The sequence below is a fragment of the Bartonella taylorii 8TBB genome (genome assembly GCF_902825155.1).
GTDB lineage: Bacteria > Pseudomonadota > Alphaproteobacteria > Rhizobiales > Rhizobiaceae > Bartonella > Bartonella taylorii_A.
The window spans coordinates 1-43762 of record NZ_CADEAG010000011.1 but is presented as its reverse complement, the minus strand read 5'-3'; the positions used below and the strand labels follow the sequence as shown (position 1 = coordinate 43762).

Genomic DNA, 43762 nt, shown 5'->3' with positions numbered 1-43762 from the left:
TCCTGAGAAGAAAGATTCACTTTTAAAGCAAATAAAAGAAAATCCTGCATCTGTTCACTCTCTTGCAGGGATGAAGATATTTAACTTTAAAACGCACCGACGCAAAGAAGCTGAACAAGCTGTGCCCCAATTATGTTCCGCCATTAATGTATATGCCGAAGCTATAAAACATACATATAAAAATATGGACATCGCAACTCCGGAAGAGAATGCAGCGATGAAAAGAAACCTGCAGAAATCGCTTGATGTTCAACAAAAAAAAGCATCTTTCTCAAATGAGCCGCTTATTGACACAGAGCAAAATTACTCATCCGTTGGACAATGTTACGCAGAAATCGAACGTTTGAGCCAACTTGTATATGGCAATTCGCATGCTTTGCAGAAGCAAGTGGAGGAGGTTTTAGAAAAACCTGATATGGGAGAGCAGTTTTTATGGATGATTAGAGCAAATCCCGTAAAGTTTCATAAGCTCGCCGGTCACAATATGTGCGGCTTTAAAAATGATAAACGCAGACGCGCTGAAGAGAACATTTTACCGCTACATGATGCTGTTAGAAATTACACAAACGCTGTAAAACAAACAAAAGAGCTTACTTCACAAGAAAGACAACGTACTTCGCAGTATAATATACAACCAGAAAGATCTGAAGGTGCAGCAGTACACGCAACAGTTTCTTCAGTAAAAACATCTCACTCAAATGAGAAAATGATTGGCATGATTAAAAGTGATCGATCCGTTCAAAGATATTACGAACGCATCAAATTTTGGAGTCGATTTATATATGGCGACCAAGATATCTTGGAAGAACCCATGCAGAATATTCTAAAAAATCCTGCTATGGGAGAGCAAATTTCACAGAAGGTTAAGAAAAAGCCTACATCTTTTCATAAACTCGTCGGTCGTAACATATTAGGCATAAAAAATGAAGCACGCAAAAATGCTGAAAATTTTATATCATATCTATGTAAAGCTATTGAGGATTACACATACTCTGTAAAACAAGCAGAAAAGTCTATTTTACAAGAACAGGAAAAACAACAACGTTTTGTCGTATCAGAAGATCAGAGACAAGAGGCTGAACAAAAGTTTCAGAAACCCCAAGAAAGACAACACACTCAACAGCACCGCGTGCAACAATATAAAGCTAGCAGTGAAAAAGGGATGGCTTTCGCTCTGTAAACATGCATAAAATAAACTTTAACTTTTAAACAAATTCTTTGGTGTAAATTGTTTCATATCAATTACACCAAAGAATTATTATAAAATGTTATCAATAAAAATGACATATTTTGTAAATTACACAACATATAAATGTTGTAAAAAAACTTCATAAAAAACATAAATATTAACTCCGATGTGCCCAGATAGTTAAAATCTTTGGAGATTATTTAATTGATATCTCTCTTTGTACAAACACTGTCAAAGCGTGAAGATAGCAAGCATACTGCATTTTTCTTAAAAGGATACGTGCATGAAAAAAAATCAATCATACTCTTCCTTTTATTTTTTCATGAAAGAATTAAGGCAACTCTACGGGCAACTTATCATAGGGACATCTACCTCTGAAAAACTCTATGTAACGCCTGATTCACAGGAAAAAACTGCCACCTTCTCAGAAGCGACATTGGTAGATAGAGTACAGTGTGATCCGTTGGTTGTAGCACATGCAAAATTAATAATGCGTTGGTCTTTGGTCGTTTACGGCAAAAAAGATATTCTTCAGAAAGAAATGAGGGATATTATAAAAAATCCTGCTCTGGGAAATGAGCTTTCATGGAAAATTGCGACAGATCCTCAGTCTGTTCATAAATTTGCCGGTATGAATGCATGTGGCTTTAAAAGTGGCACACGTCAAAATGCTGAACAAGCTATTATGTCTCTGTGTGGTTCTATTGAGGATTATATACAAGTAGTAAAACATAAGCGAGATTATCTATCCTCTCAAACACAACAAGAAAGTTGTGAACAGCCGGAAAGGCATGCGGCAACACCCCAAAACCTGCATGAATTACTTCATCATCCTGAAAGAGAAAAAGGACCTCTCACAAACGAGAGAATCGTTGAAATGTTTCATGATCTTTCATCTATCCGAATATATGAAGAACAAATCAAATTCTGGTGTACAAAAGTGTATGGAGATTCAAACGTTTTAACGAAAAAGATTATGGAGATTCGAAAAAATCCTGCTAGCGGGGATGATCTCTTAGATCAAGTTACAAAGGATCCTACGTCTATTCATAGACTTTCTGGTGTCAATATATGCGGATTAAAAAATAAAGTGCGCAAAAATGCTGAAAATAGTATTTCATCTCTGTGTAACAGTATTAAACTTTGTAGCGATACCGTAAAACAAGCAAAAGAATACATTATAAAGAACCATGTAAAACGGCAAGAGTTTGCTGATATATCAAAAGTTACACAAACTATTCATCACGCAAAGGAAAGACAACACCGCACTCCATCACAAGAGCGAATACGCAAAGTTGAGCGTGCAAAAGGAATAGCTTTGGCTATGTAGTCTTGCATGATTTGGCTTTTGATTCAGAGCAAATTGTTTCATCTCAATTGTGTCAAGAATTATTATAAGAAACATCAGATTCCAAAATTAAATTACGGATTTTCATCAAAAATTCATAAACAAAGCTGTGTAAAAAATGTGAAATTTAGCTGAAAATGAACAGGAGTAGCTTAGATTTTTTGGCATCATTCAAATTGACACCCTCCTTTGTATAAGAGCTCTTAAAGCGTGAAGCTAGAAAATACACCAAAGAGCTTTTCTGAGTATAATTCTTAAAAGGAGATATACATGAAAAAAGTTTCCTCTTCTTCTACGCACCTTCCGATGACAGAATTAGGAGAATCCCATGAACAATCTGTCAGAGAACCATCTCCCTCTGGAGATCCTCATGCTATACCTGCTTCACAAGAAGAAACTATTCTCTGGGATGGAGAAATTATAGGTGAATTACAGAAAAATCCATTGGTTTCAGCACATATAAATGCAGTAAGAAATTGGTCTGAAATAGTTTTTGGTAAAAAGGGGGTTCTTGATACAAAAATAAAAAAAATTCTAGAAAATCCTCCTGTGAGCAACAGGATTTTATGGGCAATTGCGTTAAATCCTCAATCTATTCATCAGCTCGCGGGTAAAAATATATGTGGCTTCAAAAATAGAGCACGCAGAAATGCCGCAGAAAGTTTAATTCCTCTCCATGATGCCATTTATGGTTTGGCGAAAACTTCAGAAAGTGCGCGAAGCAGAATTATATCTCCAATGGGACAAAGCTGCAGTGAAAAAACAATGGAGGGTGCAGAAGCGGTTGAAACCCTGCTAGCATCATGTAATCACACTAAAAAAATGCGTATTTCAGATCATGAAATAGTAGAAATACTTCAACAAGATCCATTTATTCAAAAATGTGAAGAAGAGATCCGTTATTGGTGCACAATGGTGTATGGGTGTCCAGATGTTTTAATAAAAAAAATTGCCGATATTCGAAGAGACCCCCTTGTAGGATTTGATCTCTTAGAAGATCTTGCAAACACGCCTTACAGGTATCATAGTCTTGCCGGTTTTGGTATATGTTGCTTAAAAAATAGAGAGCGTAGAAATGCTGAATTTAGTGTGCGGCATCTGCATAACTGTGTTTATTTTTTTTCTAAAGTTATAGAATCCGCAAAAGAATTGATTCAGATGGAATATTTGGAACAAAAAGAACATACTGATATATCACAAAATCAGACGCCAGAAGCTGTTGCAAGAAATGTTCAGCACACAAGAGCAGAGCACCACCCTACTCCACAACAAGAACAACCACGGAGAGTTAGATCTGGAAGAATGGCTTTGACTATGTGAGTTTGTATAATCTTTTCCTTTTAATTTGATCTCTTGGTGCAAATCATTTCATTTCGAATGCGTTTATGATTATTATAGAATAACATCAAAACTTCATAAAAAAACTGAATAAAAAACATATAATTGGCTATAAGTGAATGAGGTAGTCTAGTATTGCGGGGATCATTCAAATTGACATCCTCTTTTAGATAAAAGCTTCTAAAACATGAAGCTAGAAAATACACTAAAGAGCTTTTCTGAATATAATTCTTAAAAGGAGATATACATGAGAAAATTCACCTCTTCTTCTACGCACCTTCCGATGGCAGGATTAAGGGAACCCCATGAACAATCTGACAGAGAGGTATCTCCCTCTGGAGATCCTCATGCTATTCTTGCTTCACAAGAAGAAGAAACTAATTTCTCGGACGGAGGAATTGTAAGTGAATTACAGAAAAATCCGTTGGTTTCAATACATGTATATACAATAAAAAATTGGTCTGAAATAGTTTTTGGGTAAAAAGGGGGTCCTTGATACAAGAATAAAAGAAATTCTAGAAAATCCCTCTGTGAGTGACAGGATTTTATGTGCAATCTCGTCAAACCCTCAATCTATTCATAAACTTGCTGGACAAAGTATATGTGGCTTCAAAACTAGAGCACGCAGAAATGCCATGAAAAGTTTAACTCTTCTACATGATGCCATTGATGGTTTAGCAAAAACTTCAGAAAGTGCGCGAAGCAGGATTATATCTTCAATGGGACAGAGCGTCCGTGAAAAACCATTGGAGGGTGTAGAAGCAGTTGAAAGCCTGCTGGCATCATATAATCATGCTAAAGAAACGTGTACTTTAGATAAGGAAATGATAACAGTACTTAAAAAAGATCCATTTATTCAAAAATGTGAAGAAAATATCCGATATTGGTGTACGATGGTCTTTGGACATTCTAATGTTTTAGACGAAGCAATTGTCGATCTCAGACAAAATCCCGATGCAGTACTTGATTTCCTGTATCAGCTGAAACATACACCTGGAATCTATCATAGTCTTGCCGGTTTTAGTATATGTGGCTTTAAAAATAGAGAACGCAGAGAGGCTGAAGCTAATATGGAAGAGCTGATGGACTGTATTCAGTTTTATTGTGGTGTTGTACACTCCGCAAAAAAATTTCTTCAGATAGAACATTGTAAACGACAAAAACGTGCTCATATGTTACAAAATCAGACGTCAGAAGCTGTTGCAAGAAATGTTCAGCACACAAGAGCAGAGCACCACCCTACTCCACAACAAGAACAACCACGAAGAGTTGAATCTAGAAGAACAGCTTTGGCTATGTGAGTTTGTATAATCTTTCCCTTTTAATCTCATCTCTTGGCACAACGCATTTCATCTCAATTGCGTTAATGATTATTATCAAATAACATAAAAATAACATGAAAAAACTGCACAAAAAACATAAAATTGACTAAAAGTGGACGTAATATCTCAGTGTTTCGGGAATCATTCAAATTGATGCCTTCCTTTGTATAGAAGATTCTCAAACATGAAGCTAGAAAATACACTAAAGAGCTTTTCTTAATATAATTTTTGAAAGGAGATATACATGAAAAAAGTCGTCCCATCTTCTGCGCGCCCTCCGATAACGGAAGAAAATCGGTTTCGTGTACAATCTTTCGAAGGGGCATCTGTTTCTGAAAATCCTCATGCTACACCTGTTTCACAAACTGTAAATCGATATAAATCAATGAGCGATAGATTTATCTCGATACATGCAAATGAAATAAGAGATTGGTCTGAAGTAGTTTTTGGTAAAAAGGAGGCTATGGATAGAAGAATAGAAAAAATTATAGAAGATCCTTCTGCGGGCCATAAAGTTTTAAAGGAAATTTCGTTACATCCTCAATCTATTCATAGTCTTGCCGGTTTTAGTATATGTGGTGTAGAAAATAAAGCACGCAAAAATGCCATGAGAAGTTTAGCCTCTCTCCATGGAGCCGTTCGTAATTTAATGTTATATTCAAGGGTTTTGCATGGCGAAGTTGTAACTGAAATGGGAAGCATGTTTGGAAAACCAGTGAGGGGTGCAGAATGCGCTGAAACCCCGCTGACATTATATGAAAGTGCTAAAGAAACAAGTGCTTTAGATAGGGGAATAATGGGAGTACTTAAAAAAGATGCAACTTTCCAAGCACAGGAGAAACTGCTCCAGTATTGGTGTATGAAGACATTTGGACGTCCAGATGCTTTAAACAAAGAGATTTTCGATGTTATACGAGATCCCCACAAACTCCCTGAGCTCTTGTATAATCTGGACAAAAATCCTGAAATTTATGGTAGTCCTGCAGCTTCTAGTACATGTGTACCTAAAAGAAGGGGGCTTAAACTCGATGGAGGTGACACAGAGCTCGTTAAGCAAAGTGTTGCATTGTATTGTGCTGCTGTACAGCACGCAAAAGAACGTTTCTGGGCAGAACATACTCAACAACAAGAAGATGCTGATATGTCATGCTATCAGATACTAGAAGCTGCCGCACAGGATGTTAAGCGTGCAAAAGTAGAACATCGTCCTACCCCACAACAAGAACGACCACGGAGAGCTGAATCTGAAAAAATGGCTTTGGCTATGTAAGTTTCTGTAATCCTTTCCTTTCAATCTGATCTCTCAGCACAAATTACTTTACGTGGATTGTGCTGAGTTTTTATGCGGTATTGCAGAAAATATACTAAGATATTGTATCCGCAATTTAGGCTTATTTATGAAATTTCACAAAAAGCACATAAGAATATAATTGTACTAAAATACGTGCAAGTTAGACACCATTCAAATTAATGTGTTCTTTCGTGTAAAAACTATCAAAGCATAACGCTAGAGGACATACCAAAAAGGTTTTCTAAAATAATTTTGAAAAGAGATGTCCATGGAAAGACGTTACTTATAGACTTTTACACAAATGGGCCCAAGAAACCTTTATGCAATTCATTAATCAAATAACAGCACTCAATACCCAGAAAGGTTGTATATTTAGATGTCATAGGAGGAGCAACAATGCCACTCACACCAAACAAAATTTCTAACAAACTTCGAAAAAATGCGGACATCTTGCGCAGTGAAGAAAAAGTTCAGTCTCTGTGCCAAACTGTTTATGGTGATTCAGGTATTTTAAAAAATAAAATGGCTGAAATTCTTGAAAATCCTGAAAGAGGAAGTAACCTCTTAGTAAGCCTTGCAAAAAATCCTGAGAAAATAGGTGTATTTGCTGGTGTAAAAATATTGGGCATACGAAGTGATGCACGCAGAAAGGCAGAAGAAAATTTTTGGCCTTTATATAATGCTCTTGAAAAGTTTGTATGGATTGTACAAAAAACATCCGAAGAAATTACCTCTGATCAGGCAAGACACAAAGATCTTGATCAGCAAAAAAAAACAGAGGTAATGGATGTAGAAAAACTTCAACACACAAAAGATGCGAAAAAACCTGTTTGTTCGCATGACATTCAGCCACGTAAAACTGCTAACAAAAAAATGGTTATATAAACGCATATCATGTAGGAATGCGTAAGTTTTTGCCTTTAATTTCATTTTTACGCAAGCTATTTTATGTGGATTGTGCCAAGGGTTGTGCCAAGGGTTATGGAAGAATATCACAGAAAATGTCCAACAAAATAGATTCCGTCATTTTATATAACGTATTGGTAATATTTTCATAAAAAAGCCGTATTAAAAGATAGAAATGTTAGTCGTAACACGCATAAATAGTGCAGATTTTGAGAGGTTTTAAAATATCTTCCTTTGTCTAAAAAACTGTTAGAATGTAAAGGGGGAGAATACATCAGAGAGATTTTCTAAAACTACCCTGAAAGGGGGTGCCTATGAAAAGATATGGTCTATACCGCTTTAGACGATCTATCTCAAGAGACCTCGGCACGCAATCTTACAAATCATACAACAAAGACAAAGAGTGGCTTGCGCAATACCCAGAAGGAAATGTTCATGCAGATATTGCTTTATGCCACAAAACAATGCCTCTTACAGAAAGACAAATTTTTAAGAAAATTCAGAGAAATGCAAGGGTTCGAAATTGTATAGAGGATATTCGTTATTTTTCTGACTTGGTTTATGGAAACCCGGGTGTTTTGAATAGGCAACTTGCTAAAATTATTGAAGATCCTAAGCAAGGGAAGGATTTCTTACTGAATATCGTAGGAGATCCTACAAATGTTTCCAAATTTGCTGGTAGAAAAATATTTTGTATAAAAAGTCATGCACGCAAACGCGCTGAAAGAAGTGTGCATTCCTTGTGTGATGCTGTTGAAATGTTTGTGGGTGTTGTGTACGCGCTGCACAGGGAAATTGTCCGTGCTCAAGCGCAACAAAGAGGTTGGAACGATTTGGAAAACTTAGAAAGGATGGCAGTACAAAACATTCATCATACAAAAGAAAAACATCATTTTGCTCTACAGCAAAAGCAATCATGTGAAATTAAAAATGCAGCGGTAGCTTCTTATGTAAAAACCTATAAGGTTTTGTTTTAAAATGATTTTTTACGCAAACTGTTTTGTATGAATTGTACCAAGAAGCGCTTGGAGTTATAGGATATTAAAATGTCCATAAAAATAGTTTTCATAAGTTTAAATTTATATAAAATTCCACTAAAATAACATATAAAAAACATAAATTTCAATTAGGACGAGAATGACGTCCTCCTTTACAAAACAACTATGGGAGAGAGTGCGTCAAGGAGGTTTTAAAAGTAATCCTTGAAAGGAGATATGAATGAAAAAACATCACCGACACTCTTCTGTAAAACTTGACCAAGAAAACTTTCATGAAGCAGCAGCTGCCGAAAGTGCACGTGCATCTTCTCTGTCAGAAAGAGAGAAAAAAATATTGTTGAAAGAAGAGAGTAAACAAGCTGTAGGTTTAGAGCTTCTTTCGCAAAGGGGAGTAAGGACTCTCTCAGAGGAACAAGTTATAGAGTTAGTTTCATATAATACATTGGTTCAAAGATATGAAAGGGATGTCTGTCATTGGTCCAAATTGGTTTTTGGAAACGCAAATGCTTTACAGGAAAAAATTGCAGAAATTCAAAAAAAACCTATCTTAGCAGAAGATCTTTCATGGCAAATGGCAGCACATCCTTCAAGTGTTTGTAAGCTTGTTGGTTTTAATGTATGTGGTATAAAAAATCAAACACGCAAACAAGCTGAAAAAGATTTGGCTGAGCTGTGTGGCGTTGTTAAGTGTTACGGAGAAGCTGTAAGACAAGCAAAAGAAAATTTGCGCGCATTCCTACCGGAAGAGTTAAAGCGCTATGAAAAACTCGTGGGTCATGAAAAAATGTTACACATCTTACAAAGCCCCCATCAGCGTGCAGAAACTACTGACATGGTTCGACAACATCCTGTAACCAAAAGATATCAAGCACGATTGGAACATTGGACTACAGTTGTTTTTGGAAATTCGGACATTTTGAAAGAACAAACTGAAAGTATATTACAAGATCCCTCCATGGGAGCTGAGTTCTTACAGAAACTTACAGAAAATTGTAGGTCTTTTCATAAACTTTCCGGTACCAATATATGTGGTTTTAAAAATAAAGCACGCAGACGCGCTGAAGTAAGTATTCCACATCTTCTTGACTCTGCTGAGAATTTTGTAAGTTCTGTACAGCAAGTAAAAGAGAGTATTTTACAGAGCCAACAGGAACAACAAATGCAGCATGCATCCTCTGTGCAATTGGTTGAATGCTTGCATAAACGACAATATTTATCGAAGTCTTCTGAGTGCTTATCAGTGGGCACCCGTCATGAGGTTCCTAAAACTTCCAGACAGTCAAATGAAAGAACGCAAAGCGTCCAGCCACGCAAAGCTTCAGGAACAAAAGCCCTAGCTCTCGCTAGCTAAGCGTGCATAAAATAAGCTTTAACTTCTACTCAAATCTTTTTAGTACAAGTCTTGCAAGAAGGTTTGTGCCAAAGGTGGTGGGTGGTATCAGGAAGGAATTTCATAAAAAAATCCTCTACCCTTTGAACGAAGCAATTAGTAAAATTGCATATAAGTTACAAATACAGATTATGATCTGCACAAATTTACTTTCCCCCTTTGAATAAAAAAGGTGAGAAAAAGTAGAAGAGAGAGAGCTTACCAAAAAATTTTTAAAAACGAATGAATATTAAGACATTTTGAAAGGAAAAAATATGAAAAAAAACCAACCCTCCCCTTCGAAAGTCCAGAACCTAGAACAAGACCCTGCGCCATTTCCTTCACCATCGTTAAATCCGGAAGCTGCACATACAACACCGTCTCCACAAAGTCCACCTCCTTCAGGAAGCAGCGAGTTAAATGCTCCTCCAACTTCAGAGGAGGGACACATATATGATTCACCTTCTTCTTCACCTCGTTCTCTTCACTCAACAAACAGCGAGCTAAGCGCTAGACAGGCCCTCAATGAGCAATCTGTGTACGATTCACCTCCCTCTCCACCTCGTTCAATTCACTCAGACGAGGATAACAGTGTATATTCTTCGCCTTCTTCACCTGGTGACTCTTCCTTAAGCGAGAGTATATACCATGCACCTTCCTCTCCACCTCGCCCAGCTCCAGTACAAGACAGCGAGCAATTGGCCGAGGATTCCACATACGAGACATCTCCTTCAAACCGTCCACTTGCCCTAAAAAGGGAGTCGCACCAGTTTATATACGACGTACCTCCTGCACCGGCTCAGCCCCATGCAAGACGAGAACATGTGTACGATGTACCTTCTTCCTCACTTACTCCGCGCAGTCTAGAAGGTGAGCTAAGCGCTACAGCAGAGCCAACACAAACGGCCACAGGAGCAACTATTCCTCCAGCATTACCACCACGTCTAAAACGATCGCCCGTACACAAGGCAGATCCATCTGTCTACACGGAAATAAGCGATGATTCCGTGTATGCGACTATTCCAGACTTGCCGCAACAAGGAGAGAAAGAGCAATACACTCCATTATCCCCAAAGAAAGATCCCAACTCCCTATACGCAGCTCTTCGTCCAAAATCCCCAGTACACTCAGGAAATGTAGAACAGAACGCTGCAAGCTCCCAAAAGAGACAGAGCATAGTAGAAACCCCTCCAGCATTACCACCACACCCAGAACTATTGGATGTATACGAGACACCCGATGCAGAACAAAAAACCCCTTCAGAAACATCGCTACGCTCAGAACTATCGGATGTATATGAGTTAGACGACGATTTCATATATACGACCATTCCAGACCTGCCTCAATTCAGCGATAGACAGCAAAACGTTGCACCAACACCAGAGATAGATCCTATATACGAGACTATTCCAGACCTGCCGCAATCCAGCGATAGACAGCAAAACGTTACACCAACACCAGAGATAGATCCTATATACGAGACTATTCCAGACCTGCCGCAACACGGAGCGCACGCGCAACATATGCCACCATCCCCAGAGAAAGGATCCAGATACACAAAAAATATTGAGTCAGGATTACCGCCGCGCCCAGGAAGTGTAGAACAAAGCACCACAAAACACGGCGAAGACAAGAGCATGTACACAGCTGTTGGTCTCAAAACACCGCCCCGCATGAAAAACAAAGTACCAAGTGATGCATCAAAGTCAGAGCAAAAACAAACGGCTAGTTCTGATTACGCAAATACTCTTCCCAAAAGAGCGTCGCACTCAAAAGGTGTAGAGAAGGACATTGGGTTACCGCAGCCCCCAAGAAATACAAGACAAGGTACTGAAAAAGTTTCACAGCAAAAGCCTACAGTGAGAGCTTTTCGTCCTGAATTACCGCCGCGCCCAGGAAGTGCACAACAAAGCGCCAGTGTTTCTTCAACACCATCACCGAAAATACCTCCAAAAAGATTCTCGTACTCAAAAGACGGGGTACCAAGCGATGGATCAGAGCCAGGATTAGAGTACGGGCATGTGTACGCGACTGTTGCTCCAAAAACATTGAAGAGCTCAAGCAACAGAGAGCAAACCACCCCAGAAAGCGAAGTAGATGGCGTCGTATTTGCGTTCCCTCGGACTTCATCAGATTTGTCACAGAGTAGAAATTCGTTGTTAACGCGAGAAGTACAAGAAAAAGTTGTATGTGAAGCACGTAAAAGCGAAGTCCAGCGTTGTTGCCGTGTCGTTTATGGCAAGGATGATCTTCTCAATTCCCAAATGAAAAAGGTTGAAAAAAATCCTGATTTGGCGGAAGAAGTATCAATGCAACTTTCATCAAGACCTGACAGTCTCCATAAACTTGCTGGTACTAATCTATGTGGTTTAAAAAATGGACGGCGCAAAGAGGCTGAAGCTGGTATTTTTGACCTGGTTAAAGCAGTTGAGGCTTATGGGAGCGCTGTAAAATCTTTAAAGGAGATACAAGCTCTTTCTAAAATGGAAGTGAAGCCTCTCTCGGATTATGACGTTAGGTGCAAAGTGAGAAGAATGCCAACAGTTCAAGAGGCGCGTCAAGAAGTCCGGTTGTTGTGTAAGGAAGTTTTTGGCGATACAAACCGTTTGGATTACCGCATGGAAGAGCTTGAAAAAGCTCCCAATATGGCAGAAGAGTTGGCATGGCAACTTGAGAACCATACTGGTTCTTTTGGCAAATTAGCTGGTCATAAATTCTGTGGTGTGAAAACGAATGCGCGCAAAACAGCCGAACACCTTCTTCCTGATTTATGTAAGGCCATTAACAATTACTCGGATTGTGTGACACAAGCAAGAGAGAGCGTTTTGGAAAACCATAAAGAAAAACTGAATTCTCACAAGCTGTTTATGGAAGATATTCGGCAATTGAAAGGCCCACAAAAAGAGAATGCTGATCTTTCCAAGAAAACAGCGCGGGTAGTATCAGAATCTTCACATCATAGAAGTGAATCCCAAAAACAAGCAGGGGCTCTCTCCCTTTAAGTATGCATAAGCCTTGGCTTTTAAAATGATCTTTCGGTGCAATCGTTTCACATAGATTGCACCGTATTTTTTTATCTAACTTATTGATAAAACTTTATAAATTCATAAAAAAAACGTATAAAAGTCATAAAAACAAATTAGTTTTGTTATAGATAGCGGATATTAAAAATAGCGGAGTATTTGGGAGATCATGCAACCTAGTGCTCTTCCTTTGACGGAATATCAAGACCACAAAGGCAAAGAGTACACTAAAAGGCTTTCGAAGAGAAATACTTAATCTAAGGAAGCTGAAAAGGAAATATCAATGACAAAAGAAAAAATCAACGACTCTGCTTCTTTTACACAAGAAGATTTGCGGGAATATAACCAGATATCCGATCCAAATATCCTTCAAAAGCTAAAAACAGAAGCGCAGAATTTCTTTTATCCTGGTAGCGAAGTGTATAAAAACAAATATAGGATTACCAAGCAAAAAGAATTACATGATGCATGTGCTCGTGATGCAAAAGAAGCAATGGAGAACCTGCGCGCAGCCCCCTTGCCAGAAAAAATTGATTCCTCCTATCTAAAAAGCCTTCACCAGCAAATGTTTTCCAAGACATTCGAATGGGCCGGACATACACGCGAAGAATCCTTTACATTTAACGATGGCACCACTGCTTCTGCACCGCTTCTAAAGAAAAAGGAATTTACAAAACCTTTTGCTACCGGCAGAGATATACAACGAGGACTCCAAAAGTTAGATGAAATGCTCCTTGAAAAGGGTGATTTACAAGATTTAACACGCGAAGAGTTCGTTGAACATACATCTCAAATAATGTCGCATTTGTACTCTTTACATCCTTTCAGAGAAGGCAATAGACGCGCAATACAACTTTTTGCTGAAAAACTTGGACAAAAAGCAGGCTATGAACTAGATTACTCTCTTGTATCAAAAAAACGTAAGGACTTTGTCCGTGCTAAAGCAGTGAACAACGGCAATAAAGATCCTATAAAGCACCTCCTCGAAGACATCTCTAATCCAGAAAGTTTGACTATTTTACGTGAATTTGCCGATGAAATGGTACTGTCTGGGCTTAGTGAAGATAGTTCTCGTCTTATTGTCGCAGCGCGAGAAGGCCATGCTTATCGTGGTGTCTATAGAGGCATTGGAGATAACCACTTCGTGGTGGATGTTAATGGAACTTCCGTCGTAGGAAATAAAAAATATCTTCCACCAGAGCAAGTAAAAACATTGAAAATTGGTGATACCTTCTCTTTCACAGCACCTCTCGCTCAAGAAGCAAAGAAAGTACTTATTCCAGCAGAAAGAGTTCCAGATCTTACCAATGAGGAACTATCTCAGAAAGTCTATGAAAGTCCATTGGTCAAAAACAGCTTAGAAAGAATCCAATTTTTGTGTAAGGTTGTTTATGGAAAAAAGAATGTTTTGCAAAACAGACTTCCAAAGTTTGAAATTCCAATGACACGTAAAGATCTTGACCATGCAGAAAAGTTTTTGCGGAATATGGGAAGTTCCCCTGAGTCTCTTCATAGGATTCGTGGCTTTCGTATATTTGGCTTTAAAAGCAATGCACGCCAACATGCCGAAGAAAATTTTGTGCCTCTCCGTCACGCCCTTGTCGGATATGCACATGCTATAAGAGATGCTCAAAGAGATATTCTAGAAACCCATGCTGCTAAACAAAAACGTTGTGAAAAATCAGTAGAAATGCCTGATAGCGAGTTAATCGACCTGTTTTCCATGTCCCAAAAGGAGCAGCAAAGAGTTTTGTCAGGCTCTCCTGAATTAAAGGTGGAGGCACAATTTTACTTAATGCAACTCAAAGAACGTTTATCATCAAGCGAATTGGCAGCTATAGAAGACAGACATTATAGAAGGCTTGCTGAGAGTCTTGGAACATCAATGAATAATGCAGAAAAAATCTCAGGAATCATGAAACAAACGAAAGCGATCTGTGATATTATTCAACAGCAACGTCGCGAAATGAGTGAGGCGAAGGATTATAGTGTATATCAATCTGTAATGTCACACGATAGCGAAAAATTTGCTAAAATAAACGCAGCACCAATTAAAGCAGAGAAAATTGTAACATTTGCCAAACAAGAAAAAGCAAGTGAAGAGAAAGCTCTACCCTATAAAGTTGAACATGCAAAAATAACAAGTGGTATTGAAAAATCTGCTGAAATAGACGCAGCACAAACCCAAGAAAAGAGAGTCGCAGAATCTACCAAACAAGAAAAAGCAAGTGAAAAGAAAATTCAACCCCATAAAGTTGTAGAGTTTGAAACGCAAAAAAAAATGCGAGAGGAGAAAGCTCAACAGCACAAAGTTGGATATGTAGAATGGGAAGGCGGTAGCGAAAAAACGGCTGAAGAAATCCCATCACAAACTCAAGAAAAAAGAGTTGCAGAATCTACAGAAAAACAAAAAGTGCTAGAAGAGAAAATCCAACAGCATCGTGGAAAATCTATGGCAATATGATCATATTTTAAGCTTTGCTTTTTAACCTATTCTCGTGGTGCAATCATTTTCGGAGATTGTACCATGAGGGAGGGACATCAAAAAATATTGGGAAAGCCTTTCTCGTTATTTCACTTAACTCATTGATAAATTATACAATAAAATAAATAAAAATTATAAACTTTGATAATGACCCATGCAAATGAAACAAAATCATTTAAAGCGCAAAGTGAGCATTCTCCTTTAGATAAAAAGTTATAAAATCAAGATGGAGTATGCCCCAAAAAAGTTTTCAAAGATGAATTGATATTCAGAAGGCTTAAAAGGAAATATCCATGAAAAAAAAACAAATAGTTGATGTAAAAAAACAGGAAACACAAGACTCAGCATCGCAAAGTTTTTTTTACGACAATGACACAGTACTCAAGAATAAATATAACATCAGAGACAATCATGCCTTGCAGCAAAAATGTTCTGAAGATGTAAAACAAGCAATGGCAAAGCTGCGTGCAGAACCTTTACCCAAGAAAATTGATTCCTCTTATTTAAAAAAGATTCATAAAACCTTGTTTTCCGAAACGTTTGAATGGGCGGGAAAGACACGCGGACAACCTTTTCAATTCGCAGATGGGAGCATTGCCTCTACACCTCTTATAAAAAGAAAGGAATTTCAAAGTCCTTTTGCCTCCAGTGATCAAGTAGAAAAAGGTCTAAGAGATCTAGATCAAGCGCTCGCCGAGAGCAATTACTTAAAAAACTTATCCCGCGAAGAGTTTGTTCAACATGCGGCAGGGCTGATGATAAACTTGCAGCATATGCATCCTTTCAGGGAAGGCAATAGACGTACAATACAAGTTTTTGTTGAAAAACTTGGAAAAGCAGCAGGACATCCTCTAGATTTTTCTCTTGTATCAAATAAACGCAAGATGTTTGCCAGTATTGAAGCGATAGATAAGGGCAATCCAGGTCCAATGAAGCATTTACTTGAAGATATCTCCAATCGCAAAAAAATGCTTCTTCTAAAGGAATTCAACCATGAAATGAGACGACTTTGTCTCAATGAAGACAATTATCATCTTGCTGTTGTGGCACACGAAGGTCTTACGTATCATGGTACCTATAGGGGCAGTGGATACCACAGCTTCATGATGGACGTTTGTGGAACTTTCATTTTAGGAGATAAAAAAGATCTCTCACCAGAACAAATGCAAACATTAAAAATTGGAGATCCCTTCTCTTTTACAGCACCCGTATCTGAAAAATTACAACAAATTCTTATACCAGAGAAAGTATTAACATCTCTCTCGAAAGAGGAACTTAATAAGAGGATTCAAAACAATCCATCTGTTCAAGAATTTAAAAAACATATCGAAGATTTATGCAAAACTGTTTATGGCAGATCGCGTATTTTACAGGAAAAGATCAACGAAATTAACGAAAATTTTGCTAGGGGATATCAAGTTGCATTGCAAATTTTTAACAATCCAAAGTCTTTTTCTAAACTTGCTGGTTTTAAAATATGTGGCATAAAAAATAACGCACGTATATGTGCTGAAGATACTATTTTGACCCTCGGTCACGCTATTCTCGAGTATATAAAGGTTCTAGAACACGCAAAAGAGCATGCTCTACAGTCCTATTCTATAGAAAACAAATGCTATGAAAAGTCGGTTAAAATGCCTAGTCCACAAATAAAAAAGCTATTTTCTCTGCCAAAAGAACAACAGCAAGCGGCTTTGTCAACCTCTCCTAGACTAGGATTAGAGGTACAAGCTTATTTCCAAAAACTCAATGAACGTTTATCTCCAATCGAGCATGAAGCTATAAAGGAAAGAGATTATACAAAACTTGCTAAGAATCTTGGAACATCAGTAAATCAAGCAGAAAAAATTGCAGAAATCTTTAGAAAAACAAAAGAAATCTGCGCTGCTACCCGACGGCAGGATTTTGAAATGCGGCAGCATATGGAACGTGGTTTACGTCAACCTATAACACAAAGCAATAAGGAAAAACTGGCCCAAATAGGCGCAACACCAACTCAAGAAAAGAAAGTTTTAGAATTTATCAAACAAAAAAAAGCGCCAGAAGAGCAAGGTCCACGGCATAAAGTTGGATATGTAGCATGGGAAGATGGTAGCGAAAAATCTGCTGAAAAAATCACAACACTCACTAAAATAGAAAACGTTGTAAAATCTGCCAAGCAAGAAAAAGCACCAGAAGAGCAAGGTCAGCAGCATCGTGCAAAAGCTATGTCAAGATGATCATACTTTAAGCCTTGGCTTTTAATCTATGCTCGTAGTGCAATCATTTCCATAAAATTTACCATGGAGAGTGTAATATGAGGGAACATTTTGGACAAAATGTCCCTTCTTATTTTACCAAATTGTTGATAAAATTGAATAATTAAAATGAATAAAATTTTTAAAGTGAAGATGAGGTACGCACCAAAAAAACTTTTAAAGATAAATATTGATATTGAGTAAGCTTGAAAGGAAATATCGATGACAAAAGAAAAAGCGAAAAATACTGCATCTCGCACACAAAAAGAATTGCAAAAGTATCACCGGAGTCTTGATCCAGAAATCCGTAAAAGGCTGAAAACAGAAGAGCAGAATTTCTTTTATCCTGGTAGCGGAGTGTATAAAAACAAATATAGGATTACCAAGCAAAAAGAATTAAATGATGCATGTGCTCGTGATGCAAAAAAAGTAATGGAGAGCCTGCGCGCAGCCCCCTTGCCAGAAAAAATTGATTCCTCATATCTAAAAAGCCTTCACCAGCAAATATTTTCCAAGACGTTTGAATGGGCTGGACAGACACGCGATGAACGCTTTACCTTTGCAGATGGCAGCGTTGCTTCTATGCCGTTTCTAAAAAAAAAGAAATTTACAAAACCTTTTGCTACCGGCGAAGAAATACAACGAGGACTCCAAAAGTTAGATGAAATGCTCCTTGAAAAGGGTGATTTGCAAAATTTAACACGCGAAGAGTTCATTGAACATACATCTCAAATAATGTTGCATTTGTACTCTTTAAATCCTTTCAGAGAAGGCAATAGACGCGCAATACAACTTTTTGTTGAAAAACTTGGGCAAAAAGCAGGCCATCAGCTATATTATTCCTCTGTTTCAAAAAAACGTAAGGATTTTGTCCGTGCTGAAGCAGTGAACAACGGAAATCAAAGCCCCATAAAGCATCTCCTCGAAGATATCACGAATATAGACAAAGTGATGCTTTTAGATGAATTTACCAATAGCATGAGAAAACTTGGGCTTTCTGACAGCAATTATTTTCTTGTCGTAGCACAAGAGGGTCATACTTATCATGGTACCTATAGGGGCGGTGGACAAGAAGGTTTCATGATGGATATTGGTGGTCAATACATCTTGGGACATAAAAAACATCTCGCACCAGAGCAAGTGAAGACATTAGAAATTGGTGATCGCTTCTCTTTCACAGCGCCTTTCCCTCAAGAAGTGCAAAAAGTGCTTATACCAAAAGAAACCGTTCCAGATCTTACCAATGAAGAACTTTCTCAACGGGTTTATCAAAGTGCATTAGTCAAAAATAGCATGAAAAATATCAGAACTTTATGTAAGGTTGTTTATGGTAATAAGCATGCTTTGCAAAACAAACTTCCAGAGTTTAAAATTCCGATAACGCATGAAGATATTGAGAAGGGAGAAAAACTTGCGCAGCTTATTGAACAATCTCCTCAATCTATTCGTAAGATTCGCGGCGTTCGTGTATGTGGTCTTAAAAATAGTGCACGCCAACATGCTGAAGCAAATTTTTCGACCCTCAGTCACTCTATTTTAGGTTATATATATGCTCTAAAAGGAGCAGAAAGAGAGGTTTTAGCATCGCATTCTGCCGAACAAAAGCGCTGTGCTAAGCCTGTAGAAATGCCTAGTCAAAACATAAAAAAGCTCTTTTTCATACCCAGAGAGGAACAACAAAGAATTTTATCAAACTCTCCTGAACTAAGAATAGAGGTACAGCAATATTTTGGGAGACTCAATGAACGTTTATCACCAAGCGAACATGAAGCTATAAATGAAGAAAATCATATAAAACTTGCTGAGAGTCTCGGAACATCGATAAGTCAAGCAGGAGAAATTGTACGAACCGTAAGATGGACAAAAAAGAGCTACGATATTATTAAAGAGCTACATCATAAAATAGGTAAAGAAAAGGAACGTAATGTACGTCAATCTGTAACCTCAAGCGATAGTAAGAAATCCATTAAAATAAGCACAACACAAATGAAAGCAGAGAACGTTGTAGGATTTGCCAAACAAGAAAAAAGAAGAGAACAGAAAATCCAACAGCATCGTGGAAAATCTATGGCAATATGATCATATTTTAAACTTTGCTTTTTAACCTATTCTCGTGGTGCAATCATTTTCGGAGATTGTACCATGAGGGGGGGGACATCAAAAAATATTGGGAAAGCCTTTCTCGTTATTTCACTTAACTCATTGATAAATTATACAATAAAATAAATAAAAATTATAAACTTTGATAATGACCCATGCAAATGAAGCAAAATCATTTAAAACACAAAGTGAGCATTCTCCTTTGGATAAAAAGTTATAAAATCAAGATGGAGTATGCACCCAAAAAGTTGTCAAAGATGAATTGATATTCAGAAGGCTTAAAAGGAAATATCCATGAAAAAAAAACAAATAGTTGATGTAAAAAAACAGGAAACACAAGACTCAGCATCGCAAAGTTTTTTTTACGACAATGACACAGTACTCAAGAATAAATATAACATCAGAGACAATCATGCCTTGCAGCAAAAATGTTCTGAAGATGTAAAACAAGCAATGGCAAAGCTGCGTGCAGAACCTTTACCCAAGAAAATTGATTCCTCTTATTTAAAAAAGATTCATAAAACCTTGTTTTCCGAAACGTTTGAATGGGCGGGAAAGACACGCGGACAACCTTTTCAATTCGCAGATGGGAGCATTGCCTTTACACCTCTTATAAAAAGAAAGGAATTTCAAAGTCCTTTTGCCTCCAGTGATCAAGTAGAAAAAAGGTTAAGAAGTTTAGATCAAACACTCGCCGATAGCAATTACTTAAAAAACTTATCCCGCGAAGAGTTTGTTCAACATGCGGCAGGACTGATGATAAACTTGCTGCGTACGCATCCTTTCAGGGAAGGCAATAAACGTACAATACAAGTTTTTTTTGAAAAACTTGGAGAAGCGGCAGGACACCCTCTAGATTTTTCTCTTGTATCAAATAAACGCAAGATATTTGCCAGTGTTGAAGCGATAGACAATAGCAATCCAGAACCAATAAAGAATTTGCTTGAAGATATCTCCAATCACAAAAAAATGCTTCTTCTAAAGGAATTCAACCAGGAAATGAGACGACTTGGTCTCAATGAAGACAATTATCGTCCTGCTGTTGTGGCACACGAAGGTCTTACGTATCATGGTACCTATAGGGGCAGTGGACCCCGTGGCTTCATGATGGACGTTTGTGGAACTTTCATTTTAGGAGATAAAAAAGATCTCTCACCAGAACAAATGCAAACATTAAAAATTGGAGATTCCTTCTCTTTTACAGCACCCGTATCCGAAAAATTACAACAAATTCTTATACCAGAGAAAGTATTAACATCTCTCTCGAAAGAGGAACTTGTTAAGAGGATTCAAGAAAATCGATGGGTTCAAGAACATAAAAAACATATCGAAGCTTTATGCAAAACTGTTTATGGCAGATCGCGTATTTTACAGGAAAAGATCAATGAAATTAACAAAAATTTTGCTAGGGGATATCAAGTTGCATTGCAAATTTCTAACAATCCAACGTCTTTTTCTAAACTTGCTGGTTTTAAAATATGTGGCATAAAAAATAACGCACGTATATGTGCTGAAGATACTATTTTGACCCTCGGTCACGCTATTCTCGAGTATATAAAGGTTCTAGAACACGCAAAAGAGCATGCTCTACAGTCCTATTCTATAGAAAACAAATGCTATGAAAAGTCGGTTAAAATGCCTAGTCCACAAATAAAAAAGCTATTTTCTCTGCCAAAAGAACAACAGCAAGCGGCTTTGTCAACCTCTCCTAGACTAGGATTAGAGGTACAAGCTTATTTCCAAAAACTCAATGAACGTTTATCTCCAATCGAGCATGAAGCTATAAAGGAAAGAGATTATACAAAACTTGCTAAGAATCTTGGAACATCAGTAAATCAAGCAGAAAAAATTGCAGAAATCTTTAGAAAAACAAAAGAAATCTGCGCTGCTACCCGACAGCAGAATTTTGAAATGCGGCAGCATATGGAACGTGGTTTACGTCAACCTATAACACAAAGCAATAAGGAAAAACTGGACCAAATAGGCGCAACACCAACTCAAGAAAAGAAAGTTCTAGAATTTATCAGGCACAAAAAAGTGCCAGAAGAGCAAGGTCAACGGCATCATGCAAAGTCTATGAAATTATGATCGTATTGTAAGCCTTGGCTTTTAATCTGTTCTCGTGGTGCAATCATTTCCATGAATTGCACCACAGAGCGATGTGTAACATCAGAGAAAATATTGAACAACACATCCCCTTTCACTTGACATAACTCATTGACAAAATTGAGCAGGCTTAAAAGGAAATATCGATGACAAAAGAGAAGACGCAAAACCCCACATACACCACACAAATAGAATTGCAAGAGCATCACCAGAGTCTTGATCCAGAAGCCAGTAAAAGGCTGAAAACAGAATCGAAGCATTTTTACTACCCTAGGACTAAAGTATATAAAAATAAATATCTTATTACCAATCAAAAAACATTTGCTGAAGTATATTCTCGTGATACAAAAGAAATGATGGCGAAACTGCGTGCAGCCCCCTTGCCAGAAACAATAGATTCCTCCTATCTAAAAAGCATTCACCAGCAAATATTTTCCAAGACGTTTGCATGGGCCGGCCGTACACGCGATGAACGCTTTAAATTTCCAAATGGTAGTGTTGCTTCTATGCCATCGCTGAAAAAAAAGCACTTTACAAAACCTTTTGCTGCTGGCGAAGAAATACAACGAGGACTCCAAAAATTAGATGAAATGCTCCTTGAAAAAGGTGATTGGCAAAATTTAACACGCGAAGAGTTCATTGAACATACATCTCAAGTAATGTTGCATTTATACTCTTTAAATCCTTTCAGAGAAGGCAATAGACACGTAATACAACTTTTCGCTGAAAAACTTGGACAAAAAGCAGGCTATACTCTAGATTATTCTCTTGTATCAAGAGAACGCAAGAAACTTATCCGTTATGAGGCAGTGAACAACGACAATCTAGACCCCATAAAGCATCTCCTTGAAGATATCTCTAATCCAGACAAAATGCTCATTTTACGTGAATTCGTCGACAACATGAAAAAGATTGGAATTGATGAAAAAAATTGTCGTGCTACTGTCGTAGTACGAGAGGGTCATACTTATCATGGTACTTATAGGGGCTGTGGACAAGAAGGTTTCATGATAGATGTTAATGGAACTTTCGTTGTAGGACATAAAAAACATCTCGCACCAGAGCAAGTGAAAACATTGCAAATTGGTGATCGCTTCTCTTTCACAGCGCCTTTCCCTCAAGAAGTGCAAAAAGTGCTTATACCAAAAGAAACCGTTCCAGATCTTACCAACGAGGAACTTTCTCAAAGGGTTTACGAAAACGCATTAGTCAAAAGGAGCATGGAAAACATCAAAACTTTATGTGAAACTGTTTATGGTAATAAGCATGCTTTGCAAAACAAACTTCCAGAGTTTAAAATTCCGATAACGCATGAAGATGTTGAGAAGGGAGAAAGACTTGCGCAACTTATTGAACAATCTCCTCAATCTATTCATAAGCTTCGCGGTGTTGGTGTATGTGGTCTTAAAAATAGTGCACGCCAACATGCTAAAGACAATTGTTTGCCCCTCGGTCAAGCCGTTTTCCAATATATACATGCTGTGAAACAAGTAGAAAAAGATACTTTAGAGTCTCATTCTGCCGAACAAAAACGCTGTGCTAAGCCTGTAGAAATGCCTAGTCAAAAGATAAAAGAGTTCTTTTTCTCCTCCAACAAAAAACGGGAGGGAATTATTTTATCAAGCTCTCCTGAGCTAGAAACGCAGCTACAGGTTTATTTCCGAAAACTCAATGAACGTTTATCACCAAGCGAGCATGAAGCTATAAATGAAGAAAATCATATAAAACTTGCTGAGAGTCTTGGCATACCAGTAAGTCAAGCACAAAAAATTGCAGAAACCTTTAGACAAACAAAAGAGATCTGCGGTGTTATTCGACAGCAACATTGTGAAATGCGTAAAGAGAAGGAACGGAATGTACAACAATCTGTAAGCTCAAGTGATGGTGAGAAATCTGTTGAAATCAGCACAACACAAGTGAACGCAGAAAACGTTGTAAAATTTGTCAAACGGAACCAGACAGTAGAAGAAAAGATCCCACAGAATCGTCAAAAATCTATGGCAATATGAGCGTACTTTAGACTTTTGCTTTTAATCTGTCTCCATGGCACGGTCATTTTTGTGAACTGTACCATGGAGTGGTGTGTGGTATTGTGGAAAGTGTTAGACGAAACGTCTCCATTATTTCACTTAACGCATTGATGAATTGTACAGTGAAAATGAGCTTTCGCCTTTAGAAAAAAAGCTATAAAGTAAAGACGAAGTATACACCAAAAAAAGCTTTTAAAGATAAATATTGATATTGAAGAAGCTTGAAAGGAAATATCCATGAAAAAACAACAAGGCGGTTATTCTGTATCTCCTAGAGAAGAAGAAAAAACAGCAATCCATCAAGCAGTCAGCGCACAAAGCACTACAGAAGCAGTTAGGGACTTGTGGTATTTATCTAACAATTTCTTTTTCTTTCACAAAAAGGAGAAAGTATTAAAAAATCTTCATGGTATTAAAGAAACACAGAAATTAAAAAAGCAATATGCCCTTGATATAGAAAAAGCAAAAAAAGAGTTGCGCCAAGAACCTTTACCAAAACATTTTGATTCCACCTATTTAGCACATATTCATCACAGTTTCTTTAAAAATACGTTTGAATGGGCCGGTCGAATGCGTCACGAAGTCTTTACATTCGCAGATGGCTCTCGTGCCTGTACACCCTACTTACAAGAGGAGGGATTGAAAAGACCTTTTGCTGCCAAAAAAGAAATGCAGCAAAAACTCAATGAAATAAATGAAAAACTCGTGAAAACGAATAATTTACAAGGTCTAACGCGCAAAGAATTCGTTGAGCATACAGCTAAAATAATGACGGATCTACACTATACATACCCTTTTAGAGCAGGCAATATACCCGTTATACAATTTTTTGCTGAAAGAATCGGACAAGCAGCAGGACATGAGTTAGATTTTTCTCTTGTGAGAGGAGAACGCGAGAACTCTGCCTATGCTGAAGCAATAAACAACGGCAATATAGAACCGATGTGTCATTTGCTTGAGGATATCTCAAATCCAAAAAAAGTGCTTATTTTAAAGGAATTCACCCAAGAAATGAAAAAGCTTGGTCTGAATCTAGACAATTATGGTTCTGTTGTTGTAGCACAAGAAGGTCTTACGTATCACGGCACCTATCAGGGCAATGGACAAGAAGTCTTCATGATAGATGTTAATGGGACTCTCGTCTTAGGAAGTAAAAAAGATCTTTCACCAAAACAACTGAAAAAATTAAAAATAGGTGATCCCTTCTCTTTTACAGCACCCTTGCCTCAAAAATCACAGGACGTTCTTATACCAGAGAAAACATTAGCACCTCTCTCGCAAAAGGAAATTGTTAATAGGATTCAAAATGACCCATCGTTACAAGAACGTAAACAAGAGATCAGACAGTTGTGTAAAACTGTTTATGGCAAATCGCATATTTTAGAAAAAAAGCTTAGAGGAATTGAGGCAACTCCTAGTATGAGAAACGAATTTTTAGAACAAATTTCTGGATCTCTAAGGTCTTTTTCTAAGCTTGCTGGCTTTGAAATATGTGGCTTAAAAAATAGAGCACGTGTACGTGCTGAACAGAAGATTTGTTGCTTGGAGTTTGACGTTTGTCTTTATGTAAATTCTGTAATAAGCTTAGAAAGAGATATAATAAAAAGCCATTTTACCGAAAAAACGCGCTTTTCCGAGCCCGTAGGAATGCCGAGTAAACAAATACAGGAGTTATTTTCTCTATCAAAAGAACAACAGAAAGAAGTTTTATCAGCCTCTCCTGAACTGGAAATCCAAGTATGTAACTATTTGCAAAAATTTAAGAAATGCCTATTACCAAACGATCATGAAGCTATAAAGAACAAAAATTATACAGAGCTTGCTGAGAGTCTTGACGTATCAATAAATCAAGCAGAACGAATTGCAAAAATCTTCACACAAACAAAAAAGATAGCCAATGATATTCAAAAGGCTCGTAGGTCTAAAGTTCTTTTAGAAGCCAATGAAAAACAACCTGTAGAAGAAACAAGAAATCTTTATGAGCAGTCTTTCCCTTATCTCAAAATCGAGAAGGGAACAACATCTAGAACATATGGACCTTCATTGGGCAGAAAAAGAAGACCTTCTAAAATGGAAGGATTAACAATGAAAGAAAAATACGATCAAGAAAAAAAGGAAGAGCGTAATATTGGACTGTATAAAAACAAGTCCTTACAAGTAAAGCCTACACAGAGAAGTTTATCCTTTTAACTTTTTCTCAAATTGGATCACCTCCTTTAAATATCTCTCTTCCATCAATCTTCTCTTTAAAAAGAGCAGATCGGTGGATGTAGGTTCGTAGAAGTATGGAAAATGTATCTTCAAAAAGAATATGAAAGCAATATAGACCGAAACTAGGCAGTATGTTCATGCACATATGGAGGCACTCTTCGCAGTTTTAAACATTCTAGATCGTAGCATATCAAATGTAGACAGACTGTTTAACCATTATAAACACTCTACAAAGTTGAATTTCTATTTTTTTAAGTTGATGTACGAAAAAAAAGACATTTAATAATCAGCTATATTTTGCTATGCAAACCAGTAATCTACAGCAACAAACTGTAAAGAAGAAAACAAATATTATGCGTGTAACATCCCCAAAGACGCAAGGGAGTGCAAACATAAACACTATCTGCCACCATTTGCTCCCCATACTGAGATCATGAGCAAAGCTATTTTTTATGGAAGCAATAAAAGCTGTGATTTAGGAGAAACGAGCAAAATCCAAAACTTTTCATACACTCTTGTTGACAGAGAGACAAACGCAGTCATAAAACGCTTGAAAAGTGTGTTATTTTATTAACATAGTGGTCAGATTTTTATGTTCTAAAAGAGTTTTCGTTAATCACTTCTCCTTCACGACAAACCTGATGTATCTTTATGACCTTGATTAAAAAGTTTGCCACTGTTGCTTCCGGAACCTTGATGAGCCGTATTTTTGGCTTTGTACGCGAAATGCTGATGGCAGCAGCGTTAGGGACTGGTCCTGTTTCCGATGCGTTCAATGCGGCTTTTCGTTTTCCCAACACATTCCGCCGTTTTTTTGCTGAAGGCGCCTTTAATGCAGCTTTTATTCCCCTTTTTTCAAAACAAATTACCGAAGATGGTCAAGAAACCGCGTGCAAATTCGCAGAAGAAGTCTTTGGCATTCTCTTTTCGCTGCTGTTACTTTTAACCATTGCCATGGAATTAAGTATGCCTTTTTTAGTACGAACGGTTATTGCTCCAGGCTTTACAGAGGATGCCACAAAATTTAACGCCACGGTTCATTTTACCGCAATCATGTTTCCCTATTTAACATGCATGTCTTTAGCAGCAATGATGGGAGGAATGTTAAATGCCTTGCGACGCTATTTTATTGCAGCCATAGCTCCCCTCTTTTTGAATATTATTCTTATTGGCGTACTTGCCTATGCTTGGATCTATCAGCTTGACGCTTGGCATATCGGCTTAAATCTTTCTTGGGGTGTCTTAGCAGCGGGAATCCTTCAACTCACCTTGATCGCGGTTGCTTTGCGTCAAAGTGGCATGAAAATTTTCCTCCGTCGTCCCCATTTTAGCCCCAATGTTCGCAAGCTTCTCACTTTAGCGTTCCCTGCTGCCATCACGGGAGGCATTACCCAAATCAATTTGCTCATCAATACCAACATTGCTTCTAGCCAATCGGGTGCCGTGTCTTCTTTGATGTATGCCGATCGTCTCTACCAATTGCCCCTAGGCGTAATAGCAATTGCCGTTGCAACGGTTCTTTTACCAGAATTAACAAGGGCTCTACGCAGCAAACAGCACAAAGAAACGCACGATTTGCAAAATCGCTCTATTGAATTAACTCTGTTGTTAACCCTACCCGCATCCATTGCTTTTCTACTACTCTCCACCCCCATTGTCAGTTTGCTTTTTGAGCGTGGACAATTTACCAGTCAGTCAACACACCATGTTGCACAGTTACTTGAACTTTACGGGCTAGGACTTCCAGCCTTTGTCCTGATCAAGGTGCTTATTCCTAATTTTTTTGCCCATGAAGATACAAAAACACCTATGATTTTCACCGGCATTTGCGTTTTCATCAATATTGGTCTTGCCTTAACATTATTTCCTTCTTTGTCAGCACGAGGCATTGTCATTGCCGAAATTACCTCTGGATGGGTCAACACACTGTTGCTTTGTGGCATTCTCATCAAACGCAGCTATTGGAAATACGATGCACAACTGCTAAAACGCGTTACATGTTTGATACTCGTCACCGTTTTAAGCATGGTAACCCTTCATTATCTGCTTAATGTGCTTGGCTTTTTGTCTTTTCCCTTATCCTCACACGCACCGTTTTTCTTGCGTGCCAGCACCTTGGCAGGGATAATGCTTGTCATATTCTTGGTATATCTCAGTGCTTATTTTTTACTTGACACGCGCTCCTTTTTCCGCACCCTCAAAAATTTCAAAAAACACCTCTAATATTTTATCTTGCTTTCATAAAAACGCTTTGACACAAAACACAAAATAAACAACCTGACTTAAGAAAGAACTTTTCTATGGGCACCTTTACACCGCTTGTCTTTTCCGGCGTACAACCGAGTGGTAACTTACATCTTGGCAATTATCTTGGAGCCATAAAGCATTGGGTTGAGCTGCAAACATCTTATAATTGTCTCTATTGCGTTGTCGATATGCATGCACTTACAGTGAACCCAGATCCACAAACTTTAAGTGCATCAACCAGAGCAGCCACAGCCGCTTTTTTAGCTGCTGGAATTGATCCTCAAAAACACATTATTTTCAACCAGTCTCAGGTTTTTCAACATGCCGAACTTGCATGGATTTTAAATTGTATCGCCCGTATCGGCTGGCTCCAACGCATGACACAATTTAAAGATAAAGCAGGAAAAGATCGTGAAAAAGCGTCCCTAGGACTTTTCGCTTATCCAAGTCTTATGGCAGCCGATATTTTACTCTACCGTGCCACGCACGTTCCGGTGGGTGAAGATCAAAAACAGCATGTTGAACTCACGCGCGATATTGCGCAAAAATTCAATAACGATTATGCTGACCGCATTGCAGATTTAAATTTTGATATTTCAATGCAAATGAATGAGGAAAAAAGACAAGGCTTTTTCCCAATGCCAGAAGCACTGATAGGAAAAACAGCCATGCGTGTAATGTCCTTGCGCGATGGTACAAAAAAAATGTCAAAATCAGATCCTTCAGACTTTTCACGCATTAATTTGACCGATGATGCTGATCTTATTGCAAAAAAAATACGCAAAGCAAAAACCGATTCTGCTCCTCTCCCCAACACATTGGAAGCTTTAGAAGGACGACCAGAGATTGACAATCTGCTTGGTATTTATGCGGCTTTTGCAGAAGTAAGTAAAGAAAAGGCTCTTTTAGAGTTTTCTGGAAAACAATTTTCGCTTTTCAAAACAGCCTTAGCTGACCTTGCCGTCTATAAGCTTGCACCCATAACAGGGGAACTACGTCGACTGCATCAAGAAAGTGCTTATATTGACTCTGTTTTGCACGATGGTGCACAACGTGCCAGAGCTCTAGCAGAAAAAAATATGAAAAAAATTCGTGAAATCGTTGGGTTTTTGCACAAGGCATGAGACAATAAGACTCTAACCGTAAAGAGCAAAAAAACTAAAAAGGAGGAGGAAGCGCATGGTTTTTAAGCGAAAAAATCCGAAAGCAGAGCATAAGCGAAAAATTTTAGTGATTATCGATGAAACACCAGAGTGTCGGCGTGCCGTTGCTTTTGCTGTACAACATGCCAAAAATACCAACAGAACATTAGTATTGCTCTGTGTTGTTGACAGCGTAGAATTTCAACATTTTCTAGGTGTAAACAACATTATGCGTACAGAATCAACGCAAAGTGCTCATAAAGTGTTGGGAGAAATTGCTAATGATGTACGCACCACACATGACCTTGAAACAGAAATTGTTATACGTGAAGGTGAGAAAATTGATGAAATTTCCAAACTGATCGACGAAGATAAAGAAATCTCACTTATTGTTTTAGCAGCCAGTGAGCATACAGAAGGTCCAGGACCGCTTATCCAACTCATCGGTAATCGGGGAACAGCTTTTTCAATCCCTGTCACCGTCATTCCGAGCAATCTTGCGGATGAAGATATTGAATCTATTGCCTAGATACATATTCTATATTCAATGACTATTTTCATCCCTAACTATAGAGAAAAATGTATGTTTATTCAAACTGAAACCACACCAAACCCTGCAACACTGAAATTTCTGCCTGGGCGTGTGGTCCTTTCCGAGGGCGTGTTAGAATTTCGCGATCGCGAAGAAGCCGCTAAAAATTCGCCTTTAGCTGCTAAACTGTTTAATATTCCAAATGTCAACGGTGTCTTTTTGGGCTATGATTTTATCACCGTAAGCAAAAAAGAGGGAGAATGGCAACATCTTAAACCGGTCATTTTAGGCACAATTATGGAACACTTTTTGTCCAATGACCCAGTTATCACCACCAACGCGACGACACAAGCGCAAACCCACGCCCTTAACGAAGAGTTTTATGATGAAAAAGATGCTGATATCGTCTTAACAATTAAAGAACTCCTCGAAACGCGTGTTCGCCCAGCCGTTGCCAATGATGGTGGAGATATCACTTTTCGCGGATTTGAAAACGGTATTGTTTATCTCAATATGCGAGGAGCTTGCGCTGGATGCCCCTCTTCAACCGCAACGCTAAAACATGGCATTGAAAATCTTTTACGGCATTTTATTCCAGAAGTTTTAGGTGTTGAAGCTATGCCACAATAAAAAATGAAAAACTCTTCTTGAGAAGTAATCTCAGGCGCATGCAAATGCATTTCGCCAAACAAGAAAGCGCGCTACAAACTATATACCAACTAAATTTTCTTAACGAATTCTGACTTTAATCCAATCTGACCAATCCCAGGGATTTTACAGTCAATATTATGATCTCCATCCACAAGGCGAATATTTTTCACCTTAGTCCCACTTTTGAGAACGGATGCAGCACCTTTTACTTTAAGGTCTTTCACCACCATAACGCTATCCCCGTTGGTCAAAACCTGACCATTGGCATCATAAATAATGTCGGAAGGAAAAGCATCTTCACTCTTTTGTGGCCATTCATGTGCGCATTCAGGACACACAAAATTTTCACCTTCTTCATAAGTATAAAGACCACCACAGTGAGGACATTTAGGATATTGGCTCATACATTTTCCTCTTTTGTTCAAAAATTCATTCTTTTAAGCGGTCATAGAGCAATACGTACACATTGTCTATTGTCTCACAAAAAACATCTGACTTTTTCCTCTCTCATCCCTGCCCCTGTGATACCAAAAATCCCATTGGGCACCATCATCTTTTACGTTTATGAAGATGCTAACCGGTACACGCACACGCATTACCCTTGCAGGTCACAAGTGAGATTGAGGTATAGAAAAAACTCCTTACGAAAGCCCTAAAATCCGAATACGAAGATTAACCCATTATAAACAAGCCCATACTATAGGTATCCTAAAAATTCCGGGAGATTTTGCTATGTCCAGGTACTCTCAGCACTAAAAGCAAAAGGCTGATTTGGGTTCAGTGTTTTAGACTCCCGGAATACCAATGCGAGAGCGCTCGCACCCGGTTGGGGACTAAACAAGACCCATGCGCAAAAATGCCACCGCTTTTCTCACCATTTTTATTTGATAAGAAACGCAGTGTCTCTCATGAAAAAAACACTGTTTTCATTTTTATTGTAAATCCCCTGAAATTACTTTATAGTTTAAAAGATGTTTTGGTCGTATACGCAACGACCAAAAGGGTTCAAAAGCCCTAAGCTCTAGCGTAAAAATGAACCCACTCTGTGGGTGTCCCGGGATTCCGGGAGATTTTGCTATGTCCAGGTGCTCTCAGCACTAAAAGCAAAAAACTGACTAGAGCTCAGTACTTTTGACTCCCGGAATACCAATGCGAGGGCGCTCGCAACCGGCGGGGGGCTCCAAAGTGCAAACCAAAACTCTCAACGACATTTTTGTAGGCAAGAGAATTCGTTTTAGGCGAAAAATGCTAAAAATGTCTCAAAAAGAATTAGCGCATGCTTTAAGTGTAAGCTACCAACAAGTTCAAAAATATGAAACAGGCTTAAATCGTGTAAGTGCGGGGCGCCTGAAAGATATTGCCGATATCCTGAGCGTTCCACTTACCTTTTTTTACACTGATGTCTTAACAAAACAAGAAACCCCATACCAACATGATGAGCTAATATCGAGCAGAGAGGAATATCTGCTTTTAAAAAGATTTAGAGTTTTAACATCTGTAAAACAAAGAGCAATTTTACAACTCATCGCTGATCAAAATGAAAACTTTTAACATTATGGAGAGATCTACACTCTCTGTTCAGTAAAAAACGCTGTTTTCATTTTTATTGTAAATCCCCTGAAATTACTTTATAGTTTAAAAGATGTTTTGGTCGCATACGCAACGACCAAGAGGGAACTGAAAACCCTAAGCTCTAGCGTAAAAATAAACCCACTCTGTGGGTATCCCGGAATTCCGGGAGATTTTGCTATGTCCAGGTGCTCTCAGCACTAAAAGCAAAATGCTGACTAGAGCTCAGTGTTTTCAGACTCCCGGAATACTCATGCGAGGGCGCTCGCAACCGGCGGGGGAGCTCCAAAGTGCAAACCAAAACTCTCAACGACGTTTTTGTAGGCAAGAGAATTCGTTTTAGGCGAAAAATGCTAAAAATGTCTCAAAAAGAATTAGCGCATGCTTTAAGTGTAAGCTACCAACAAGTTCAAAAATATGAAACAGGCTTAAATCGTGTTGCTGCTGGACGCCTGAAAGATATTGCCGATATCCTGAGCGTTCCACTTACCTTTTTTTACAATGATGTCTTAACAAAACAAGAAACCCCATACCAACATGATGAGCTAATATCGAGCAAAGAAGAATATCTGCTTTTAAAAAGATTTAGAGTTTTAACATCTGTAAAACAAAAAGCAATTTTACAACTCATCGCTGATCAAAATGAAAACTTTTAATATTATGGAGAGATCTACATTCTCTGTTCAGTAGCATTCGTGGATATTTTTTAAAAGCCCAGCCTCTTACGCATGTGAACAGTTTTTATTTTCAACCATGTGCACTTAAATACGCCTGTTATAAATACTTGGGTATCTGTTTTAACTTCCCCCCCCTACCCTAAAGGACGATGATTCCTGCCAAACGGTCTGTAACTCATCGGGCTTCTCTTAAGGCCGGTTCTCCTTGCCTTCTCACTCATGCATTTCATTTTATAAGATTCTACGGACAAGCCCTGCCCTGAATATTCACCACGCTCTTGAACAAAAAATATCACATGGGTAAAATTTACCTTATATCGCCACCATAAACGACAGTATTTTACGGCACAACAGGATAAAAATACTTCATTGCATAAAAGAAAAAAGCATGGTGAAAGAGCAAAATCTTCTGACACCAACGATAAGACAGAGCAACCTTGTTTTCCAACAAAAACGTGCGTATCAACAAGTCTGAGTAGAACTGCTTTATTTTGTGCATTAATAATCTATACCCCGCCGGAACTTTCCTGATTCAAGGCTTCTTTTCCAGCAGCTGTCAAAAAAGAGAAAAAAACAAAAAAAACGGGCCCATTGGGCCCGTTTCTTTTTACCTTTATAAAGGGCTTAGAAATCCATTCCGCCCATTCCGCCCATTCCACCGCCAGGCATTGGTGGCATTGGAGTATCTTTCTTTGGAACTTCAGCAACCATTGCTTCTGTTGTAATAAGAAGGCTAGCAATTGATGCAGCATTCTGGAGAGCAGAACGCACAACCTTCACAGGATCAACAATTCCCAAAGCAATCAAATCGCCAAACTCACCGGTTGCAGTATTGTAACCATAAGTGTCTGCATTGTTTTCAAGCACTTTGCCAACAATAATCGCTGCTTCTTCACCAGCATTGCTTGCAATTTGGCGCGCTGGTGCTTGTAGAGCACGGCGAACGATATTAATACCAGCTTCTTGGTCAGGGTTGCTACCTTTAACAGTCAGTGCATTTGCAGCACGCAACAATGCAGTACCACCACCAGCAACAATACCTTCTTCCACAGCAGCACGTGTTGCGTTCAAAGCATCATCAACACGGTCTTTCTTTTCTTTTACTTCAACTTCTGTTGCACCACCAACGCGGATAACAGCAACACCACCAGCGAGTTTAGCAAGTCTTTCTTGCAATTTCTCACGATCATAGTCAGAAGTTGTTTCTTCGATCTGTGCTTTAATCTGATTGACGCGAGCACTAATCTCAGCTTTTTGTCCAGAACCATCAATAATCGTCGTATTTTCTTTAGAAATATTGACTTTCTTAGCACGTCCAAGCATATCCAAAGTGACATTTTCAAGCTTAATGCCCACATCTTCGGAAATAACCTGACCCGATGTCAAAATTGCAATATCTTCAAGCATTGCTTTACGACGGTCACCAAAGCCTGGAGCTTTCACAGCAGCGATTTTCAAACCACCACGCAGCTTGTTGACAACAAGCGTTGCCAAAGCTTCACCTTCCACATCCTCAGCGATAATGAGAAGTGGTTTACCAGACTGAACAACAGCTTCAAGCACAGGAAGAAGAGATTGTAGATTAGACAATTTCTTTTCGTGAATAAGAATGTAAGGATCATCAAGATCTGCCACCATTTTCTCAGCATTGGTGACAAAGTAAGGGGAAAGATATCCACGATCAAACTGCATTCCTTCCACGACTTCCAATTCCGTTTCAGCAGTTTTAGCTTCTTCCACGGTAATAACGCCTTCATTGCCAACTTTTTCCATGGCATCCGCGATCATTTTACCGATTTCTGCAGCTCCATTAGCAGAAATTGTTCCCACTTGAGCGATTTCTGCTGAAGTTTGGATTTTTTTTGCTTTTTTGAAGAGAGTTGCTACCACTTCTTCAACAGCAGCATCAATCCCGCGTTTAAGATCCATTGGGTTCATGCCCGCAGCAACGGCTTTTACGCCTTCTTGCACAATAGCCTGCCCCAAAACAGTTGCAGTTGTTGTACCATCACCAGCAATATCATTGGTTTTGGAAGCAACTTCGCGCAACATTTGCGCACCCATATTTTCGAACTTATCTTCCAGTTCAATTTCCTTTGCAACGGATACACCATCTTTTGTGATGCGAGGCGCACCAAATGATTTATCGATAACCACATTGCGACCTTTAGGGCCCAGCGTCACCTTTACAGCGTTAGCAAGGATATCAACACCGCGCAATAAACGCTCACGCGCTTCACGGCCAAATTTGACTTCTTTAGCAGCCATTTAATTTCTCCTTGGAGTTGTCTTAATGAAGTACAAAATACCAAATAATACAAAATGGAAGTATTGAGAGACTAAATTAGCCCAAAATTCCCATAATGTCAGATTCTTTCATAATAAGGAGGTCTTCGCCATTAATTTTAACTTCGGTTCCAGACCATTTTCCAAACAAGATACGATCTCCTGTTTTAACTTCTAAAGGCACACGCTTTCCGTTGTCATCGAGAGCGCCATTGCCAACAGCAATAACTTCACCTTCTTGAGGTTTTTCCTTTGCTGTATCAGGGATGATAATCCCACCAGCAGTCTTATTTTCAGATTCAACCCGACGGACAACGACACGATCGTGAAGTGGGCGGAATTGTATGTTAGCCATGTTTTAAATCCTTAAAACTTAGTATAACTGAATTAATCTTAAAGGGTTTGTTAGCACTCTTAAATCATGAGTGCTAGTATCAACCCGAATATAAAATCGCCACTCTTCAATGTCAAGGATCAACTGTTAAAATAATTTACTTTAAGAGGTCTTAAGAGTCTTGCCTCTTTTTTCACTTTTGCGTTATCTAGCTTTTTATTATACCTGTGAACATAAAGGATCTTATCATGGTTGAAACACGTCAGGAAACGGATAGCTTTGGAACAATTTCGGTACGTCAAGACCGTTATTGGGGTGCACAAACTGAACGTTCTCTGCATAATTTTAATATTGGCAGTGAAAAACAACCTCTCACCATCATCTATGCCTTAAGCCTTATCAAAAAGGCAGCAGCTCTTGTGAATATGGAAAAAGGGAAGCTTCCGCAAAACATCGGGAAAGCAATCATTACTGCTGCTGATGAGGTACTTGCAGGAACATTCGATACGCATTTTCCCCTTTCTGTCTGGCAAACGGGTTCCGGCACGCAAAGCAATATGAACGTCAATGAAGTCATCGCTAACCATGCCAGCCTGCTCTTGGGAGGGAAACTTGGCAGCAAAGCGCCCGTTCACCCAAATGATCACGTGAATATGAGCCAATCATCAAACGATTCTTTTCCCACCGCACTTCATATTGCAACCACACTACAAACGCGCCAACACTTATTTCCTATTCTTGAAGCCCTTATTACCACTTTAAGAAAAAAAGAAGAAGAATTTGCCGATATTATCAAAATCGGACGCACCCATACCCAAGATGCAACACCCTTAACTTTAGCGCAAGAATTTTCAGGCTATCGCGCCGCACTAGAAGCCAATCTTCAGCGCATTGAAACAGCTCTTGCCGACGTTCAGACACTTGCTCAAGGAGGTACAGCTGTTGGAACAGGGCTCAATGCACCAAAAGGTTTTGATGTTGCTTTTGCTCAAACAATAAGCACCCTTACAGGGATAACCTTTAAAACCGCCAGCAATAAATTTGAAGCCCTTGCCCACCATGGAGCCCTTGCACATTTCCATGGAAGCCTGAATGCTCTAGCTGCTGATTTGTTTAAAATTGCCAACGATATCCGATTCTTAGGCTCAGGTCCCCGCTCAGGCTTGGGTGAATTAAGCTTACCCGAAAATGAACCAGGATCTTCTATCATGCCAGGCAAGGTTAATCCCACACAGTGCGAAGCAATGACGATGGTTGCCTGCCAAGTCTTTGGCAATCATACCAGTGTCACATTTGCCGCAAGCCAAGGACATTTTGAACTAAACGTTTATAAACCTGTTATTGGCTATAATGTGTTACAATCGATTACACTTCTTGGTGATTGCATGCGCTCTTTTGATTTGCATTGCATACAAGGATTACGCGCCAATCGCGTTCATATTCACTCTCTCATGGAACGCTCTTTGATGCTCGTGACAGCCCTTGCCCCAGAAATTGGCTATGAAAAAGCTGCTGAAATTGCCAAAGCCGCGCATAAAAATGATACAACTTTGCGCACTGAAGCACTAAAAGCAGGCGTTTCTGGAGAGGATTATGACCGTCTAGTTGATCCAAAAAAGATGATCGCCCCACAATAAACCACGAGAGACAATTCTCCTTAAAATAAACCTTCATGTAAAACTATTGGACCATAAACTTATCCGATAATTTTAAAGTTAGGTGCTTTGAGAGACAATTATATTAGGTTATAATTGTCTCTCAAAGATGATCACCCCACAAGAAGCAAAAGGATGGAGAGCTCCTTAAACCAGATCTTTCTGTAAGAACGTCAGAGCACTTGCAATCCAATTCCTGTTACCAATGGCATTTGGCTTTCAAAATCAGAACCGTATTCGAGCTTGAATAAAGCAAGCTTTTCAGAAAATGAACGCAGAACCTTCCACTACGGGAGTAAAAATGCCTCTAACCACCTCAATCAAGAGCAGTCACAACATTTTGAGCTGATAAAGAGAATGATGGTGGCTACCCATATTTATACAACACAATACAGCGCTCTCATGTGATAACATCGGGATGTTCACGACCAAATTCTTGTTGCATATTTAACAATTGAAGTGCCGCTTGTTGCAAAGGTCGGAGGACTTTTTGCGGATCTTGATTGTGTTTGTGTGGATTTCCTTCGTATTGCTCAAAATAAAGCCGTAAAGTAGCTCCCACCGTCCCTGTTCCCGATAAGCGTATCACTAATCGTGCACCGTTCTTGAAAAAAACACGGATACCTTGCTTTGTGCTAACACTCTGATCAATGGGATCATGATAAGTAAAATCGTCTGCTTTTTCGACCTCTAATCCAGCAATTTCTGTTCCCACTTGTGGCAAATGTGCACGTAATCGTTCTATAATCGCTTCTGCTTTATCACTCTCCACACCGTCATAATCATGGCGCAAAGTGTAAAAACGCCCATAAGTGCACCAATGTTGTTGAACAATTTGTGCGACAGATTTCCCTGTCACCGCTAAAAGATTGAGCCAAAATAACACAGCCCATAAACCATCTTTTTCACGGATATGATGAGAGCCAGTTCCAAAGCTTTCTTCACCACAAAAAGTCACTTTCCCCGCATCCAAAAGTGACGCAAAAAACTTCCACCCTGTTGGCGTCTCAAAACAATTCAATCCTTTTTTTTCAGCAACCAGATCAACAGCACGCGCTGTTGGCATAGATCGGGCAATCCCCACAATGCCTTGGCGATAACCTTTAATCAGATGTGCATGCTCAACCATAAGTGCCAAAGAATCAGAAGGCGTGACAAATTGCCTACGACCAATAATGAGATTACGATCTCCATCACCATCAGATGCCGCGCCAAGGTCAGGGGCTTGATCAGACATTAACAAATCATAAAGAGCCTTAGCATAAACCAAATTGGGATCTGGATGCCCTCCTCCAAAATCTGGCAAAGGAATACCATTGACCACCGTTCCTTCCGAAAACCCTAAACATTTCTCAAAAATTTCGCGCGCATAAGGCCCTGTGACGGCATGCATTGCATCAAAGCGTAAGGTTAAACCTCTTTCTACTGCTCGAGCAATACAATCAAAGTCAAAAATCTCCTGCATCAAAGCAACATAATCAGCTACCGGATCAAGTATTTCCACCCGCATAGACCCGATAAAGGTCGTTCCTTCTCTGTCTAAATCAACGTCTGGAGCTTCAAAAATTTTATAAAAAGCAAGATGTTGTGACGCTGCAAAAATAGCTTCACACAAAGAATCAGGAGCAGGACCACCATGCGAAATATTGTATTTGATGCCACAATCCCCTTCTAAACCACCAGGATTGTGACTTGCTGAGAGAATAATCCCACCATGGGCATGATATTTGCGAATAAGATGTGAAACAGCAGGCGTGGAAAGAATACCCCCTCTTCCAACTTTTACACAAGCAACACCATGAGCCGCTGCCATTTTCAATACAATCTGAAGCAGGGTAAGGTTGAAAGTGCGCCCATCACCACCAAGAATTAACAATTTCCCTTCCATAGGCCCAATGCTATTAAAAATGGCTTGGATAAAATTTTCAACATAATGAGGCTGTTGAAAAACCGATACTTTTTTGCGCAAACCAGATGTCCCTAGTTTTTGATCATTAAAAGCCATAGTCAAAACTGTGGTTATGCTCATAAACACGCCTTCATAGTTATTCTGCTCGATTTTAGAATGAACATCTATCAAAGTCGACCATTAATTCTGCCATTAATTCTACTTGACGACACAATGAAATACTTGCACACTTAACGCAACATTGAGCGGTTTAAAATGCACTCTTAAATACGCTTTAAAACGCAATCCTCATAGAAAAATACAGGAGTATTATTATGACGAGAAAAAAAGTTCCCAATGTAACCTTCCACACACGTGTGCGTGATGAATCAGTGAGTGGCAACAATCCTTATCGGTGGCAAGAGGTTAACAGTGATGCGTACTTTAAAGGCAAACGGGTTATTCTTTTTTCTCTTCCTGGAGCTTTTACGCCCACTTGCTCAACCTTTCAGCTACCTGATTTTGAAAAACTCTATGATGAATTTAAAAAAATTGGCATTGATGAAATTTATTGCCTTTCCGTCAATGATGCTTTTGTCATGAACGCTTGGGGAAAAACTCAAGACATCAAAAATGTGAAATTAATCCCCGATGGCTCAGGCGAATTCACACGCAAAATGGGCATGCTAGTTTCTAAAGACAATATCGGTTTTGGAATGCGCTCATGGCGTTATGCTGCTGTTATTAATGACGGCGTTATTGAACAATGGTTTGAAGAAGAAGGTTTTTCTGACAATTGCACAACAGATCCTTATGAAGTATCTTCACCACAAAACGTTTTAAAAACCCTGCAAGGCTAATTTCAAAATAAATTCACGCGTTTAAATAACACAAACCTCACGACACAAATTCTTTCACAAAAAGGAGTTTGTGTCGTTTGTATTTTATAAATTTTTAATTGAAAAAACCACAAACAACTTACAGACTGAATATTTTCACCACGAAAACATACACCTACTCTATCATAGCTCCCACCACCACAAAAAACCAAAGAACAACTTTTTATCCATCATTATTGATGAACAGCAAAGAGCAACGCAGCCTCAAACACAGGTCCCGTGTAGTGCTCTCATCCGCACATCGCAGAAGGATCAATTCTGATGCGATTTGAGTATCACCACCCCTAAACTTTTATTTTTTAAGATTGTTTGTTCTAAGAGTATAAGACCTCTATTTAAAGCATGAAAACTTTTGTGCGTTTTGTGTTGCCAAAATATCCTGTACCGTTTTAACCAATTGCCCTTCATCAACGGTTACTTGCGCTGGTCGGCTTTCACGCCATGTTTGATTATCCTTAATTTCATGCGACAAACGCGCACCCTCAAGCAAATCTTTGATCTGTATTTTTCCGCTCTCACGCTCTTGTGAACCTTGTATCACCACACAAGGGGCTTGGCGCCGATCAGCATATTTCATCTGCGCTTTCATCCCCGATGCACCCAAATAAAGTTCAGCACGAATTCCAGCACCACGCAACTGCATCACCATTTTTTGATAACCAGCAACAGCTTCCGGCTCTTTATCCATCATCAGCACTACCACAGGTCCGGTATTTTCTTTCACAGGCAATTTTCCAAGATTTTGCAAAGCGGCTATCAAGCGTGAGATACCAATTGAAAAACCCGTTGCCGGAATATTTTCACCACGAAAACGTGCAATCAACCCATCATAGCGTCCACCTCCACCAACAGACCCAAAGACAACTTTTTGTCCATCATCATTGAGAACATCAAAGAGCAACGCAGCCTCAAAAACAGGTCCCGTATAATACTCTAATCCACGCACTACAGAAGGATCAATTTTGATACGATTCTGATACCCATTCGCAGCAAAAATTGCTTGCATTTCCTCAAGCTCACGAACTCCTTCAAGTCCTTGAGCACTCTGATCAACAACTTTTCTAAGAGCTTCAAGTGTTTCCTCTGCTGTTTCAGCCTGTGCCCTAAGCAAAGCAAGAATACAATCAATATCCTTGTCCTTAAGCTCTGCCCCTTTTGTAAAATCACCACTTTCATCCAAACGCCCCTTGCTCAAGAGCAAACGCACACCCTCAAAACCAAATTTGTCAAGTTTATCAATTGCTCGAAGAACAGTGAGGCGCCTTTCAGTTTGTTCACTTCCCCCCAAACCAATCAATTCTAAAACACTCTCCAGAATCTTTCTGTTATTAAGACGAATAGCATAGTCATGGTGCTCAATGCCTAATTTTTCCAAACTATCGGCTGCCATCATGCAAATTTCTGCATCCGCAGCAACAGTTGGTGTTCCAACAATATCAGCATCAAACTGCATAAATTGCCGAAACCGCCCCGGTCCGGGCTTTTCATTGCGGAAAACAAAGCCTAGACGATAGCTCCGATAAGGCTTTGGCAAAGTTTCAAAATTCTCCGCAAAATAACGAGCAAGAGGAGCGGTAAGATCATAACGCAAAGACATCCATTGCTCATCATCATCTTGTAGCGAAAAAACCCCCGCATTTGGGCGATCTGAATCAGGTAAAAACTTACCCAACACATCCGTATATTCAAAAATCGGTGTTTCAAGCGCTTCAAAACCGTAAAGTTCATAAACTTCCCGGATCTGAGTTATCATGGTCTCAGTTGCATACAATTGTGCGCTTGTACGATCAACAAAACCACGAGGTAAACGAGCTTTGGTTTTTTCTTGTTTTGATGACATATGATTCTCTAACAACAATTTGTATTTACAATTGTCCTGTTCTTATCTTATAGAAACAAACGCTGCAATGCCTTTATCACCCTAAACCTTCAAGCAACATTCACCAACACAGCATGCATAAGCGTTTGTTTTACAAAGATGATACCCCTCCGCTTAAGAGTATCCGCTATGAAAACACTGGCACTTTCAATACCAGAATCAAAATGTAAACTCTACTCCGAATATTCTTCTATTTGCTCATGAAAAATACTGCACCCCTCACCCAAACAGTCTCCATATCCCAGCCTCATACGTCCTTTTCCCCCTTTGGCTCATTCCTTTAAGCAATTTTCCCCTCTTCCCACGATCTCTGCATTCTCCTCCATCAGCCCTTTCTTCCTCCAAATATTTTTTCGCGCTGTATCCCTATCCCAAAATCAAACGCATGCCTGCTTCTTTAGAGACATAAAAAGCAACCGTTTATTCTAGATAAACAAAAACACCCCTATAAGTACTTTCCAGACTTATCACATATACATCTCAAGACAGGAGAGTGCTTTTAGCTTGCTGTGCGAAGTTATTGATACATGTTTTTAAATCAACAATATTGGGACCAGCATCCGTAATCGACCTTGAAATGGCAGGAATAATATTCCGCCACAAACTTTGCGGAAACTGGTTTGTCAGTTGCGGTATTGTTCCCCCTTGAGCACCAATACCAGGAACAAGAAACAAGCTGTTTTTTAACTGCTCGATTGCCTCTTTTGATTCACTTCCCAATGTTGCTCCAATAACCGCACCAATAGGACCAACAGAATAATTTTGTCCTAAAAACTGGCTATTATAGTCACAAATACGCTGTGCCAAATGAACAGAAAGTGTCTGATCACCAATACGGGCATTTCGAATTTGCTTGCCCTCTGGATTAGAAGATTCAACAACCACAAAAACCGCTGTTCCTGTTTCTTCTGCAATTTTTATCATAGGAATGAGAGCATCAAAGCCAAGAAAAGCATTCACGGTTATAGCATCCGCTTTAAACGCGCTGCCTGAACCAAGCCAAGCTTGACCATAGGCTTCAACAGTAGAACCAATATCCCCCCTTTTTGCATCAACAAGAACCAATAAACCTTGTTCCTGTGCATTTTCAATGAGTTCTTTGAGAACTTGAAGTCCTTCCACACCATACAATTCAAAAAATGCGACTTGCGGCTTTATAACACCCACATTACCCACAACCGCTGTTAAGAGGATATCACAAAACTCTTTGAGTCCTTTATAATCCAAGCTTAAATTCCATGATTGCAAAACCTTATGGCTAGGGTCAAAACCAATACAAAGCGGACCATATATTTCCCGATTTTTAAAAAAATTTGAACAAAACATTTTACACCCTAACCTCGTTTTTCTTTAAATTTCTGATACAAATGAAGAGGAATTTACTTATAAAAATGACCGGTAGCATATTTTTAATGAAGAAAAAAATATTTTCAAATTTCACCGTGAGGCAAGAACAAAACGCCCAACAGAATTTCATAAATACGACCTTTTGGTATAAAGATATCCCTTCTGCTTGCTTTATTTTCTTTGAGAGTATTTATCTCTCATAAAACACACTTTCTCAATCAACTAGCACGAGACTAAAGTTTTTTAAGAAGACATTTTATCATCGTTTTGGTATGATAATCAGCGCATGATTATCAGCATTTGTTTTGGGTATTTCCCCTCCATTTTTGGCGCACATTTATCCATTTTGGAACATAATGGTTCAGGAAGCATTGTATCTCCAGCATTATTCAAGGAGATAAACACATGGAAACCCGCATTCCTGAAGACACACCATTCGATACTCATTTTCTAGGGGAAACATCCCTAGAGAAAGAATATCCCTTTTTCTACACACCCATTTCATGGTCAGCAATCTTTGCTGGACTGGTAACAGCTTTCGCCACATCTATCTGCCTCTCTTTTCTAGTTGCAGCGTTAGGCTTAAGCCAAATGGATTTCACCTCCTCAACCCCATTGGAAGGTTCTTTTCTCTCCTTTGGCATTGGTTCTCTTATCGTTATGCTGATAAGCCTTGCTTTGGGAGGTTTTGTTGCTGGGCGTT

29 protein-coding genes and 2 pseudogenes are annotated in these 43762 nt (G+C 38.9%); 25 read left to right on the top strand and 6 right to left on the bottom strand.

The window, feature by feature from the left end; genetic code table 11:
- The 20 genes from J7R13_RS07825 to J7R13_RS07730 form a co-directional block, all read left to right on the top strand.
- Nucleotides 1–1180: BID domain-containing T4SS effector (locus J7R13_RS07825; RefSeq protein ID WP_208438192.1), on the top strand; the 1180-nt coding region annotated here is incomplete at its 5' end.
- 292 nt (nucleotides 1181–1472) lie between these two features.
- On the top strand, nucleotides 1473–2519 hold the full coding sequence (locus J7R13_RS07820; protein WP_208438191.1) for a BID domain-containing T4SS effector: 1047 nt from the start codon (nucleotides 1473–1475) through the stop codon (nucleotides 2517–2519).
- Nucleotides 2520–2807: 288 nt separating this feature from the next.
- Entirely contained in the window at nucleotides 2808–3857 is a 1050-nt protein-coding gene (locus J7R13_RS07815) for a BID domain-containing T4SS effector (protein ID WP_208438190.1), read from the top strand.
- Nucleotides 3858–4122: 265 nt separating this feature from the next.
- Nucleotides 4123–4356, top strand: a complete 234-nt coding sequence (locus J7R13_RS07810) for a hypothetical protein (RefSeq protein WP_208438189.1) — start codon at nucleotides 4123–4125, stop codon at nucleotides 4354–4356.
- Between the two features lie 49 nt (nucleotides 4357–4405).
- Nucleotides 4406–5176, top strand: coding sequence for a BID domain-containing T4SS effector (locus tag J7R13_RS07805; protein ID WP_246786322.1), 771 nt, complete (start codon nucleotides 4406–4408; stop codon nucleotides 5174–5176).
- A 265-nt stretch (nucleotides 5177–5441) separates the two neighbouring features.
- On the top strand, nucleotides 5442–6467 hold the full coding sequence (locus J7R13_RS07800; protein ID WP_208438187.1) for a BID domain-containing T4SS effector: 1026 nt from the start codon (nucleotides 5442–5444) through the stop codon (nucleotides 6465–6467).
- Between the two features lie 417 nt (nucleotides 6468–6884).
- Complete coding sequence (locus J7R13_RS07795; protein ID WP_208438186.1) at nucleotides 6885–7373, top strand: BID domain-containing T4SS effector; 489 nt, start codon at nucleotides 6885–6887, stop codon at nucleotides 7371–7373.
- A 335-nt stretch (nucleotides 7374–7708) separates the two neighbouring features.
- Nucleotides 7709–8371, top strand: coding sequence for a BID domain-containing T4SS effector (locus tag J7R13_RS07790; RefSeq protein ID WP_208438185.1), 663 nt, complete (start codon nucleotides 7709–7711; stop codon nucleotides 8369–8371).
- A 241-nt stretch (nucleotides 8372–8612) separates the two neighbouring features.
- Nucleotides 8613–9743 (top strand): BID domain-containing T4SS effector, encoded by a 1131-nt coding sequence (locus tag J7R13_RS07785; protein WP_208438184.1) that lies wholly within the window; start codon nucleotides 8613–8615, stop codon nucleotides 9741–9743.
- A 293-nt stretch (nucleotides 9744–10036) separates the two neighbouring features.
- Complete coding sequence (locus J7R13_RS07780; RefSeq protein WP_208438183.1) at nucleotides 10037–12763, top strand: BID domain-containing T4SS effector; 2727 nt, start codon at nucleotides 10037–10039, stop codon at nucleotides 12761–12763.
- 304 nt (nucleotides 12764–13067) lie between these two features.
- On the top strand, nucleotides 13068–15248 hold the full coding sequence (locus tag J7R13_RS07775; protein ID WP_208438182.1) for a BID domain-containing T4SS effector: 2181 nt from the start codon (nucleotides 13068–13070) through the stop codon (nucleotides 15246–15248).
- Between the two features lie 314 nt (nucleotides 15249–15562).
- Nucleotides 15563–17488 carry a BID domain-containing T4SS effector gene (locus J7R13_RS07770; RefSeq protein WP_208438181.1) on the top strand — a complete coding sequence of 642 codons (1926 nt, stop codon included), beginning with the start codon at nucleotides 15563–15565 and terminating at the stop codon, nucleotides 17486–17488.
- A 240-nt stretch (nucleotides 17489–17728) separates the two neighbouring features.
- On the top strand, nucleotides 17729–19585 hold the full coding sequence (locus J7R13_RS07765) for a BID domain-containing T4SS effector (protein WP_208438180.1): 1857 nt from the start codon (nucleotides 17729–17731) through the stop codon (nucleotides 19583–19585).
- Between the two features lie 315 nt (nucleotides 19586–19900).
- Nucleotides 19901–21694, top strand: a complete 1794-nt coding sequence (locus J7R13_RS07760) for a BID domain-containing T4SS effector (protein WP_208438179.1) — start codon at nucleotides 19901–19903, stop codon at nucleotides 21692–21694.
- Between the two features lie 164 nt (nucleotides 21695–21858).
- The gene (locus tag J7R13_RS07755) at nucleotides 21859–23721 is read left to right on the top strand and encodes a BID domain-containing T4SS effector (protein WP_208438178.1); all 1863 of its coding nucleotides are present in this window, start codon (nucleotides 21859–21861) and stop codon (nucleotides 23719–23721) included.
- A gap of 258 nt (nucleotides 23722–23979) precedes the next feature.
- A complete protein-coding gene (locus tag J7R13_RS07750) occupies nucleotides 23980–25932 on the top strand; it encodes a BID domain-containing T4SS effector (protein WP_208438177.1) in 1953 nt (650 codons plus the stop codon).
- 672 nt (nucleotides 25933–26604) lie between these two features.
- Nucleotides 26605–28176, top strand: a complete 1572-nt coding sequence (gene murJ / locus J7R13_RS07745; protein ID WP_208438176.1) for a murein biosynthesis integral membrane protein MurJ — start codon at nucleotides 26605–26607, stop codon at nucleotides 28174–28176.
- A gap of 77 nt (nucleotides 28177–28253) precedes the next feature.
- Nucleotides 28254–29324, top strand: coding sequence for a tryptophan--tRNA ligase (gene trpS / locus J7R13_RS07740; protein ID WP_208438175.1), 1071 nt, complete (start codon nucleotides 28254–28256; stop codon nucleotides 29322–29324).
- 55 nt (nucleotides 29325–29379) lie between these two features.
- Nucleotides 29380–29871, top strand: a complete 492-nt coding sequence (locus tag J7R13_RS07735) for a universal stress protein (RefSeq protein ID WP_208438174.1) — start codon at nucleotides 29380–29382, stop codon at nucleotides 29869–29871.
- A 54-nt stretch (nucleotides 29872–29925) separates the two neighbouring features.
- A complete protein-coding gene (locus J7R13_RS07730) occupies nucleotides 29926–30504 on the top strand; it encodes a NifU family protein (protein WP_208438173.1) in 579 nt (192 codons plus the stop codon).
- Nucleotides 30505–30593: 89 nt separating this feature from the next.
- Here the strand turns inward: J7R13_RS07730 and J7R13_RS07725 are convergent, their stop codons facing one another.
- A complete protein-coding gene (locus tag J7R13_RS07725; RefSeq protein ID WP_208438172.1) occupies nucleotides 30594–30929 on the bottom strand; it encodes a zinc ribbon domain-containing protein YjdM in 336 nt (111 codons plus the stop codon).
- A 745-nt stretch (nucleotides 30930–31674) separates the two neighbouring features.
- On the opposite strand from J7R13_RS07725, the gene J7R13_RS07720 reads away from it, so the two are divergent.
- Complete coding sequence (locus J7R13_RS07720) at nucleotides 31675–32076, top strand: helix-turn-helix domain-containing protein (RefSeq protein WP_208438171.1); 402 nt, start codon at nucleotides 31675–31677, stop codon at nucleotides 32074–32076.
- A 271-nt stretch (nucleotides 32077–32347) separates the two neighbouring features.
- Nucleotides 32348–32750, top strand: a pseudogene (locus J7R13_RS07715) (helix-turn-helix domain-containing protein).
- A gap of 645 nt (nucleotides 32751–33395) precedes the next feature.
- Here the strand turns inward: J7R13_RS07715 and groL are convergent.
- Complete coding sequence (gene groL, locus J7R13_RS07710) at nucleotides 33396–35039, bottom strand: chaperonin GroEL (protein WP_208432831.1); 1644 nt, start codon at nucleotides 35037–35039, stop codon at nucleotides 33396–33398.
- A gap of 76 nt (nucleotides 35040–35115) precedes the next feature.
- Nucleotides 35116–35412: a co-chaperone GroES gene (gene groES / locus J7R13_RS07705; RefSeq protein WP_004857291.1), complete on the bottom strand. Its 297-nt coding sequence runs from the start codon at nucleotides 35410–35412 to the stop codon at nucleotides 35116–35118.
- Between the two features lie 227 nt (nucleotides 35413–35639).
- Here groES and fumC point away from each other — a divergent pair, with 227 nt between their 5' ends.
- The gene (gene fumC, locus J7R13_RS07700) at nucleotides 35640–37028 is read left to right on the top strand and encodes a class II fumarate hydratase (protein ID WP_208438169.1); all 1389 of its coding nucleotides are present in this window, start codon (nucleotides 35640–35642) and stop codon (nucleotides 37026–37028) included.
- A 418-nt stretch (nucleotides 37029–37446) separates the two neighbouring features.
- Here the strand turns inward: fumC and J7R13_RS07695 are convergent, their stop codons facing one another.
- Nucleotides 37447–39075 (bottom strand): alpha-D-glucose phosphate-specific phosphoglucomutase, encoded by a 1629-nt coding sequence (locus tag J7R13_RS07695; RefSeq protein WP_208438168.1) that lies wholly within the window; start codon nucleotides 39073–39075, stop codon nucleotides 37447–37449.
- 194 nt (nucleotides 39076–39269) lie between these two features.
- Here J7R13_RS07695 and J7R13_RS07690 point away from each other — a divergent pair, with 194 nt between their 5' ends.
- Nucleotides 39270–39794: a peroxiredoxin gene (locus J7R13_RS07690; RefSeq protein WP_208438167.1), complete on the top strand. Its 525-nt coding sequence runs from the start codon at nucleotides 39270–39272 to the stop codon at nucleotides 39792–39794.
- 370 nt (nucleotides 39795–40164) lie between these two features.
- On the opposite strand, the gene hisS is transcribed toward J7R13_RS07690, so the two are convergent.
- The gene (hisS, locus tag J7R13_RS07685) at nucleotides 40165–41673 is read right to left on the bottom strand and encodes a histidine--tRNA ligase (RefSeq protein ID WP_004861149.1); all 1509 of its coding nucleotides are present in this window, start codon (nucleotides 41671–41673) and stop codon (nucleotides 40165–40167) included.
- Between the two features lie 519 nt (nucleotides 41674–42192).
- A complete protein-coding gene (gene pyrF, locus J7R13_RS07680; protein WP_208438166.1) occupies nucleotides 42193–43038 on the bottom strand; it encodes an orotidine-5'-phosphate decarboxylase in 846 nt (281 codons plus the stop codon).
- A 426-nt stretch (nucleotides 43039–43464) separates the two neighbouring features.
- Between pyrF and J7R13_RS07675 the strand changes: the two are divergent.
- Nucleotides 43465–43762 (top strand): annotated as a pseudogene (locus tag J7R13_RS07675) (DUF3792 domain-containing protein); the annotation flags it as partial.

What these genes read in the sequence shown, in the direction of transcription:
- J7R13_RS07810 (WP_208438189.1), top strand. Translation starts at nt 4,123, where the DNA reads ATGAGAAAATTCACCTCTTCTTCTACGCACCTTCCGATGGCAGGATTA.
- J7R13_RS07815 (WP_208438190.1), top strand. Translation starts at nt 2,808, where the DNA reads ATGAAAAAAGTTTCCTCTTCTTCTACGCACCTTCCGATGACAGAATTA.
- J7R13_RS07765 (WP_208438180.1), top strand. Translation starts at nt 17,729, where the DNA reads ATGACAAAAGAAAAAGCGAAAAATACTGCATCTCGCACACAAAAAGAA.
- J7R13_RS07750 (WP_208438177.1), top strand. Translation starts at nt 23,980, where the DNA reads ATGAAAAAACAACAAGGCGGTTATTCTGTATCTCCTAGAGAAGAAGAA.
- trpS (WP_208438175.1), top strand. Translation starts at nt 28,254, where the DNA reads ATGGGCACCTTTACACCGCTTGTCTTTTCCGGCGTACAACCGAGTGGT.
- pyrF (WP_208438166.1), bottom strand. Translation starts at nt 43,038, where the DNA reads ATGTTTTGTTCAAATTTTTTTAAAAATCGGGAAATATATGGTCCGCTT.
- J7R13_RS07780 (WP_208438183.1), top strand. Translation starts at nt 10,037, where the DNA reads ATGAAAAAAAACCAACCCTCCCCTTCGAAAGTCCAGAACCTAGAACAA.
- J7R13_RS07725 (WP_208438172.1), bottom strand. Translation starts at nt 30,929, where the DNA reads ATGAGCCAATATCCTAAATGTCCTCACTGTGGTGGTCTTTATACTTAT.
- J7R13_RS07690 (WP_208438167.1), top strand. Translation starts at nt 39,270, where the DNA reads ATGACGAGAAAAAAAGTTCCCAATGTAACCTTCCACACACGTGTGCGT.
- J7R13_RS07730 (WP_208438173.1), top strand. Translation starts at nt 29,926, where the DNA reads ATGTTTATTCAAACTGAAACCACACCAAACCCTGCAACACTGAAATTT.
- J7R13_RS07775 (WP_208438182.1), top strand. Translation starts at nt 13,068, where the DNA reads ATGACAAAAGAAAAAATCAACGACTCTGCTTCTTTTACACAAGAAGAT.
- J7R13_RS07820 (WP_208438191.1), top strand. Translation starts at nt 1,473, where the DNA reads ATGAAAAAAAATCAATCATACTCTTCCTTTTATTTTTTCATGAAAGAA.
- hisS (WP_004861149.1), bottom strand. Translation starts at nt 41,673, where the DNA reads ATGTCATCAAAACAAGAAAAAACCAAAGCTCGTTTACCTCGTGGTTTT.
- J7R13_RS07795 (WP_208438186.1), top strand. Translation starts at nt 6,885, where the DNA reads ATGCCACTCACACCAAACAAAATTTCTAACAAACTTCGAAAAAATGCG.
- fumC (WP_208438169.1), top strand. Translation starts at nt 35,640, where the DNA reads ATGGTTGAAACACGTCAGGAAACGGATAGCTTTGGAACAATTTCGGTA.
- J7R13_RS07800 (WP_208438187.1), top strand. Translation starts at nt 5,442, where the DNA reads ATGAAAAAAGTCGTCCCATCTTCTGCGCGCCCTCCGATAACGGAAGAA.
- J7R13_RS07695 (WP_208438168.1), bottom strand. Translation starts at nt 39,075, where the DNA reads ATGAGCATAACCACAGTTTTGACTATGGCTTTTAATGATCAAAAACTA.
- murJ (WP_208438176.1), top strand. Translation starts at nt 26,605, where the DNA reads ATGACCTTGATTAAAAAGTTTGCCACTGTTGCTTCCGGAACCTTGATG.
- J7R13_RS07770 (WP_208438181.1), top strand. Translation starts at nt 15,563, where the DNA reads ATGAAAAAAAAACAAATAGTTGATGTAAAAAAACAGGAAACACAAGAC.
- J7R13_RS07790 (WP_208438185.1), top strand. Translation starts at nt 7,709, where the DNA reads ATGAAAAGATATGGTCTATACCGCTTTAGACGATCTATCTCAAGAGAC.
- J7R13_RS07785 (WP_208438184.1), top strand. Translation starts at nt 8,613, where the DNA reads ATGAAAAAACATCACCGACACTCTTCTGTAAAACTTGACCAAGAAAAC.
- J7R13_RS07735 (WP_208438174.1), top strand. Translation starts at nt 29,380, where the DNA reads ATGGTTTTTAAGCGAAAAAATCCGAAAGCAGAGCATAAGCGAAAAATT.
- J7R13_RS07720 (WP_208438171.1), top strand. Translation starts at nt 31,675, where the DNA reads ATGCGAGGGCGCTCGCAACCGGCGGGGGGCTCCAAAGTGCAAACCAAA.
- groES (WP_004857291.1), bottom strand. Translation starts at nt 35,412, where the DNA reads ATGGCTAACATACAATTCCGCCCACTTCACGATCGTGTCGTTGTCCGT.
- groL (WP_208432831.1), bottom strand. Translation starts at nt 35,039, where the DNA reads ATGGCTGCTAAAGAAGTCAAATTTGGCCGTGAAGCGCGTGAGCGTTTA.
- J7R13_RS07760 (WP_208438179.1), top strand. Translation starts at nt 19,901, where the DNA reads ATGAAAAAAAAACAAATAGTTGATGTAAAAAAACAGGAAACACAAGAC.
- J7R13_RS07755 (WP_208438178.1), top strand. Translation starts at nt 21,859, where the DNA reads ATGACAAAAGAGAAGACGCAAAACCCCACATACACCACACAAATAGAA.